The sequence below is a fragment of the Enterocloster sp. OA13 genome, assembly GCF_022440595.1.
Lineage (GTDB): Bacteria > Bacillota > Clostridia > Lachnospirales > Lachnospiraceae > Enterocloster > Enterocloster hominis.
Map to the genome: position 1 here is coordinate 1,672,475 of NZ_JAKNTF010000001.1, position 57,671 is coordinate 1,730,145.

Here is a 57,671-nt window from a genome sequence, read left to right on the forward strand (position 1 = left end):
TCTGGTCAAACTTGAACCAGTCTGCCAGAGTGAGCCTTGCGCTTCTGTATGCGGTATCGGCGGAAGAGATGGGACATGCGATAACGCCGATCATGGCGATTACTGCGCCGACAGGCCCTAAAAGGGTGAAGCAGATTTCGTATACAACGCTGGACTGTCCGTTGCCAAGGGCTGTCAGAAGTCCGCCTGTGCCGTTATAGAATGCAACGCCTGCAGCTGCCCAGATAAGGGCAATGATGCCTTCTGCCACCATGGCTCCGTAGAACACCCTGCGGCCGTCCTTTTCATTGGTAAGGCAGCGGGCCATGAGCGGGGACTGGGTTGCGTGGAATCCGGATATTGCGCCGCAGGCAACGGAGATGAACATGGTTGGCCAGATGGGCGTATTGGCCGGATGCAGGTTTTCCAGTGTGATTTCAGGTATATGGTATCCGCCTAACAGGATGGCTCCGCCGACTCCAAGGGCCATGATAATCAGGCATATACCAAAGAACGGGTAAACCTTGCCGATTAATTTGTCAATGGGGACAAAGGTGGCGATGAAGTAGTAAATCAGTACAACGGCCAGCCAGAACCTGGTATCCAGGACATTGGGTGTGAGCATGGCCAGAAGATTGGCTGGTCCGGTGGAGAAGCTGACGCCTACCAGGACCAGGAGCACAACGGAGAACACACGCATGACCTGTTTCATGGCACTTCCGAGATATGTCCCGGTAAGCTCGGAAACACTGGCCCCTTTGTGGCGCATGGACATCATGCCCACCATGTAATCGTGGACACCGCCGCCCAGTAAGGTTCCGAAGGTAATCCACAGGAATACGCTGGGTCCCCAGCACGCGCCTGCCAGCGCGCCGAAGATGGGTCCGAGGCCGGCGATGTTGAGCAGCTGGATTAAGAAGATACGCGGAGTGCCCATTGGGACGTAATCACTTCCATCCGTCATGGTAAGCGCAGGCGTCTTCCTGTCGTCAGGGCCAAAAACCTTTTCCGCAATCTTGCTGTACACTGTGAATCCCCCGATTAATAGTGCCAGACATACAAAGAAACTAATCATAAACCTACCTCCTGTTTTGTATTAATGAATTCATCTGTATGCACTTATTGTACTAAAAAGCCGTTAAAAAGAAAGACTTTTTGTGTAAAATGCATTACTGGATGCACAAACGGTAGGAAAATGTTCATTAACAGGCACTGGAATCCACGGCTGACGGGGTGTGATTTTCAAACGCACCCTGGGCGCAGGATAGGGCGGCTGGCAGGAAATCATATGCCCAACAGCTGGCGCAGGCTTTTTACCTTCTCCCTTCCAACGGGCAGGATTTCTTTTTCAAAGCCCTGCATCTTTACAGCCAGGCTGTTGTTGGCCCAGGGAAACATTTCCGTGATATATCCCAGGTTTACAAGGTAACTTTTGTGGATGCGGAAAAAACCGTGGGGCGCCAGCCGTTTTTCATATTCCCCCAGCAGCTGGTTTTCCGTATAGTCCCTGGTGGCGGTATGGATGATGCAGCTTCTGCCGGAGGTCTCAATGTAGACAATCTGTGGTATGTCCAGCATTACGATGGTACGGTTCACATTGATTGCCATCCTGGCGGAGGGCGGGACAGGGGCTGCAGGCTGGCTGGCGGATGGTCCGGGTCCGGGTACAGGTGCAGGGCTGGCTTTGGACTGGTTTAAATCGTGGCAGCATTTTTCCAGTACCCTGCGGACACGGTCCGGGTCAAAGGGTTTTAATATGTAATTGTTGACACCCAGTTCAAAGGCCTTGACCGCGTACTGGGAGTAGGCGGTGGCAAACACAATCTGGGCGTCCGGCAGGATACGTCTGGCCGCAGCGGCCAGGGTGGTTCCTTCCATATCATTGAGATTGATATCCACGAACAGCAGGTCAAAAGGCTGGCTGCTGATAAGCTCCAGGGCATTGGAACCGCTGTCAGCCTCCTCGATATGGCTGTCCGGCATGGCAGACAGGATCTGGTGGATCAGTTCTTTCCTCGACGGCCTCTCGTCGTCAATCACAGCAATCTTCATTATGGGAAATCCCCCTTATTCAGCAATTTTCCTTGTCTTTTCCCGTGGTGCGGGGCACACGGAACCATACCCTGGAACCGGCGGACGATGTCTCTATCTTCAGTCCGTTATCCTCGCCGTATATGCTCTTTAGGCGGCGGTGCACATTCTTTAAGCCCACACCGCCCCTGCCCTCGCCGGAATACATCTGGATGATGATGTCCTTGGGGATTCCCGGCCCCTTGTCGGAGACGGAGATTTCCACGGAATCATCGATGGTGCGGGCCTGTATGGAAACCGTGCGCATGCCCTTGGCATCAGCGCCGTAACGCACCGCGTTTTCGACCAGGGGCTGGAGGATGAAGGATGGCACCAGGCAGTTTAAGTCGTCTTCCACATCCATGTCTACCTGTAACTTTTCCTCAAAACGGGCCTGTTCCAGTTCCAGGTAGCTGGACACATGGTACAGCTCGGTGTGCAGGTTCAGCATGTACTGGTCGTTCTCAAGGGTCTGGCGGTAGTAGGCGGAAAGGGTGAGTATCAGTTCCCTGGCCCGGTCCGGGTTTTCCCTGCACACGCACGATATGGTGTTTAATGCGTTGTAAAGGAAATGCGGGTTGACCTGGGACTGCAGGGCTTTGAACTCCGCCTTGCGGCGCAGCTGTTTCTGGTAGTCCAGGTCGGAAAGTTCCAGCTGGGTGGAGAAAAGCCTGGCCAGTTCGGATGCAAAGTTCAGGTTGGGCTGGGAAGTGACCCAGTGTTTCCTGACCACCATGGTCAGGCTGCCGATGGGTTTGTCCATCTCTATCAGAGGCGCTGTCACGATGATGTGGTTTTTCAGTATGTGGTACAGCGGGTCCGGCTTCTCGGCACAGGTGAAGGTGGTGGTCTTACGGTCATGGATGGATTCCAGGATGGGCTTTAGGAGGGCCCCGCCTTTTAAATCGTTGTATCTGGCTTCCCCTTTCATGGCCAGTACCTTCTGGGTATCTGTTATCATCACGGCTGCGCAGGAGGTGGAATTGTAGATGATCTCAGCGGCAGCTTCCATATCCGTTGTGCTGTAAAGCCCTTTCCTCAGATGGGGAAGGCTCTGCTCCACGATTCCCAGGGCCAGCCGCATCTTCTCCGCAAACTGGCTGTCCTCCTCCATGAACACGATGCTGAAGGTGCCGATGAAGGCAACCATGCCCAAGGCGTTCATGGTTATCATGGGAAATGCAATCAGCCCCACCAGCTCCAGGGCCGCTGGAAATGGTTTTGAGATGAACAGGATGATGACCATCTGGCAGACCTCTGCCAGGGCCGTGATAAGGAAGATTCCGGCGTTGTCAATCTTGCCTGCTTTAAAGCGCCGGGAAAATGCAGAACCGATCAGCCCTTCCACAAAGGTGGATATGGCGCAGGAAACAGCGGTGAAGCCCCCGATATCAAACAGGTAGCGGTGCAGGCCGCCGATGATGGCAGCCCCCATCCCGACATAGGGGCCGCCTAACAGTCCTGCTGCCAGGACGCCGATTACACGTGTGTTTACAATGGCACCCTGGGCCCGCATCCCTGTATAGGTGGAAACAATACTGACAAGTCCGAAGATGACTGCAAGGGCCGCACGGCTGCCGATGGGATTGTTTTCACCCAGCAGCATGCTGCGGACAACGGGAATCTTGGTCAGCATGGTGGCGATGAGAACCAGCAGCCCTATATTTAGAAGCAGGCTGAAAAACATGGTGTTGGACATGGCAGTCCTCCTTGGTGGAATTGTTTTATTACTGAATGTAGTATAAGTATACCAAATATTTGCAGAACAGGGAATCTTAAGAAAATCTTTTATTGTATTTCATCTTAAGGTATGCTAATCTATGTTCAAGGGCAACTGTACTAATATAATTAATACAGTCAACACAATGATATTTCAGAAAGGGGGAAGGAAGGGATGATTGTACTGGATTACAGGGACCGGAGACCTTTATATGAACAGGTGGCGGAGCGCCTGCAGGAGATGATGTTTAACGGAGTGCTTCCGCAGGATACGCAGCTTCCGTCCGTGCGCAGCCTGGCCACAGACCTGTCCATTAATCCCAACACAATCCAGCGGGCCTACGGCGAGCTGGAACGTCAGGGATATATTTACTCAGTTAAGGGAAAGGGAAGCTTTGTGGCTGACAGCAGCCGCATGAGGGCCGGGAAGCTGAAGGAGTGGAAGGGCCGTTTTACTGCTTCCGTGGAAGAGGGCATGAAGATCGGCGTTACGGCAGAGGATATGACAGGGCTTATGGAAGAGACATTCCGTGGGCATATGACAGAAAGGGGAGATGGGCATGATTGAGGCAGTGAACCTGACCAAACGGTTCGATGATATAGTGGCGGTTGACCATATAAGCGCCACCATAAAGGATGGAAGTGTTTTTGGCCTGATCGGCACCAATGGGGCCGGCAAATCCACGTTCCTCAGGCTGGCCAGCGGTGTGCTGAAACCGGACGAGGGATGTATCACCATAGACGGACATGAGGTGTTTGAGAATACGCCTGCGAAAAGGCGGTTCTTCTATATCTCAGATGAACAGTATTTTTTCAACAACTCAACGCCTTTGGAGATGATGCATTATTACAGGCATGTATATGAGGGATTTAATGAGGAGCGGTTCCACAAGCTTATGAAGAACTTCGGGCTGGATGAGAAGCGCAGGATCCATACATTTTCCAAGGGAATGAAGAAGCAGGTATCGGTTATCTGCGGCGTGTGTGCGTCCACGGACTATCTGTTCTGCGACGAGACCTTTGACGGCCTGGACCCCGTCATGCGCCAGACCGTGAAGAGTATATTTGCAGCGGATATGGAGGACAGGAACCTGACCCCCATCATCGCATCCCATAACCTGAGGGAACTGGAGGATATCTGCGACCATGTGGGGCTTCTGCACAAGGGAGGTATCCTTCTGTCAAAAGACCTGGATGACATGAAGCTTAACATCCATAAGGTCCAGTGCGTGCTCCAGCCCGGCATGAAGCCCGAGGACCTGGTGGCCCTTGATAAGGTGGGGATTGAGCAGCGCGGAAGGCTGTGCACGGTGACTGTCCGCGGCAGCAGGCAGGAGGTGGAGGCCATCCTATCCTCCTATGACCCGGTGTTCTATGAGTGCATTCCTCTGTCCCTGGAGGAGATATTTATCAGTGAAACGGAGGTGGCTGGTTATGACATCAGGAAACTTGTTCTCTAAGCTTATGAGGGAGGACTGCAAGCGGCGCACATGGGCCTTTGCCCTGGTCTTTTTGGCTTTTTTCTTCATCCTTCCCATAGGCCTGGCCCTTGCCATGGAGGATGCGGCCAATACACAGTATTATGTATATAACGGCTACAGGGATTTTGTACAGGACCCGTCCATGCCGCTGGCTGTCTACCAGGAAAAGCTTCTGGAACTGAAGACAAAGGTGGTTTTAAGCCAGGCGGAATTCGGAAACGGCATGGTGGTATTCCTTATGATGGCTGCAGCGGTTGTCATGGGGGTATCCAGCTTTTCTTATCTGCATAACAGGAAAAAGGTTGATTTTTACCACAGTATCCCGGTAAGGAGGGAACTGATTTACAGTGCGCGGTACGTGGGAGGCATCCTCATTGTAGGCATTTCCTATCTCATAAACCTGATTCTTATGTACGGGGTTGCCCTTTCTTACGGTGTGGGCACCGCAGGTATAGCCGGCGCAATGGCCGGAGGCCTGGCATTGAACATGCTGTTTTTCCTGCTGATGTACGCAGCAGTGGTGATAGCCATGATGATGACAGGTAATATGGTGGTTGGGATCCTGGCATCCGGTGTGTTCTTTTTCTTCTTTCCCGCAGTGATGCTGGTGCTGGAAGGGTACTGCGATATCTTTTTCGTGACAACAGCCAGGAATGCATGGACCTCCGATGGCTCGCCGTTTATGTGGGGAATGAAATACCTGTCCCCATTCAGCGTCTATCTGACAGCCCTTGACTGGCGGCTGGACGAAATCGTAAAGCATGTGCCGGAGCTTATCTGTTCCGGATTCGGCGTCCTGGCGCTTTTCTTCCTGGGCCTGCAGCTCTACCGCATCAGGCCTTCGGAGGCAGCCGGGAAGGCCATGGCCTTTAAGCGCACCATGGCGCCCATCCGTATCCTTCTTGTGCTGGGGTGCGGCCTTGCCGGAGGACTGTTTTTCTGGGCCATGCAGAGCAAGCTGCGCTGGGGTCTGTTCGGCACCATTGTATTCATAATCCTTACCCACTGCATTGTGGAAATCATCTATAATTTTGATTTTAAGAAACTGCTTGGCAGTAAGCTGCAGCTGGCGCTCTGCCTTGCGGCCGGCGTCCTTGTGTTCCTGAGTTTCCGTTATGACTGGTATGGATATGACTCCTACCTTCCTGATACGGATAAGGTGGTGTCTGCCAGCCTGGATCTGGATATAGACAGCGGCTGGCTGAATAACCAGTTTGTAAGCCGGGATGACCAGGGGGAATATGTGCTGGATTATAAACAGGCCTATGAAAACATTGAAAAGGATATGAAGCTTACGGATATGGACCTGGTCATGCCCCTGGTGGAAGAGGGAAGACGCAGCACCCTTCTTAACAGGGATGAACGGCTGGGGATTGTCAAACCAGTCACCCAGGTGCGGAATGTATCTTATATCGGGGGAGCAGACGGACCCACCTCTATTTTCATAGCGGGAAAGACCGGAGGGGAAGACGGCCCGTCTGATACGGGAATCAAGGCGTACCATACGGGCATGACCGTATGCTATCAGATGGGCAATGGGCGCAGTGTAAGGCGTTCCTATCAGATTGCCCTCTCAGATGTGATGGATGTTTACGGACAGCTGTACAAGGAGGCTGCTTATAAAGAAGGGCTTTACCCTGTGTTTCATGAAACGCCGGGAAATCTGGTAAAGGTAATCTACCGGGAAGGGGGGATGTCCGCCTATACCGGAGAGGACAGCAGGACGATTGAAAAACTGCTGGTTGCCTACCAGACTGACTTCATGGCCCTGGATACACAGACACGGATTAAAGAGGCTCCTGTGGGCGCCATTTCATTTGTGACGAAGGAGGCCCGGGATTACATGGACCGGAACCTGAAGCAGATGCGCTCCGGCGGAAGGGGCGGCTACTGGGACATGAGTATGGAGGATTTCATCCAGTACTGGCCGGTATACCCATCCTTTACCCATACCCTTCAGATCCTGGAAGGAGAGGGCGCTGAGCCGGGAAAACATTTTGCTGCCGACAATACCAGATCGGTCACCATCAATGTACAGTCCCTTTTCTACAATCGGGATTCCGGCAGCGGGCTTCCCCAGGACGATGAACTGGCCGATTTACAGAGGAAGAATCCCTATTATACAGAAGAAGGGAATCTGGTGATTACGGATCCGGCTGGGATAGCGCAGCTTATGGGGGCTGTGATGGAAGATGAATTCCAATCAATGGACCAGTTCCATCAGGTTTCAGGGGCTGTCTCCTACTGTGATGTGGAATTGGAAGGCAATATCCATGTTTCGGGCATCCTGCTGTTAGACAGGATGACGCCTGGGATGCTGGGAATCTTTGAAGGACTTCCTCTGGAGAATATCCTTTAAGGATGAAGGAAGATGCACCGGTGCTTATGAAGCCTGCTTCATGGGATCCGGTGCATTTTTCGGTTTCCATGTTTTCGGTTTCCCATCTGTCTTCATGGACGCAGGCCTGTCCTGGCCGTACAGGACCATCTGTCCCATGTAGGGCATGTAGGGCTTTCCGTTTCTTTTTATTGACAATCCATCCATGGAAAGCTACAATCATATCAACAGATGGGAAGGCTCCAAAAAACGCGCCTGCCCCAAGGGAGAAAGAGAGGACATAAGTATGATATCAGAGAAAATGAAACCATTGGTAAATAATAATTCCGCAATCCGGGCCATGTTTGAAGAGGGCAAAAAGCTGGCGGCCCTATACGGCGCGGAGAACGTATATGACTTTAGTCTCGGCAACCCCAATGTGCCTGCGCCGGATTCCGTAGGACAGGCAATCTGTGATATCCTGAAAGAAGAGGAGTCTACTTTTGTCCATGGATATATGAGCAATGCCGGTTATGAGGATGTAAGGGATACAATTGCACAGTCCCTGAACCGCCGGTTCGGCACATCTTTCCACCAGAATAATATACTTATGACCGTGGGCGCTGCCAGCGGACTGAATATCATCCTCAAGACCCTCCTGAATCCGGGGGATGAGGTCATTGCATTTGCTCCTTACTTTGTGGAATATGGCAGCTATGTGCGCAACTATGACGGCAATCTGGTGGTCATTTCCCCTAACACAAAGGATTTCCAGCCAAACCTTGACGAATTCGGGGAGAAGATTACCCCAAGGACAAAGGCGGTCATCATCAATACCCCCAATAACCCCACCGGAGTCGTGTATTCCGCAGGGACCCTGTCCAGGATGGCGGATATCCTGAGGGAGAAGCAGTCCCAGCTGGGGACGGATATTGTATTGATTTCAGATGAACCGTACCGCGAGCTGGCTTATGACGGCGTGGAGGTGCCTTATGTGACAGGGTTTTATGATAACACCGTCATCTGCTATTCCTACAGCAAGTCCCTGTCCCTTCCGGGCGAGCGTATCGGCTACCTGGTGATACCGGACGCCCTTAAGGACAGCGAAGAGGTGTTTAACGCCGCAACCATTGCCAACCGTGTCATGGGCGCAGTGAACGCGCCGTCACTGATGCAGCGCGTCATCAAACGGTGCGTGGACGAGAAGGTGAACCTGGAAGCATATGACCGGAACCGGAACCTGCTGTACAATGGCTTAAGGGACCTGGGATTTGAGTGTATCAAGCCAGAGGGCGCGTTCTACCTCTTCGTAAAATCACCGGAAGCAGATGAAAAGCAGTTCTGCGCCAACTGCAAGAAGTATAACCTGCTGGTGGTTCCGGGCAGTTCCTTTGCATGCCCGGGATATGTAAGGATTTCATACTGCGTGTCCTATGGGCAGATTGAACGTTCACTTCCTGCATTCAGGAAAGTGGCGTCTGATTACGGTCTGGTATAGGATAAGGACAGCCGGCAAGGGATGAAAAACGGCTGATGAAGTAAAGTATATGAGGTCAGAGGAAAGGGAGGAATCCAGAGTATGAGACCATGGGAAGCAAATATACGCCAGGTAGTGCCTTATGTGCCGGGGGACCAGCCGGGCGGTGATAGACTGATAAAACTGAACACCAACGAGAATCCGTATCCTCCGTCCCCGGGAGCCATTAAGGCCCTCAGGGAACTGGAGACGGACCGTCTGCGCAAATATCCTGACCCGGCGGCTTCCATGCTGGTGGAGGCCCTGGCCGGATATTACGGGGTAGAGGCGGACCAGGTGTTTGTGGGGGTTGGGTCTGATGACGTGATAGCCATGTCCTTCCTCACGTTTTTTAATTCGGATAAGCCGGTGATGTTTCCTGACATCACCTATTCATTCTACAAGGTGTGGGCGGACCTGTACCGGATTCCATATGAGACGCCTGCCCTGGATGGGGATTTTAATATCATCCCGGAGGATTATGAAAAGGAAAACGGGGGAGTCATTTTCCCGAACCCCAATGCGCCTACCGGTATCTATATGCCTCTTGAACAGGTGGAAGGGATCATAAAGGCCAACCAGGACGTGGTGGTGATCGTGGACGAGGCATACATTGATTTTGCAGGGAGGTCCGCGCTGGAACTGATTGGACGGTACGAGAACCTTCTGGTAGTACAGACCTTCAGCAAGTCCCGTTCCATGGCGGGCATGAGGATCGGCTTTGCCATTGGGAACCGGCGCCTGATCAAGGCCCTTAATGATGTGAAGTACTCCTATAACTCCTATACCATGAATCTGGCCTCCATTGTGATGGGCACGGAGTCGGTGAGGGATAAGGCATATTTTAAGGAGACAACGGACAAGATAATAGCTACCAGGGAACGGGCAAAGAAGCGGCTTAGCGGGCTAGGATTCACCTATCCGGATTCCCAGGCCAATTTCATCTTTGCGTCCCATCCCCGCGTGCCTGCATATAAGCTTTTTGAGGCGCTTAAGCAGGAGCAGATTTACGTGCGGTATTTCGGCGGGGAGAGGCTGTGTGACAGCCTTCGTATCAGCATAGGGTCGGATGAGGAGATGGAGGAGCTGTTTGCATTCCTGGAGCGGTATCTGAAGGATTTTTCATAAAAGACAGGATGGGTGATATGTATGGAAGAAGCAGGGTGGAGACATTATCTGAGACTCGTGCTTAATATTGTAATCCCGCTGACAGGATGGATTCTCCTGTGTTTTCTGGGACCAAAGATCTTAAAGTTTTTCATGCCCTTTGTCATTGGCTGGATCATTGCCATGATTGCCAATCCCCTGGTGCGTCTATTGGAGCGGAGGATGAGGCTGGTGCGCAAGCACAGTTCCATCGTCATCGTGGTGGCGGCCCTGGCCCTTGTCATCGGCCTTTTATACCTGATCATATCCAGAAGCTTTGCGCTGCTGTATGGATTCATAAAAGATCTTCCGGCCCTGTACGCCGGGATTGAGGGGGATGTGTCCAGGAGCATGGAGCAGATTGACCATGTGTTCCAGTTCCTGCCGGACAGTATCCAGCAGACCTGGTCGGAGATTGGGAATAATCTGGGAACTTATCTGGGCAAGGTGGTGGAGGGCATTGCGTCCCCCACCGTTGAGGCGGCCGGATCCGTGGCCAGGAGCATTCCTGCCATTCTGGTCTATATGGTGGTCACCATATTGTCCGCCTACTTCTTCATTGTTGACAGGGACAATATCCTGGCCTTTGTAAAATCCCATACGCCTGCCTGGAGCCAGCGGTATACCAGCTACTTAAAGGGGGAGGTCCGCAGGCTTATAGGCGGATATTTCATGGCCCAGTTTAAGATCATGGCAGTGGTATGGCTGATCCTCACGGTTGGATTCCTTGTGCTTGGGGTGGGATACGCCCCTCTTTGGGCATTCCTCATCGCGTTCCTGGATTTCCTTCCTGTGTTTGGCACGGGTACGGCCCTGATTCCATGGGGCTTAATTAAGCTGCTGGGCGGCGAATATGCCTTTGCGGCCGGGCTTCTGCTGATTTATGTCCTGACCCAGGTCACGCGCCAGCTGGTGCAGCCTAAGCTGGTGGGGGACAGCATGGGACTTAACCCGCTATTGACCCTGCTGCTTTTATATCTGGGATTTAAGGTAAATGGGATTGCAGGGATGATCCTGGCAGTGCCCATCGGCCTGTTTTTTGTAAGTCTGTATGACTATGGGGCTTTCCGCAAAATGACGGACAGCCTGGGTATCCTGATTAAGGATATGAATACCTTCCGGAAGAAGGAATAAGTTTGATTAGCAGGAGAAGGTTTAAGTGAGATGAAAGTTGAAAATAATCTGGATACGGATAAAGTACGCGGGCTGGTTTGGAGGCTGGCATTTCCCTCCATGCTGGCTCAATTTGTGAATGTGCTGTACAGCATAGTGGACCGGATGTACATTGGAAATATAGAGGGGATCGGGGCACTGGCCCTGGCCGGGGTGGGAATCTGCGGACCTGTGGTGACACTTATATCCTCCTTTGCCAGCTGGATCGGAGTGGGCGGGGCGCCCCTGATGAGCATCCGCCTGGGACAGAAGAATGAGAGGGCCGCCACTCAGATGGTGGCAAACTGTTTTGCGCTTTTAACAGGGATGGCGGTTGTCATCATGACCATTACCTTCCTGTTCAGGAAACCGCTGCTGGTATTTTTCGGCGCCAGCCCATCCATATTCCCCTATGCCGACGAGTACATGAGCTGGTACCTGTCCGGAACCGTGTTCGCGCTTCTGGCAGCAGGAATGAACCAGTTCATCATCTGTCAGGGATTTGCCAAGGTGGGGATGAAATCCGTGGTATTAGGGGCCGTATGCAATATTGCCCTGGATCCTGTTTTTATTTTTGCCCTCAACATGGGGGTTAAGGGAGCGGCCATTGCCACGGTGCTTTCGCAGATGGCCTCCTGCATCTATGTGCTGGTATTCCTGTTCGGGAAAATGCCCCTGGTGCGCATTACCTTTGGCGGGTACCGGTGGAATACCATGAAGCAGGTGCTGGTGGTGGGGCTTTCCCCCTTCCTCATCATTGCGTCGGACAGCCTGCTTATCATTGTCATGAACATGGTAATCCGCAAGTTCTCCAACCCGGCAGACGGGGACATGCTGCTTACCTGCAATACCATTGTACAGAGCTTCATGCTCCTCATCACCATGCCGCTGGGAGGAATTACCGGTGGAACCCAGACTGTTTTAGGTTATAATTATGGGGCGGGGAGGCCTGACCGCATCAGGAAGGCTGAGAAGCATATTGTTTCCCTGGGCCTGGCATTTACAGCCGTCATGTTTGTGATTGCCCAGACAGCGCCCGGATATTTCGTGCGTATCTTCACAAGGGAAGCATCCTATGTGGGGATTACGGAGTGGGCAATCCGTATGTATACGCTGGCCGTGATCCCATTGGCGGTCCAGTATACGGTAGTGGACGGTTTTACTGGAATGGGGATTGCGAAGGTGGCTGTCAGCCTGTCCATGTTCAGGAAATTCGTTTATTTTCTGGGGATGCTCCTCCTGCCCATGCTGTTCGGGGTGGAGAAGGTATTCTTTGCAGAACCCATATCGGATATCATTGCATGCGTCATGTCATCCTGCACCTTCCTGCTGTTAAGCGGCAGGGTACTGGGGGATAACCGGCGCCTGTAAATAAAATCATACATAATCGGAAGGAAGCGGAATATGAATATACTGGTAAGCGCCTGCCTGCTTGGCGTGGAATGCAGGTATAACGGCAAGGGCGTGCTGGATCCGGCTGTGAAGGCACTGATGGACAGACATTGCCTCATCCCGGTGTGTCCGGAAATCATGGGAGGTCTTGCAACCCCGCGCACACCCGCGGAGCGCGCCTGCGGGCGTGTCATTACCAGGGATGGGGAAGATGTGACCCCTGCCTATGAAAAAGGGGCGGAGGAAGCCTTGAAGCTTGCCATGCTTTACGGCTGCAGGGCAGCCGTCCTTAAGGAGAGGAGCCCTTCCTGTGGAAACGGGCAGATATATGACGGAACATTTACAGGAAAACTGACAGAAGGAGAAGGGGTCTGTGCAGGACTTTTGAAGTCCCATGGAATTAAGGTGTATGGGGAGAGCCAGATTGAAAGACTCCTGGAGGAATCAGAAAGGTATTGATGCATGAGCAAAGAACTGGATAAGAAGGAAGGGACATCAGTACAGGAGAAGAAGGAAAACGGACAGCGGGGAAAAAGCAGGAGCCGGGCTGCCTTCAGGGAGAGAAACGGCGGGCAGGCCAAGGCCCGGACGGATGAGGCGCCAGGCACGCCAAAGCACGGATTGGGGAAGGCGGCAGCGGCCCTGCTGGCGCTGGCAGCCGCAATCTGTGTGGGCGGCTATATCTATCACGCAGTGGGTTACCGGGATGCGTACCTGCCGCACACGGTCATCAACGGCATGGATGTGTCCGGCAGGACCGCTGCGCAGGTTAAGGAAATGATGGCGTCAGGGGTAAAGGATTACAGTCTGGTCCTGAAACTGAGGGGAGGTGGACAGGAAGCCATATACGGCGCGGATATCGGCCTGCACACCGTGTTCGACGGAAGCCTGGAGGAAATCATCCGGCAGCAGAACCCTTATGCCTGGCCAAGATACCTGTTAAAAGGACCGTCCTATGATATACAGACCATGATTACATACGATGAGACGGCCCTGGAGAAAGGACTTAAGTCCCTGGACTGCTTCCAGGCAGCCAATATCGTGGTGCCCTCTGATGCATACCTGTCCGATTATGTGGGCGGGGAGGGATACAGCGTTGTCCCGGAGACAGAAGGCAATGAACTGGATCTGCAGCTTGTCAAGGCAGCTGCAGGGGAAGGCGTGCGCACCCTTACGCCGGAACTGGACCTGGAGTCCCTGGGATGCTACCGGGAGCCCCGCATCCGCTCCGGCAACAGCTCGCTGGTGGCTGCCAGGGATGCAAGGAACCGGTATGTGAACATGACCGTGACCTATACCTTTGGCAGTACCAGCGAGGTCCTGGATGGCAGCACCATCCACCAGTGGCTTTTGGCTGAGGGGGACAGCGTGACCCTTAACAGGGATATGGCAGGGGATTACGTGAAAAACCTGGCGTCCAGATATAACACCGCATATAAGAAGCGTCCTTTTAAGACCAGTTACGGACAGACCGTGGAGGTAAGCGGATTCTACGGATGGAGGATTAACCAGGCAGCGGAAACAGAGGAACTGGTAAGGATATTGGAGGCAGGGGAGAGCGTTGTCAGGGAACCGGTTTACTCCCAGACAGCTGCCAGCCATGACGGGGCGGATTATGGCGGTACATACGCGGAGGTGAACCTGACGGCCCAGCACCTGTTTTTCTATAAGGATGGGCAGAAGATACTGGAGTCGGACTTTGTGTCCGGGAATGTGTCCAAGGGACATACCACGCCGCCAGGTATATTTGCTCTGACCTATAAGCAGAGGGATGCCGTGTTAAAAGGGGAAGGCTATGCAAGCCCGGTGAAGTTCTGGATGCCTTTTAACGGCGGTATCGGTTTCCATGACGCCAGCTGGCGCTCCAGCTTCGGCGGCTCCATCTATAAAACAGGCGGTTCCCATGGATGTGTGAACATGCCATATGCGGCAGCAAAGGAACTGTTTGAGAATGTGTACGCAGGCATGCCCGTGATCTGCTATGAACTGCCGGGGACGGAGAGCAGCCGTTCCAGCACGTCATCCGGCAAAGCCCCGGCCCCGACACCGGCGCCAGTCCCGACCCAGGCGCCGGCGCCGACCCAGGTTCCGGTTCCCGCTCCGACCCAGCCAGAGCCCGCACCTTCAGTTGGGGCAGCCCCGGAACAGACACCCCAGCCGTCCGTGCCTGCACCGCCCCAGCCTGTTCCGTCGGCGCCATCCCAGGCGTCTGGCGGGACGCAGCCGCAGGTATCCATAGACCCTGTGGGCCAATCCACACCCGCATCCACCGAAGGTGCGCAGCCCTCCAATCCGGCGGAGGGGTATGGGCCTGCATTTCAGACAACCCATCCCAGCGGTGAGGGCGGCCCTGGCGTGGGTTAGGATTGGAAGAATGTAGAAAAAAGGGACTTTTTTGAGGTGCGGGGCCCTTTTTCTGGTGAATTTATTGACAAATCAGGGAAAGCATTTTATAATGCCCTTAATGCATCTAGGGGATTACTTGTAAAGCCATTATTCAAAATTAGGGAGGATATGGACTATGGTAGAAGCTAAGAAAGATGTCAAGGCAGCAGCAAAGCCAGCCGAAGAAACAGTTAAGCCAGTTGTGAATGAAGAGGTGGCGGCTGCTCCGGTGGAAGAAGTAAAGGCAGAGGCTCCGGCAGCAAAGGCGGCAAAGGCACCGGCTAAGAAGGCAGCGCCTGCAGCCAAGAAGGCACCGGCCAAGACAGCGGCAGCCAAGAAGGAGACAGTTAAGAAAGAAGCTGTCAAGAAAGAGGCTGTTAAGAAAGAAACCGCTAAGAAGGAAACTGAGAAGAGGGCGCCGGCAAAGACCGCAGCCGCCAAGGCGGCACCGGCTAAAAAGCCAGCAGCTAAGAAGGCAGAGCCTGCAGCAGCCGTACATTTCCAGTTTGACGGAAAAGACCTGGTTGCAAAGGATGTCCTGGACCAGGCAGTTAAGGCATATAAGAGCACACACAAGGGCGTTGAGATTAAGAACATTGAGCTGTATATCGTTGCCAATGAAGGAGCTGCTTATTATGTGGTGAATGGCGAAGGAAACGATGATTTCAAGATTATGCTGTAATCCTTGGCAATAGGGATTGAAGGATGAGGTGAGCTGTTGTATCATTGGGATACGGCAGCTCATTTGCATTGAATGCAAGGTATGCGTGTGAAGGATAAAGGTGTGTATGAAGAATAAAGGATGGATATGAGATGGCGGATTTACCGGTTCGGTTTAAAGAGCGGATGAAGGAATTGCTGGGAGAGGGATATGAGGCATTTGAAGCCAGCTATGACAGGGAACGTGTCCAGGGACTGCGCCTGAACAGCCTTAAGACAGCAGAAGGAATGAGGGAAGGCTGGGAGGAGGACGGTGTCCGCGCGCTGGCTGAACAGGTGGCGGCGCAGGCAGGGCTTTGTCTTGGGAAGATTCCGTGGGTAAAGGAAGGATTTTATTATGACGCTGCTAAAAGACCCGGCAAGCATCCCTATCATGAGGCTGGCCTGTATTATATCCAGGAGCCAAGCGCCATGGCGGTAACAGAGCTTCTGGATCCCAGACCGGGAGAGCGGATCCTGGATCTGTGCGCTGCCCCGGGAGGCAAGTCCAGCCATATCGCGTCACGGCTGAAAGCCAGGGGATTCCTTCTGTCTAATGAAATCCATCCGGCCAGGGCAAAGGTCCTGTCCCAGAACATGGAGCGCATGGGTGTCAGGAACTGCGTGGTAACCAATGAGGATTCAGGAAACCTGGCGTCCCATTTCCCGGAATTCTTTGACAGGATTGTGGTGGACGCCCCCTGCTCCGGCGAAGGGATGTTCCGCAAGGATGAGGCTGCCAGGGAGCAGTGGAGCGAGGAACATGTGAGGATGTGCGCAGGGCGCCAGGGACAGATTCTTGACAATGCTGCAGCCATGCTCCGACCGGGCGGCCGTATGGTCTATTCCACCTGTACCTTTGCCCCGGAGGAAAATGAAGGCGCCATCCTGGCTTTTCTCAAGCGCCACAGTGGGTTCTGCCTGGAGGCAGTGGATGGGTATGAAGGATTTTCAAGGGGAAATGCAGGATGGGCCGCATATGGCGGCGCTGGATTGGCGGATGAGCCTGCAGAGGATCGGTATCATCTGGAACGGACGTTCCGTATCATGCCTCAGAACCTGGAGGGAGAGGGGCATTTCATAGCGGTCCTTAAAAAGGAAGGGCCGGATGTCCATGAAGGGTATCCCTGCATGAAAACAGCGGATTATCTGAAGGGCAGGAAAAAAGAAGAGCTTCTGAAAGAATACAGGGAATTTTTAACAGACAGCCTGACAGGACCTGAACATTACCTTATGCGGGAAGAATATGTATTATTCGGTGACCAGCTATACCTGCTGCCGCCGGACATGCCGGATATGAAGGGATTAAAAATCCTGCGCCCAGGGCTTCACATGGGAACCCTGAAAAAGAAACGGTTTGAACCTTCCCACGGACTGGCCCTGGCCCTTAAAAAGGAAGATGTGAAGCAATGGATTGAACTGCCTTCCGATGGTATGGAGGTAATCCGTTACCTGAAAGGGGAGACACTGTCAGCAGACGGGCTCCTGTCAGAAGGAAGCGGCAAGGGCTGGGGACTGGTACTGACAGACGGTTTCAGCCTTGGCTGGTGCAAGATGGCAGGAGGGATGGTCAAGAACCATTATCCAAAGGGATTGAGATGGATGTAGTGCTACTCCAGAAGCCGCCTCATGTCCTCGGGAAGTCCGGCCGTGAATTCCATCGGCTCTCCTGTCACGGGATGGGTGAAGCTTAAACGGCAGGAGTGCAGGGGCTGGCGGCTGATATACCGGTAATCCGGGTGATAGAGGAAATCACCGGGCAGGGGATGGCCGATGGATTTCATATGGACCCGTATCTGGTGGGTCCGGCCTGTTTCCAGCCAGAGACTGACACAGGATAGATCAAGATGTTCATTATAAGCAATCCGTCTGTAATGGGTACAGGCGGATTCTCCTTTTTCAAAATCCACCTGCCGTTCTATGGTGGAGCCTTCCACCCTGGCGATGGGGGCATCGATGGTTCCCATGTCCCTTGTCCTGCCGCAAACAATGGCCCTGTACTCACGTTTAATCCTACGGTTTAGCATATCATTGGAAAGGACGCAGGCGCTGAGCATGTGCCTGGCAAGGATGAGCAGGCCGGTGGTATCCCGGTCCAGGCGGTTGATGGCCCGGTAGGTGAAGGGTTCCCCTTTCTGGCTGTAATACCAGGCCACGGCATTGGCCAGGGTATTGTCATGATGGCCCTGGGACGGATGGATGGGGACTCCGGCCTCCTTGTTGATGACCAGTATGTCCTCATCCTCATATACGATGGAGAGGGGAAGGTTAACCGGTACAATGGACCGGGATGGATTGTCTTCTGTAAGAACCACTTTTAGGACCTCTCCGGGCTGCAGCCTGTGTATGGTATAAACCGGCTGTCCCTTTACGGTAAGGCTGCCCTCCGTATTGCGCAGATATACCACCAGGCGGTGGGAATAGCCCCGGCTTTTCAGGAATTCTTCCACGGTACAGCCGGTATATGGTTCTGTGATTGTGTATTCGATGCATTTCTTAATCATGGAATCTCCTGTTATCGGTATCTATAGTCACTTTCCAGGTAATTACCTGTCCATGTCCTCCTGGCGGTTCAGATGCTTTTTCTTGCTGGCCGCATGGTCCACAATGGAGTCTTTCTGGAGGAAGCTGGCGCGTTTGATGCTGTCAATGCCGTATTTGTTTCGTATTTTATCCACTGTTTTTTCGAATTCTTTTTTCTTTAACAGTCCGGGGTCGTCAAAAAGGCTGATTTGGGAAAATGAATCATCTGCAATCTTGCCCGCCCTGACGCCCATGAGCCGAAGGGGGGTCATGTCCCAGAAATCCTTAAGCAGCCGGCAGGAACATTCATAGAGCACGGAAGTGGAATCCGTTGGCTCTGCAAGGGTCATCTGGTGGGACTGGTTCTTAAACTCCCAGTCCCGCAGTTCCACACATACGTTGCTGCACAGAACATGGTCCGCCCTCAGCCTGGCCCCCACGGTTTCACAGAGGGACAGCAGCACCTGGCATGCCTTGTCATGATCAGAGATGTCCCTGGACAGGGTAATACTGTTGCCATAGGCTTTATTGACAGGGTCCCGTTCCTCAACCGGGTCCTCATCCACGCCATTGGCGTACTGGTGTATCAGGACTGCGTAACTTCTGCCCAGATGGGCTTTCAGCAGTTCCAGGTCGCAGGCAGCCAGCTGACCGATGGTATGAAGGCCAAGGGCCTCCATCTTTTTCTGGGCAGCGCTGCCCACGAAGAAAAGCTCGCGTATGGGCAGCGGCCACATTTTCCCGGGAACCTCATGGGGGAACAGGGTATGGCAGCGGTCAGGCTTTTCAAAGTCAGATGCCATCTTGGCCAGCAGTTTATTGCTGGAAATACCGATGTTCACGGTAAAGCCAAGTTCATTCTTAATCCGCTCCCGTATCTGGCTGGCAGTGGCCAGCGGATCCCCGAAGAGGTGGATGGTTTCCGTCATGTCCAGGAATATCTCATCAATGCTGAATTTCTCATGGTCAGGTGTGTATTCCTCCAGAAGTTCCATCATGCGCCTGGAACACTTAATATAGAAGTCAAAGCGTGAGGGGACAACGGTCAGGTTGGGACACTTGCGCCTGGCCTGGGCCAGGGGCTCCCCGGTGGTGACCCCGTACTTCCTGGCCAGGGGGGATTTGGCCAGTACAATCCCGTGCCTCATGCTGGCGTCCCCGCCGACAGCAGAAGGTATGGTGCGCAGATCCAGCGCATCCGGATCATGGCTTAACCGGTAGACACACTCCCAGCTTAAAAATGCAGAGTTAACGTCAATATGAAAGATAAGCCGCTCCCTGTCCCCATGTTCCATACCTTTTCCTGATCCTCTTTTATCCTGGGCATTCCCCATTGATACCACCGTCCTTTTTGTCCTTCCGGTCCACATGTATAAAGAAACATGCCGTCCCTGTCCCCGTCTGAAAACCTGGATCAGGAAAACAGAACATATATTCCCTTCCTACATTATAGTTTAAGGTTAACCGGGCATCTTGTCAATCCGTTTCATGGCAGGCAGATACGCCCTGATTCATCATCATGGTTTTTACAGGGAACGCGTAAGGAAAAACATAAGAAAAAGCAGAAGATAAGGCAGAAGCCCGGGAAATTGTTTCCCGGGCTTGGCCTGCGAGGGTGGAGTCCTCTTGCACCGCAATGACGCCGTGTTCCTATACATCCCCGGCATAATAGCTGATGATGCTCATATAATCCGAAGGAGCCGGAATATCCAGCACCAGCTTCAGATACCCCTTGTTGTCAGAATGCTGCCTGCGCAGGTCATCCTGAATACCATACTGTCTGCCTATATCGGTCCTCCTGCCATCTGGATGGATCATATAGACAGCGCCCTCACAGGCATTTACCGTACGCAGGAATTCTTCCACGTTAATGATACCCAGCTTAATCATAACAGAACCTCCTTTTTGCCGCCTGTCATCTTTGCTAATATCATTATAGTGCAGGATTCATGCGGTTTATATATCATATCTGCCCTGTAATATCATGATTCTGCCATCTTTTCCTATACTCCATGGGAGAGCACCCGAAGTACTCCTTGAATACACTGCCAAAGTAGCTGCTGCTTCCAAGTCCGCAGGCATGACTGACCGCCGTGACTGCGTCCTGGCCCTGTGTCAACATGCGGCAGGCCTGCTGGAGCCTGTAGTTCCTCAGATATCCTAAGGGCGTGGTGTGCAGGCATTCACTAAAGGTACGGTAGCATTCACGTTCACTGATAAAAGCAGCAGAGGCAATATCCTTGACCGAAACCTTATCCCAGAAATGTTCCTGTATGTATATGATCATCAATTTCAGCTTGTCATCCGTCTTATCCTTATCCCTGCCTTCTTTTAACAGGGGGGAGGACAGGGCGAATATCCTGGCCCATATATCAGACAGGGCAGAGCGCAGCTTTATCTCATAGGCATATTCACCGGAGGATATCTGAAAGGATTTCCTGATATCCTTAAGGATGGCATCCTGCTCCTGCTGGTTTGGATCCAGGCTGATGATCCCAATATGGGATGCGGTCGTAAGGGGCAGGATAAATTTCTTTTCAATCCGGCTCCCCTGAGACCCGCCGATGAGGGAAACGTCAAAAAGATGGTTCAGCTGGATTGTATTGGCAGCCCTGTCCTTGGATTTTGTCATGTGGAGCACATTGGAATTAACCATTCCCCCGGAGCCTGCGGGAAAAATCACCTTTCCTTTGGGTATATAATATTCAACCACGCCGGACTCAACATAAAATAGTTCCACTTCCTTATGCCAGTGCCAGGGCACAAAACGTCCGGCTTTCTGGATGTCAAACTCCATATAGGAACTGATATAAGGAAAATCAGGCATGAAGTCAGGCAGTATTTCTTCTTTGCTTCCTTCCCGGTATTCAATACAGCAGAAATTTTTCAGCACAGCCAGTCCCTCCTATTCATGAAGCTATTATATCACACCACAGAATAAATCACACTGCCTGTGAATACGATAAAATAAAGGCAAAGAGGCGGCAAATCATGAAGCAATGGATATTTACGGCTGCGTTATCGATATCCCTTGTCTGCGGGCATCTGGAGGCGGCAGGAGGGGAATATAGCATACGAAAGGAGCAGGCAGGGCAGGAGCAGGCAGTGCAGACACAGGAAGTACAGGGCCGGGCAGTGCAGACACAGGAAGTGCAGGGCCGGGCAGTGCAGGCGCAGGAAGTGCAGAGCCGGGCAGTGCAGGTACAGGAAGTGCAGAGCCGGGTAGTGCAGGTACAGGAAGCGCAGGGCCGGGCAGTGCAGGCACAGGAAGTGCAGGGCCGGGCAGTGCAGGTACAGGAAGCGCAGAACCGGGCAGTGCAGAACCGGGCAGTGCAGACACAGGAAGTGCAGGGCCGGGCAGTGCAGACACAGGCAGTGCAGGTACAGGAAGCGCAGAGCCGGGCAGTGCAGGTACAGGCAGTACAGAGCCGGGCAGGCCAGACACAGTCAGTGCAGGCGCAGTCAGGCCAGGCGCAGGCCAGCCAGACGGAAAATGCGGATTTCCTGAAACTGTACGCCCAGTCAGCTGTCCTGATGGACGGGAGCAGCGGCCGCATCCTGTATGGAAAAGGACAGGATATCATACGTCCCATGGCCAGCACCACAAAAATCATGACCTGCATCCTGGCGCTGGAGCTTGGTAACCTGGACGATAAGGTGACGGCTTCCTCCTATGCCGCGTCCCAGCCCAAGGTCCATCTGGGTGTGCGCTCCGGGGAAGAATACAGGCTGGAGGACCTGCTGTACGCCCTGATGCTGGAGTCCTATAATGACGCGGCTGTGATGATTGCTGAAAACATCGGGGGGAGCGTGGAGGACTTTGCCGCCCTTATGAACCAAAAGGCAGAGGAACTGGGATGCAGGGACACCTATTTCATCACGCCCAATGGACTGGACGGGGTAAAGAAGGACAAAGACGGCGTGGAACACATCCATTCCACCACAGCCGCCGACCTGGCGGCCATCATGCGTTACTGCGTCATGGAATCCCCAAAAAAGGAGGAGTTCCTGAGTATTACCAGGACCCAGAACCACAGCTTTACGGACAGCAGCGGCAGACGTTCCTACAGCTGTTTCAACCACAATGCGTTCCTGAATATGATGGAGGGCGTGCTGTCAGGCAAGACAGGGTTTACGGGCGGGGCTGGATATTCCTATGTGGGCGCCATGGAAAATGACGGAAGGACCTATGTCATCGCGCTGTTAGGATGCGGCTGGCCGCCGCACAAGACATATAAATGGGCGGACGCCAGGAAGCTGTATACATATGGGCTGGAGCATTTCCGGTTAAAAGACGTGTTCCGGGAGGAAGTCCTGCCGGATATTCCGGTCACAGGGGGATTGTGCTGGGAAGAGGAGGGAACATGCCAGGAATCCACAGGCGCAAGCCTTCACCTGAAGGAGGAGGAGATGCACCTGCCCCTGCTGCTGGGGGAGGATGAAGAGGTGCAGGTGACAAAGAAAATACCTGCCGTGCTCCAGGCCCCTGTAAGGGAAGGACAGAAGATTGGGACCATTGATTACAGTCTGAATGGAACTGTCATCAGGCAGTATCCTGTCTATGCTGACAGAGGGGTGGATAAGATGACATTTTCCAGGGTTGTTTGGCATATACTGGGGATTTTCATGGATTTTGGAAAGACTTACCACATTATTTAATCTTTTCTTACGAATCTTTGTATTATGTGAAGTTTCCTGCGTTTTTGTTGACATATGAAGCCTTTTGCCATTATAATAGGATTAATGTCATAAAATAGAAATTCATGATTTTATTGGTTATGAATGAAAATACAGGAGATATATACATAATGAAGGCAAAGAAATTAAAAAGGGGTCTGGCCCTTATGCTTGGGGTGATGATGGCAGCAAATCTTCCGGCATCCGTGGCCACGCCTTTTACAATGCTTAATTCCTATGCATATACAGGGTCCGCCACGGTAAAAGCCACATCACTGAATGTCCGCAGCGGCGCAGGCACCGGATATTCCTCCGTGGGAAGGCTGGCAGCAGGCGCTGCCATTACTGTTATTGGGGAGCAGCGGGGGACGGATGGCAATACATGGTATCAGATTCAATACACGGGAACCAACGGGGCGGTGAACACGGGGTATGTGTCATCCGTTTATGTGCGGCTCCCTGTTTCTTACACGACAGATTCTAATTTCGAGGCATATCTGAATTCCCAGGGATTTCCGGAGAGTTATAAGAACGGGCTCAGACAGCTGCACCAGCAGTACCCGAACTGGGTGTTTAAAGCCAAGAATACGGGACTGGACTGGAATACGGTCATTGAGAACGAGTCGGTGCTCAGCCGTAACCTGGTATCCTCCGGCAGCGTTTCCTCCTGGAAGTCGGTTGCGGACGGCGCTTATAACTGGGATAACAGCACATGGACCGGTCTGGACGGAAGCAACTGGGTGGCGGCTTCACCGGACATCATCCGGTATTATATGGACCCGAGGAATTTCCTGGATGAGACCTATGTGTTCCAGTTCCTTGCGCATGAATATAACCAAAGCACCCAGACCAGGGAGGGCCTTAACAGTATGGTAAACGGCACCTTCCTTTCCGGCAGCACCAACTCCACCGGGACAGGGGGAAGCGATTTCTCCGGCGGCCCGGGAGGCACGGGCGGTCCTGGTTCATCCGGCGGCCCGGGTAGCAGTTCCGGTTCCTCGGGCAGCTCATCAAGCGGCCCGGGAAGGGCAGGCACGTATGATGACAGCCAGCATGGTCCGGGAGTTTCTGGTTCCCCGAACACCAGCCAGCCGTCTTCGGACACCAGCCAGCCGTCTTCAGGCAGCAGCCAGCCATCCTCCGGCGGAGGCCAGGTCAGCCTGGAAGCGCCTCACGCATCCATCACGCCAAAAGAGCGCCGGTTTGTGGCTTCTAATGTAAGCCTGGTGGCGCCTGGACAGGATAATTCCTCTTCAGCGAATGGTCCGGTGGCAGTGGATGGCACGGGTTCCTCTGGCGATAGTCCGTCATCCGGCAACAGCCCGTCATCCGGCAGCCCTTCCGGATCCGGTCCGTCGGTGGGCACATCCCCCTCTGGCGGTACGCCATCCGGTACATCCCCGTCAGGGGCGTCATCCGGCGAGGCATCGCCCTATATTGACATTATCATGAATGCGGCATCCCAGTCAGGGGTCAGCCCATACGTGCTGGCCGCCATGATCTTACAGGAGCAGGGAAATAACGGCACCAGTCCCCTTATATCCGGCAATTATTCAGGATATGAAGGCTACTATAACTTTTTCAATGTGGAAGCATACCAGTCTGGTTCCATGTCGGCCATTGAGATGGGCCTGCGCTATGCATCCCAGTCCGGCACCTATGGACGTCCCTGGAATACCGTGGAGAAATCCATCCGCGGCGGCGCCCAGAATTACGGGGATAATTACGTGAAAGCCGGCCAGAATACATTCTATCTTAAGAAATTTAACGTACAGGGAAGCAATCCCTATAAGCACCAGTATATGAGCAATATACAGGGAGCTGCTTCAGAGGCAGCCAGACTGGCCCAGGCATATACGTCGGATATGAAGAATGTGGCCCTGGAATTCCACATCCCGGTGTTCAACAATATGCCGGAGCAGGCATGTGTGGCCCCCACCGGGGACGGAAGCCCCAATAACAAGCTTTCCGGGCTTGGGGTGGATGGATTTGGCCTGACGCCTTCCTTTAGCAGGGATACCCATGAGTATAACCTGATTGTGGATTCCTCCGTGGGCAGCCTTATGGTCAATGCCACGGCAGCTGATTCAAGCGCCAGGGTAACTGGGGCGGGAAGCATTTCCCTGCAGAATGCCAGCACGGATGTCATCATAACGGTAACTGCACAGAACGGTAATGTCCGGACCTACACCATCCATGTGGTGAAGCAGGACGGAGGGCCGACTTCCGGAAGCACGGGAAGCCCGGTGACACCGGGCGGTGGTTCAGGTTCCGGCAGTCCGGGAAGCCCCGGCGGCCCAGGCAGCTCAGGAGGACCGGGCGGTTCAGGAGGACCCGGCGGTTCCGGTCCGGCCGACAGCGGCAGCACTCCGGGCGGAAGCAATGTAACGATTGTACAGGTGCAGTCCTGATAAGAAATACATGATAATCTGAAAGTAGGAATAAATGATGATAAGACGAATGAGACAAGGGATTGCAGTCCTGATTATGGCATGCATGATTGCAGTCATGATGCCGGCCCATATGCTGACCGCATTTGCAGCCAATGCCAAAATAACATTTTCTGACCCTTCCGCCACCGTGGGAAGCCAGGTCAAGGTCAATATGAAGATAACCAGCAGCAGTAATCTTGCCAATGCAGATGTGATGCTGGCCTATGATTCAAGCGCGCTGGAATTTGTCAGCGGTACCAATGCGGACGGAGGCGCGGGTGCGGTCCGCGTCCACGGCGATGCGGGAACGCCCGGCACGGGGACGCTTGCATTTACCTTGCAGTTTAATGCCCTGACCGCCGGAACCAGTAAGATTACGGTGACCAGCCAGGAGATTTATGATTCCAGCTCCCAGCTGGTGACAGTGGAGCATGAGGGAAGTTCAACGGTAACCGTAGGCGCTCTTCAGACAGCATCCAAGGATGCCACCTTAAAGAGCCTTAAGGTTTCACCGGGCGAACTGACCCCGGCCTTTTCACCGGATGTGGATACCTATGCGGTGACCGTGGGGACGGATGTGGACAAACTGATTGTCTATGCAGATACTACAGACGGGAATGCCCAGAATGTAGTGGTTGGCAATGACGGGCTGCAGATGGGTGAGAACCGTGTTACCTGTAAGGTTACGGCCCAGGACGGCGAGACCACGAAGGAATATGTCATTGTGGTAACCAAGGCAGAGGGCGGCGCCAGCGCTGCGTCCGGAGATGCTTCGGCAGCCGAGGTGAAGATGGAGATTTCCAAGCGGGTCATCACCATATTACAGCCGGATGCATCGGTTGAGGTTCCCATCGGATTCAAACCTACTACCATTAACATTGACGGCCACAAGGTACAGGGCTGGGTATGGGGTGCTTCTGAGAAGCCTGAATACTGTGTTGTTTACGGTATGAATGAAGCTGGTGAGAAGAATTTCTACCGCTATGATATGAAGGACAACGAGCGGACCATCCAGAGGTATTTTGCGGATCCGGCTGCAAGCGACACGGTGAGCACGGACGTATTCAATAACCTGGCTGACCAGTACGACAGCATACGCGATGACTTCAACCTGTTTAAGATACTGCTGGCAGTCACGGTTGCCATTGCACTTGTGCTTTTAATCATCCTGCTTGTGGTTGTGATGAATAAGAAGGGCAGGGATGGAGGAACGGGTGGTGACGGCACCACAGGTTCAAGAGGCAGCAGGGCCAAAGCCGCCGCCAGGAAAAAGGACCAGCTTCCGTCTGAGGACAGCGAAGGGTATCAGGATTATGAAGATGACGGATACGGTGATGCCTTTGATGACCAGGAGGATGCAGACGGTTATGAGGATGATCCTGCTTACGATGACAGCCCCGCCAGCAAGTACCAGATGGATTATGAGGATGGGTACGCGGACGAAGACGGTTATGAGGACACGGATGACTACGTGGATGAAGACGGTTATGAGGATGCGGATGGACACGGGGATGCAGACCGCTATGAGGAGGCAGCCAGGCCGTCTGGCAGGCCGTCCCAGCCATTAAGGCCAGTGGAACCGCCTAAAGCGGTGCAGCCTCCAAAGGCAGTACAGCCTCCCAAATCAGTTGCTCCGCCAAGATCCTCCCAGCCGGCCCGCCCGGGCCAGCAGCCGGTAAGGCCGGCATCCGGCCAGCCCCAGCCAGCCCCGGCAGTACAGCGCCAGACCCCGGCAGCCCAGCCGGCCAGGCCAGGCCAGACATCTGAGCCGGTAAAGGCCCAGGTGGATGGGAATGATGATTTTGAGATATTCGATTTATAGTAAGGGAAACATATACAGATAAGGGATACAGCGTTCCGTGGCAGGCGGGGCGCTGTATTTTTTGTGGATTTTAGCACCTTTTTGGCTTAATGATAAATTTTTATTATCAAACCATTACAATATATAATTAGGCATACCATTTTGGATTTGTTATAATAATAACATAGGTTTAAAAATAGATTATATAATAAAGATGGATAACCAGTAAAGGAGGAGGCATTTCATGGGATATAAGGTTGGATTTAAGGATGCCGACAGGATTTTTGGGCAGCTTCAGGACGAGTATGAGATCTGGGCACCCAAGCGGTTTGTGGGAAAAGGAAGATATTCAGACACAGACCTGATTAAGTATGCCCAGGTGGCAAGTGCAGAGGAGATTGAGTACAAGGAGAAATCAGACTTTCCGGCAAAGGAAGTCTTAAGCCCCATAACCCAGTCCCTGTTTTATTTTACCGAGGATGAATTCATTGAGAGCAAGGCCGGCTCAAAGAAGCTCCTGATATTCATGCGTCCCTGTGACATCCATGCCCAGCATCACCAGGAAAAGATATACCTTCAGAACGGTGGTTTTGAGGATATGTATTATAAGAGGATGAATGAACGGGTCAAGATCGTCATGATGGAATGTCAGGAAGGCTGGGACACCTGTTTCTGTGTCAGCATGGGCACCAACAAGGCAGAGGATTATTCCATGGCAGTCCGTTTCGGTGAGGACGGCCTTTCCTTCCAGGTAAAGGATGAAAGCTTCGCCCCGTATTTTGAAGGCATGGAGGATGATGATTTCACGCCCGCCTTTGTGGAGGAAAATGAACTCAAGGTAACGGTGCCGGAGATTCCTGACAAGGAAATCCTTACAAAGCTGAAAGACCATCCCATGTGGAGACAGTACGACAAACGGTGTATCTCATGCGGAGCCTGTACCGTTGCATGCAGCACCTGTACCTGCTTTACCACCACCGACATCATATACAATGAGAATGCCAACGTAGGCGAGAGGAAGAGGACATCCGCCTCCTGCCAGGTAAAGGACTTTACCGATATGGCAGGCGGGATGAGCTTCAGGAACCGGGCCGGGGACAGGATGCGTTACAAGGTGCTCCACAAGTTCCACGACTACAAGGCGCGGTTTAAGGATTACCATATGTGTGTTGGATGCGGCCGCTGCATCGACCGTTGTCCTGAGTACATATCCATCGTGGCTACGGTGAACAAGATGGCGGATGCCATTGAAGAAATAAAAGCAGGGGAAAATGGACAGGAGAGGGGATAAGCCATGAAGAATATTGTAAAGCCTGTGGCATGTAAGATATTGGAAGTTAAGCGTGAAAGCCTTCACGAGTATACATACAGGGTAGAGACAGATATAAAGCCGGAACACGGACAGTTCCTTCAGCTTTCCATACCAAAGATTGGGGAAGCTCCCATCTCAGTCAGTTCCTTTGGGGACGGATACATGGATTTCACCATCCGCTCCGTGGGCAAGGTGACAGATGAGATTTTTGAAAAACAGGCAGGGGATACCCTGTTCTTACGCGGCGCTTACGGCAAGGGCTGGCCCGTTGACCAGTTTAAGGATAAGCACATGGTGGTGATTACAGGAGGGACCGGACTGGCGCCTGTAAAGAGCATGCTGAACAAGTTTTATGATGAGCCTGATTTCACAAAAAGCGTGCATCTGATCAGCGGCTTTAAAAATGAGGAGGGAATCATCTTCAAAGGTGATTTAGAGCGCTGGAAAGAGCGTTTCGACACCATCTATGCCCTGGACAAAGACCATAAGGACGGGTGGGAGACAGGATTCGTGACAGAATTCGTATCAAGGATTCCCTTTGGTGATTTTGGGGACGATTATGCGGTTGTGGTGGTAGGTCCGCCTCCAATGATGAAGTTCACAGGTTTCGAGGTCCTGAAGCAGGGCGTGCCTGAGGAGAAGATATGGATGTCCTTTGAGCGCAAGATGTCCTGCGCAGTGGGCAAATGCGGCCACTGCCGTATTGATGAGGTTTACGTCTGTCTGGACGGACCTGTATTCAATTATACACAGGCCAAATATCTGGTTGATTAAGAGAGGGGTGGCAAAGAATGAATCATGATATAGATATCAAAAAGGTAAGGATTAACTGCTTCAGGCAGTCCAAGGTGGCTGGGGAGTTCATGCTTCAGATGCGTGTACCCGGAGCCATGATAGAGGCAAAGCACCTGTCCATGGTGCAGGAAATCTGTGAGCGTTTCGGAAACGGGACCTTCCATATGGGCACCAGGCAGACCCTGGATGTACCGGGAATCAAGTATGAGAATATCGAAGAGGTAAATAAATTCATCAAGGGCTACATCAAAGAGGTTGATGTGGAGATGTGCGACGTGGATATGGAGGTCAATGACTACGGATACCCAACCATCGGCGCCCGCAATATCATGTCCTGTATCGGCAATGCCCACTGTATCAAGGGCAACATCAATACATACGAACTGGCAAGGAAGATTGAGAAAATCATTTTCCCCTCCCATTACCATATCAAGGTTGCGGTGGCAGGATGCCCCAATGACTGTGTAAAAGCCAACTTCAACGATTTTGGCATCATGGGCATCAACAAGCAGGATTATGATATTGACCGCTGCATCGGCTGCGGTTCCTGTGTGGAGGCCTGCCAACATCACGCCACCGGCGTGCTGAGCCTGAACAAGAACGGGAAGATTGACAAGGATGCCTGCTGCTGCGTGGGCTGCGGCGAATGTTCCTTAATCTGTCCCACCGGCGCATGGACCAGGGGAAGCAAGAAGCTTTACCGTGTAACCCTGGGCGGCCGTACCGGCAAGCAGAACCCAAGGGCAGGAAAACTGTTCTTAAACTGGGTGACAGAGGACGTGGTCCTTGGGGTATTCTCCAACTGGCAGAAGTTCTCTGCGTGGGTCCTTGATTATAAGCCGGAATATCTCCATGGCGGACACCTGATTGACAGGGCCGGGTACAAGGAGTTTGCAAAGCATATCTTTGAAGGCGTGGAGTTCAACCCGGAGGCCAAGGTGGCTGACAATATTTTCTGGGCTGAGAATGAGCAGAGGGGCAACATGCATGTGATGCCGCTGTCAGAGCATAAACATGCGGGACCTCAGGAGAAATAATAAGTAAGACGCGCGGATGTGTGCGGATGAGGCAGGAATCAGGAAGAAAAGATATGGGAGCCGGGCGGTTAAGCCCGGCTCCCGTGTTCATGCCATGACGTGTTGTCAAACTGTTTATTCACCGTTCAGTTTATGGTTTAACTTCTCATAAACCTCATGAATCTCATCCCCCTGCCGCATCAGTTCCTCCACATCCGGTTTCTCAATGTCATGTATCAGCACGTTCCTGGTCCTTCTGAGGGCGCCTATTTTGTTGGACAGGTCCTTGTCCAGGATGTCCATGCGCTTTAAGGTGTTGATATTGAAGGCACTGTAGGACTTGGGCGTGTTCCGGCCGGTGGCGCGGTTGAGAAGGTTCTCAAGTGGGACCCACTGGCCGAAGAAGTAGTTGACGGCCTGGCGGGTCTCCGGGTCGGAGACATCATCGCTGCTCCTTAATTCCTGGTAAACATGGTACCGCTTCTCGTTGCCGGTGATGATCTGGTCGATGATCTGCTGGGAAATGTTCCTGCGGTCTTTTTCAAATTTGACGGATTTCAGTATAGGCTCAATGTCCTTTACCTTGAAAAATTTTAAGCGGCTGAGAAGCTTGAACAGCAGTTCAATATTGCCCATACGCAGTTCAATGTCCTCTTCCTTAAAATGATTGCTCAGGTAATTGTACAGGTAGGAGGCCAGGTCGTACTGGCTGGTAAATGTGGTCTCCTTGTTCTTTATCCTCTCATTGCCCGCGCTCTGCAGCCGTTCAAGGGCAATCTCCCCGGTCAGCACCAGACCGTTAAGCTCATCCAGGATGGACAGCTCCTCGTCCGACAGGGCGCCCTGGAGGGGCTTGTAGATCAGGTCGTGCTCCACCTCGGACCAGGCGTGCATGAGGACGGAGGCTACCTGGATTTCAATGCGGGCCTGGACATACTTCTTCTGGCTGGGCGATATATTCTCTTCGCTGATATGTACCCTGTAATGGTTGGCCCAATAACCGGAAAAACGTTTGTTGTAAGTGGGTGTCTTGGACTGTTCCGGGAACTGCTTTTTCTCCATGACAGTAAAAAGGTCGCTGATAAGGGCGTCCGCCTTGTCGCGGTCACCAGGGAAATAGAGGGATACGCGGACACCTGCCAGGTCAAACATGTCATCGTATATCTCGCGCATGTTTTTGTAGGGGGTCTCCCTCTCGGCGTTCCGGTGGAAGGTCTTGTATTTCAGCCTTCCCGGGTTCTTGGCCCTGGAAGTGACAATGGCACGGATACCGGCAGACTGCAGTGCTGTCTCCAGCTGTTTCGCAGCCAGGCGCCCGGCATTTTCATAAAATGTGTATTTCTTCCTGTAATTTTCTATAAACTGGTTTACTAAATCCATGGTGGGCACCTCCCTCTTGAAACAGTATATCTTAAGGAGCAGAAGAATTCAAATACTTTCCAGTATTTTGAAATGGAAATTTCCGGCGGGGATTCCATTGTCCGGATGGGATGGGCGTAAATCCGTTTTCACATAAGTTGAGGAAAGGAATTCTCAAACATGTCCGAGTATGGTACAATTGTTACGGAGATAAGAAGGATGAAAGAGAGAGGGAACATGAAGCTGACAGAACTCAAATGCACTGCCTGTAACGGCAGCCTGAAACTGGATGAGAACAATCCCCATATAGCTGTCTGCGAGTATTGCAGGACACGCTATGTGCTGGAGGATGAAGGGGAAGGGAACGTACGGCTGGCCGGTGAACCGGCAAAGATGAATCATACCACCATCCGGCCGGAGCTTTCTAAAAAAGCCACTGGGTGGGAAGCCTACGGATGGAAGCGTGTTGCGTCCGCTCTGGCTGTATTGTTCCTGCTTGTGGTGGTGATATCCGGCCTGGCCGTAAATAAAGTCCGGAATGGGAAACATGCCCCGGCTTCCGGCAATCCGCCGTCTGCCACCAGGTATGCATGGAAAGGAACAGGCCGGGATCCTGAGGTGACGGCAGGAGCGGACGGGAAGGAAGCGCAAAAGGAAGAGCTGACAGGCATATTCGGGGATATGGCAGCCACTGCTTTTGGTAAGGCGGCAGATCTGCTCAGCGATGAGGAACTGGCCCGTTTCCGGTGGATTGAATATAAATATTCCGGCGACCATATCATGGTGGGATACAGCTTTGATGATCCCATGGAAAAGCCGGAGGCAGCCCTTACATGGCTGGAATTTGACAGGGACAGCGCAAAAATCAACAGTAAGGTCCTGTCCCGGTTTACCGGGCTTAAGTCCCTGAGCGCGGCAGGCTATCTGTCGGCAGGGGATATAATGGGGCTGGACCTGAAACGGCTCAGCTGCTACGGCAAGTCCCCGGGGGAGGTGGCTGCTTTGTTTGAGGACCCGGGACAGTTAAAGGAGCTTCGCATCAGCGCAGGACTTGAAAGCCTGGATGGGCTGGGCGCGCTGACGGGCGTGGAGAAACTGGCCCTCAAAGGCTCCGACCTGACGGATATCAAGCCTCTGGCCGCCATGAAGGGCGTCAAGTCCCTGACCCTTGAATACTGCAATGAATTAAAGGATTTTTCCGTGCTTTCCGTGATGGACTGGCTGGAAGAGCTGTCCATTGAATCAGAGGGGGTCAGGGATGCAGGTTTTGTGAAGGATATGCCAAAGCTTACGTCATTTTCACTGTCCAGGGCCAAGATACTGGATCTTGACAGCCTGAAGGGCAATACAGGCCTGACCTCCCTTTCCATTACAAGGTGCAGCGAGGTAAAGGACCTGAGCGCGGTATCCGGACTTACCGGGCTTGAGGAACTGTCCCTGGAGGTGCCTTACAACTGTGCCCAGCCGGACCTTTCCGGCCTCACCGGTCTGCGCCGCCTTAAGGTGAACGGCATGGACACGGTTTCCTACCTGTCAGGGATGGGAGGGCTTGAGAAACTGGAACTGGAATGGGTGGATATTGATTCCACGGCGCCCTTTGCAGGGCTTGCAAACCTGAAGGAATTAACCTGTTCCCGCATCCCGGATGAGACAAAGTGGGATTTTGTGGCCAGGATACCATCCCTGGAAGTGCTGAACCTCAATGGAATAAGGACCTATAAGGATATATCAGGCCTGTTCGGCATGCCCGCCCTGCGGGAACTGTATCTGAACGGGGTGGAGTGTGAACTGTATTTTTCAAAGATATCCCCCAATGAACACTTGGAGGTCCTTGAGATGGACGGGGTGAAGCTGTATGAGAATGTGAAGATCAGCGGCGGGGGAGGGATTGTATACGTGGATTACGATAAGGTGGACCTGAATGATAATACAGGTTTTTTGACCGCGTTCCCGGGAATCAGAAGGCTGAGCCTGGCAGATAACATGCTGACGGACATAAGCTTTGCAGCCTCCCTTCCCAATCTGGAGTATCTTGACATAAGTGATAATTATGTGACGGATATCAAACCGTTGGAGGGACTGGGCAGGCTTGGGACCCTTGACTGTTCCGGCAATCCGGTGGGGAACGTCCGTGTTTTAAGCGATGACGTGACAATACTCCAGTGAGTAAGTGTACACTAAATAATACAGTGACATTTGGGGTAAAATGTAGTATACTTCTAAACGAAATGAAACATTGACCATCATTTAACGAAAGGATGACTGAATATGTACTGTGTAAAGCGCATTAAAGACGACCTGTTCTGGGTTGGCGGGACAGACCGCAGGCTGGCATTATTTGAAAATGCCTTCCCTATTCCCCGCGGCATTTCCTACAATGCCTACCTGCTTGTAGATGAAAAGACCGTGTTATTTGATACCGTGGACCGTGCCATTAAGGAACAGTTTTTTGAAAACATAGAGGCTATATTAAAGGGACGCACCCTGGATTACGTGGTAGTGAACCACATGGAGCCGGACCACTGCGCCACCCTGGGAGAGATTGTACGCAGATATCCTGAGGTAAAGGTGGTCTGCAACCCCAAGACCGTTCCAATCATCAAGCAGTTTTATAACTTTGATATTGATTCCAGGGCCATGATTGTGAAGGAGAATGATACATTCTGCACCGGAAGGCATACATTTACCTTCATCATGGCTCCCATGGTACACTGGCCGGAGGTCATGGTCACATATGATACCACGGACAAGACCCTGTTTTCAGCAGATGCCTTCGGCACCTTCGGCGCCATGAACGGCAACCTGTTTGCGGATGAGGTTAATTTTGAGCGTGACTGGCTGGATGACGCCAGAAGATATTATACCAATATCGTGGGCAAGTACGGTCCTTCCGTGCAGACCCTGCTTAAGAAGGCGTCCGCCCTTGAAATCCATACCCTCTGCCCGCTCCACGGTCCTGTGTGGAGGAAGGACATTGACTGGTATGTGGACAAGTACCTGACCTGGAGCAGCTATGAGCCGGAAGAAAAGGCGGTCATGATTGCATATGGTTCCATCTACGGCAACACGGAGAATGCGGCCAACATACTGGCAGGGATGCTGGCTGACAGGGGCGTGAGGAATATTGCGATGTACGATGTTTCCTCCACCCATCCGTCCACCATGATATCCGAGGCATTCAGGTGCAGCCACCTGGTGATTGCGTCCGTTACCTATAACGGAGGGATTTTCAGCAACATGGAACATTTCCTCATGGACCTTAAGGCACATAACCTGCAGAACAGGACCGTTGCAATCATGGAGAACGGCTCATGGGGCGTGCTGTCAGGAAAGCAGATGAGGGAAATCATCGGCTCCATGAAGAACATGACAATCCTGGACGAGACAGTAACCGTAAAGTCCGCACTGAAGGAGGACCAGCTGGCCATTCTGGAGGGCATGGCGGACGCCATTGTCAGAACCATGAACCAGCAGTAGGATGGTAAGGATGTAAGAACGGTAAGGACGCAGGAACGGTAACGACGCAAAAACGGGGAGAGGGGACGGATCATGATCAGGAGAAAAGATGAAGCTGAAGTAAAAGTCATGCATGAAGTACAGAAGGGGAACGGGGATGTGGTTTTCCACACATTCATGACAAAAGACGAGGCTTACGGCGCGGGAAGGACCTTCGCAAGGGTGGAGTTCCTTCCGGGCACATCCATCGGGGTGCATGGGCACCACGGGGAATTTGAAGGTTATTATGTGCTGAAGGGACAGGCCCTTGTGACTGACAATGGGACTGAATCCATACTGAATCCGGGGGATTACCACATGTGTAAGGACGGGGACAGCCATGGCATTGCATGCTATGGGGAGGAGCCCATGGAAATCATTGCGCTGATCATCAATGTCCCGGCGCGGTCTTAGGATGGCCCCGGACTATAAAAGATGACAGATGGAAAAGAACCGGCGGCAGGCCAATTGCATCCGCTGGTTCCTTTTTTGGCACCAGAATACATTACAGTACATTAAAAATATGAATTACAATGAATATCTGGTTGTGTTTTTTTAGATAACGTAGTAAAATAATTAGGAAATTACAGGAAATCAGAGGGCTGGCCCCGCAGGAGTTCCGTAATATAGCGGACAGCAGGAAGGATGGCCCTGGCTTCGCTTTCGCTGCAGTTGTGCAGCTCCCAGAAAAGCTGCTGCTTGGCGTCGCCTATGGCATCGGAGCCAGGATAGAATATCCTGTCTGCCGGAATCCTGAGCGCGGTAATCAAAGGATAGAGAACCTCAAATTTGGGATTCCCGCGGAAGTTTTCAATATTAATAATGGTACGGACATCAATTCCCAGTTTTTCAGCCAGTGACGCCTGGGACAGCCCCTGTTCTTCACGGGCTTTGCGGATGACCGTACCTAATGTTTTAACGTAATCATGCATTGTGATTCACCTCAATACTAGTGTACACTACAGTTTACATATTATGAATTACTATGCGATACATATATTTTATGAATCCAGATACACTGATATACAACATGGGAAGCAGATAAAGGAAAGGGGGATGCAGGTTCATGGATGGGAATGCAGGTAATGGAAAATCCGGCGTCCGCATTGTAATGGATGCAAAGCGGGAGAAAGAATGCGCGGGCTCCCTTTCCGGGATTTTTGATGAACTTATGGAATTCAGCATGGAAACAGGGCGGTGCAGGGGAGTCTTTTATACGGAAGGGGGATGCCGCCTTTCGGTGAACCAATCCCTTGAGGACTTCCGGACATTTGCCTGGGAGAACATCCACCCTGAGGAGTGCAGGGATTTTCTTGGGATATTTAACAGGGAACATATGAGGAAGATCATGGAGGAGGGTAAACCGCTGCGCCATGAATTCCGGTGCCGGGATACCGGAAGGAATTACATATGGCTCAGGATACTCCTGATACCGGAATCAGGCAGAGGTGACACTGTGCTCTGCTATGTGTCGGACCTGGGGGATAAGGATGGGGAAAACTATCTGTTAAGGCAGATTGTGGAACGGTACGTGTATAGGAACTGCGATTATCTCATATGTCTGGATGCGGATAAGGATTCCTATACCATGTTTAAAAGGAATGAAGGCTCTGCCCTGCTTCCTCAGGAATCCTCGGGCAGTTACAGCCAGATGGTCCAGACATGTATCAAGGGTTATGTGGTGCCTGAGGACAGGGAGATGGTCGACAGGGAGATGGAAATCCAGCATGTCCTTTCCGTACTGGACGCGGAAGGCGAGCACATCATAACATATGGCGTAAAAGACCCGGAAAAAGGTTATCTGCGCAAGCGGTTCCAATATGTGTATTATGACAGGCCGGGCAGGATCGTGTTCCTTATGCGCAGCGACATCACGGAGGAATACCAGGAACAGTTGAGACAAAAGGAACGGTTAAAGGATGCGCTTAAGAATGCCAGGGTGGACTCCCTTACCGGGCTTTACAACCGGCAGGCCATATGCAGGGAAATAAGCCGTTTCCTGGAATCCCCCGCCTGCTCGCGCGCAGTCCTGCTGTTCATGGATCTGGATGATTTTAAGAACATTAATGATACCATGGGACACAGAAGCGGGGACTATGCCCTGCGCTGCGTGGCTGACCTGTTCCGCCATACCCTGCGCGCCACGGATATGGTCGGCAGGGTTGGCGGGGATGAGTTCGTTGCGCTCCTTACCGGGATTTCCGCGGAAAAGGGAGGCGTGGAATGCGCGAAACGGCTCTGTGAGGCGGTCAGCAGCATGGAAGACCCCAACATGGGTGGGCTTAAGCTTTCATGCAGCATAGGCGGCGCCGTATGTCCTAAGGACGGCAATGATTACGACACCCTGTTCGTAAAGGCGGATACGGCTGCTTATGAGGCAAAACGGCAGGGAAAGAACCGGTACGTGTTTTATACCCCGGGTCTGGAGCTGAAGAACGGTTACTGCTCCAGTTCAATGTCATAGGTTTTCATCCAGTAGTTAATCTGCAGGATATAGGCCATCATCTGGGGACCTGCCATCAGCTGTCCATACCATGGCTTGCCGTAATCGCCCGGGTTTAACAGGAACTGTTCCAGTTTCTTCCTGTCTAGGAACTGCATCACAGGCGCATGGCTGTCGCCCATCATTTCGCGGACACGTCCGGCCAGAAGCTTTTCATAAGAAGTATCATAGGTTTTGGGATAAGGGGACTTGCGCCTGAAGAGTATATCTTCGGGCAGGAGTCCTTTTGCTGACTGGCGGAGCAGGTTCTTGACCACACCGTCCCTGGTCTTCATATCCCAGGGCACGTTCCAGACATACTCCATGATCTTGTGGTCCGCAAAGGGGACCCTGGCTTCCAGGCCGGAGTACATGCTGGTGCGGTCCATGCGGTTTAACAGGGTCTGCATGAACCAGCGCAGGTTCAGCCAGGCGATTTCGCGGCGCCTTGCCTCCACCGGCGTATCCTCGGCCAGCCTTGGTGTCTCGGCTACCGAACGCTCATAGGTATTCCTGACATAGCTGTCCATATCCAGGTATTCCATGAAGCTGTCATTGAGCAGCACCTTCCTGGCCCCCAGATCCATGGTCCATGGAAATGTATGCGCCTCAAAGCACTCCTTTTTGTGGAACCAGGGATAGCCGCCGAAAATCTCATCCGCACACTCGCCGGTAAGGGCCACCTTGTTGTGTTCCTTTACCATGGAGCAGAACTGGAGCATGGAGGAGTCAATATCCCCCATGGCCGGCATGTCATGGGCCAGCACGGAATCATACAGGCGGTCTGCCTGGGTCAGGTTGTCACATTCCAGATAGTGGTGGTCCGAATCCAGGAACCGTACCATACGGTCCACAAAGGGGCGGTCCTGGGAGGGCTGGAAGGAGTTGGCCTTGAAGAATCTGTCATTGTCCACAAAGTCAAAGGAAAATGTGGTGAGACGTTTCCCTTGTTTCCTTAATTCTGAGGCGCAGATGGCAGACACCAGGCTGGAGTCCACGCCTCCGGAGAGGAAGGTACAGATGGGCACATCGGAGACCATCTGCCTGCGCACGGCGTCCTGGACCAGGAAGGATGTCTTTTCAATGGTTTTTTCATAGCTGTCCTCATGTGGACGGCTTTCCAGTTTCCAGTAACTTTTAAGCCTTAAGCCCTCTGCCGAGCACATAAGGAAATGTCCAGGCAGCAGTTCCTCCATATCCTTAAACACACCGCAGCCATAGGTCCTGGCAGGTCCGATGGAGAAAATCTCGTTCAGCCCTTTTTTATCCAGGACCGGGCGGACCCCGGGATAGGCAAGGATCCCCTTGGGTTCGGAGGCAAAGATGATTTCCTCTCCCCTGACCATATAGAATAGGGGTTTGACGCCTGCCCTGTCACGGAACAGGCACAGACGGTTCCTGGCAGTGTCCAGGATGGCAATGGCAAATATGCCGTTGAGCCGTTTCACGAAGTCCGGCCCGTATTCCATATAGCCGGCCAGTATGACCTCGGTGTCGCTGGAGGTCTGGAATACAAGGCCGCGTCCCAGCAGCTCCTGGCGCAGCTCCCCGGTATTGTAGAGTTCGCCGTTGTAGACAATGGCAAATGTCTGGCCGGACCCGGATTTTACCATGGGCTGGTGGCCTCCGGCCAGGTCGATGATGGACAGGCGGGCGTGGGACAGCCCGCCGTGTTCGCTTAAAAACAGGCCGGAGTCATCCGGCCCCCTGTGTTTCTGGCACTGCGCCATGGATGTAAGGATTTCCCTGCAATGTTCCTTTTCTTTGAGGTAATGGTCATGGGGGTTATAAAAACCGGCAATTCCGCACATAGTTCGTTCCTCCTGTCATGGATTGATGCGGCGTCCCTAAATCAGGAAACAGGCCGCGATATAGGTACAGACAAAGCCCAGGCATACCGGAACCAGGTTCTTCCTGGCCAGTTCCACCGGGCTTACATTACAGATGGCAGCCACCGGGATAAGACCCCAGGGCACAATGGTCCCCCCGCCCACGAAGATGGCGGCAATCTGGCCAAGGGCAGCCATCACGGGCACGGAGGCGCCGGTGGCAAAGCCAAAGGTGCGGGCCAGGGAACCGGTCAGGGGAAGGCCGGAGAAACCGGAGCCGTCAAGGCCGGTCAGGCTGCCCACCACCATCTGGATAAAGGCCGCCATATATTTGTTCAAAGGCGCGTTCTGGGCCAGCCACATGGCCCAGTCATTCATGATTCCATGGGAAAAGCCTGTTCCCATGATGGAGGTGATGCCTTCGCCGCCCAAAAAGAAGAAGGCGCCGATGATGATGACCGGGGCAAATATCTTAATGGCAAAAAGGAAACCGTCCGTCACATAGCTGGTCACCTTTTCAAGGGAGTCCTTCCCAAAGCCAAGGAAGGCGCCAAGGCACATGAGGATAAGGGCTGTTCCGGACACCATGCTGGTGGCATCCCCGCCCTTTAAGTCAAATACCAGCATCAGCACAATCACGCCCACGAATGCCAGCGGGGTGAGGATGGCCATGAGAAGTGCCATGTTCCCGCCCTTGGGAGTATCTGCTTCCCCGGTCTGGATGGTCAGGCGCAGTCCGCGTCCTTCCATTTCATCCCTGTTTAACAGATATGCGCTGCCCACCGTGACAATGCCCATGACCCAGAAGACGGGCCATGCCTGATGGAGGATGCCGGTGGTGGTGATTCCGGCCGCCCCGGCGGAAACAGCGGGCGCGCCCTGGATGACAAAGTCATAGCTTAAGGCGAAGCCGTGGCCGAACAGGTTCATGGCCATGGCCGCGGCCAGGGGATTCAGGCCGGCCTTGACGGCAAAGGGGAGCATGATGGCCCCGACCAGCGCAACCGAGGGGCTGGGCCACAGGAAAAGGGAAAATAAAAACATGGTAAGCCCCAGTATCCACCAGGTGACGGAAGGCGTCTTCATGATTTTTGACATGGGGACCATCATCAGGTAATCGCTGCCCAGGTCCTTGAGGCATTTGGAAAGTGCGGTCACCATTGCTATGGTGGCCAGTACCTCCATGAATTCCTTACCAGCGTAGAGGATGGCGTTAAACACGGTCATGATGGCGCCTGTAAAGGATTTTAAGCCAATGAGGCCCAGGATGAAAAGAAAAGCAATGCAGACAGCCGGCGTGTCCCGTCTCATGACCATGACAGCCAGGATGACGATGACGCCGATGAGATAAGCATAGTGCAGGGGAGTCAGCACTATGGTGGATTCAATCATAACAGTCACTCCTGTATCTAAGAATATAATCTATAGTATGAGAAAATCCGTGCCCCGGTGAAATAATCCTGTTTTTGGGGGTTGATTTTATGGTCAGGGGCTGGTATGCTTAATAAGGATTAAAATAAATGATGAAAGGAAGTGAACCTAAGTGGAAGGTCGAAGTCGTAAGATGGAAGCAGACAATTATCATAAGCGTATGGTAGTGGGAGCTGCCGGTGTGGCTGTGTTTTATCAGGCATGCCCCGGGACGGCTTTGGTTCCGCTTTGCTTTCACTGCCGTTAACCGTCTATATAGAGATACGTTTATGATGATAGCCATGGATTACGGGAACGCCCGGTCACGGGGACTTTTTGTAATTATGGCTATTTTGTGTGCTGCTTTCATGATAGTACCATTCATGAAAGGAATAAGATGCAGGAGAATTTTGATTTAAAACAGCTGATGGAGCTGCTGGACACAAGGCAGCTCCGCAGGCTCAAGGAGATTTTGACGGAGATGAATGAGGTGGATATCGCCTCCTTCATCGAGGAACTGGATTCAGAGCGGACCGTGGTGGTATTCCGCATGCTGTCCAAGGAGGTTGCAAGCGATGTGTTCGCCAACCTTCCGGTGGAAAAGCAGGAGCATATCATTAACAGCATTACGGACTACGAGCTGAGCGCCATTGTCAACGACCTGTTTGTGGATGACGCGGTCGACATGCTGGAGGAACTGCCTGCCAATGTGGTGAAGCGTGTGCTTAAGAACTCCACAAGCGACACAAGGAAGCTGATTAACCAGTTCCTTAAGTACCCGGAGAACAGCGCCGGGAGCATCATGACAGCCGAGTACGTGGGACTCAAGAAGACCATGACCGTGGAGCAGGCATTTGCCTATATCCGTAAGAACGGGGTGGATAAGGAGACCATATATACCTGCTATGTGATGGATGCAAAGCGGACATTGGAAGGCGTGGTCACGGTCAAGGACCTGCTGATGAACCCATATGATGAGGTCATAGGCAGCATCATGGATACCCATGTGATCAAGGCGGTGACCACGGATGACCAGGAGGAGGTGGCGGAAAGCTTCCGCAAGTACGACCTTTTAAGCCTGCCCGTGGTGGACCATGAGGACCGTCTGGTTGGAATCGTCACGGTGGACGACGTGGTGGATGTCATGGAACAGGAGGCCACGGAGGATTTTGAGAAGATGGCAGCCATGCTTCCAAGTGAAAAGCCATACCTGAAGACAGGGGTGTTCTCACTTGCAAAGAACAGGCTGGCCTGGCTTTTAATCCTCATGGTCAGCAGCATGATAACAGGCAGTATCCTGGCTAAATACGAGGCGGCCTTTGCAGTGATTCCCCTGCTGGTGACCTTTATCCCCATGCTGACGGATACGGGCGGCAATGCAGGCAGCCAGAGCAGCACCATGATTATCCGCGGCATGGCCGTGGGTGAGATAGAGGCAGGGGATATCCTCCGGGTACTGTGGAAGGAACTGCGGGTTGGCATCATTGTGGGAATCCTTCTGGGGCTGGTGAATTATGTGCAGTTACTCATCCGTTTCCCGGGACAGGAGATGCTGTGCCTGACCGTGGTGCTAAGTCTTCTGGCCACAGTGGTGATTGCCAAGACCATTGGCTGCACATTGCCCATCATTGCCCAGATCCTCCATCTGGACCCGGCAATCATGGCCGCGCCCCTGATTACCACCATCGTGGATGCGGTGAGCCTGGTGGTCTATTTCCAGCTTGCCTGCAGCCTGCTGAGTATTTAGGGCCCTGGACCCGCCCCCCCCGGTGCCGGCAGTATGGTTTCCAGCCGGATGGAGCATTAGTATAGCACTGTTATTTACGCAATGCTGTACAAGTATGACAGGAGATTGGATACCATGCTGTTCAACAAGCGATTTTCATTAAAAACCGTATATTACAGAAGCTTTTTCCTTCTGATTGTCATCCCCATCCTGCTGGTGGGCGTGGTCACCCTGGGCATCATCCGGTATATGATGGAGAAATCAGCCATTGCCAACATCCAGAACGCACAGGCCAGCATAGAGACCAGCCTTTCAGAGTCTGTCCGGGACATATCCCTTCAGCTGTCCCATCTGGTCTTTGTGAATAACGGGGAAATCATGGGACTGGTATCGGGCATGGATACGGATGACAAGGAACAGCGCTATGATTTCAGCAGCCGTCTGGATGAGATGTTCCGTGTCTCCATGGTCCCTTCCCAGGACACGGTGTCTGCCATGTTCTACCTGAAAAGCGGGAACACGGTATATCTGAAAGACGAGGTAATCCTTTCCAGGGAGGAGATTGGCCGGGAGAACTGGTACCTTCAGGCCCTGGAACATAAAAATGTGGTCAGCGTGGGCGCTTTTGACACGGCCAGGCAGACCATTACATATTCGCGTCTTAAAAAAGGGGAGTTTGTGCTGGCGGCAGCCCTTGCTCCTGATTATCAGGCGGACCGCTCCGGGAAACTGGAGATGGTCAGCCTGTTTTCCGTTACCCATGTGGGTGAGGTCATCCGCAGATACAACAGGGATGAACAGCTGGGCACCACCTTTATCCTGGACAGGGAAGGGAGGCTCCTCTTTGCAGGGGACAGGAGCCAGGAGGCAGAACGCCTTATGAAGGGGCTGCCGTCCACGCAGGCGGGCATTTACAGGACCCCGGTGGATGCCCAGGGCACGGGCCATGTTATGAATTATACGGCGGTTGTCTCCTCAGTGGAAGAGAATGGGTGGAAGGTGGTGTCCATGGTCAGCACATCCCGTCTGACCGCTGCCTATAACCGGGTCATGGGAATCTCCCTCCTGGTCATCAGCCTTCTGCTCCTGCTGTTCTATCTTTTTTCCAGGTATTTCCTGGGAGAAATCATCACACCCCTTCACTCGGTGATGGAAGGGATGAAGGAGATGGAGGAGGGGAACCTGACCGTCCATGTGGAGCCGGCGGGCCAGAACGAAATCAGGACCATGATCCACTCCTTTAACCGGATGGTCCGGGAACTTAAGGCATCCATAGAGGAAAATGAACGGGTGCAGCAGAAGAAGCACCGGGCGGAGGTCAATGCGCTCCAGTCCCAGATCAACCCGCATTTTCTTGTGAATACCCTGAATTCCATCCGTTTCATGGCCCAGGTGTCCAGGTTCGAGGGCATCCGCAGGATGGCGGAGGCTTTAATCAAGATCCTTTCCTGCTCCTTCAGGGGCAGCATCAGTTTCTATACGGTAAGGGAAGAACTGGATGTGCTGGACAGTTACATCTATCTGATGAAAATCCGTTATTCCGACGGCTTTGAGGTGGAGTACCACATTGACCAGGGATGCCTGGATTATAAGATGCCCAGGCTGATCCTCCAGCCGATTGTGGAAAATTCCATTGTCCATGGCCTGGCGGAAAAGGAGGATGACATCGGCCATCTGAAAATCAGCCTGAAAGAGGAGGTGGAATCCCTTCTCTTCACGGTGGAGGATGACGGGCGGGGCATGACACAGGAGGAAATAGAGGCACTCCTTCATCCAAAGGAGAGGGAGGAGGATGACAATACCAGCATCGGGATTGAGAATGTGCTGGGGCGTCTGAAGCTGAACTTCGGAGAACGTGGCCAGGTCTGGATGGAGAGCCGGATTGGACGGTATACCAGGACATTCCTGCGTATTCCAAAGCTTTGAGAATTGTTGGACAGGGGGAGGAACGGGATGAAACGTGTCCTGATTGTGGATGATGAAAGTATTGTCAGGGTGGCGCTGCGTTCCCTGGCTGATTGGGAGAAATACGGATTTACGGTCGTGAGGGATTGTATGGGCGGCCTTCAGGCCGTGGAATACATGAAGGAAAACCCGGTGGAGCTGCTGATAACGGATATGAAGATGCCGGGAATGGATGGGCTTAAGCTTATCAGTTATTTAAAGGACATGGGACTTCTGCCCGTTACGGTGGTGCTTTCCGGTTACAATGAATTTGAACTGGTCCGGGAGGCATTCCGGCTGGGGGTTTATGACTATATGCTGAAGGGGGATTTAAACCAGCGGGTGCTGGAGGAACTGCTGGATAAGGTGAACCGCCAGTATTTTAAAGGCCAGGATTCGGGATGTCCAGACATGGCTTTAGGGGACATGGACCCCATGGATATGGGGCTTGCGGCAATCAACCTTCCCAAGGATGGCAGGTATGGGATCATCCTTTTTGAAGTGGTGGACTTCAAACGCCAGTCCATGCGCTTTGCCGACAATGTGGAGGAGGAGATGTCAAGACCCATGCTGGACCTGGCCAGGCAGATTCCAAGGTTGGCTGCAAAGGGAGGTATCATTAAGGTATATCCGTCCCAGTTCCTGATGTATTACAGGGTGACGGACCCGGTCCAGTATCCCACCGGTATTATTTCCCTTGTGCGCCAGATACAGAAGGTATGGAGGGACTACATGAACCTGGAAACCCAGGCCTCCATCAGTGATATCGTGGATTACAGGGACATCGGACAGGCCCTTGACCAGGATATCCGGCTTCTTAAGTGGAGCGCCCTGGCAGGGGAGTACGGCATGTGCGCTGCCTGGGACTTTGAGGGATATCTGTCCGTCATGGAGGAAAAAAAGCAGGGCTGCCAGGCATTCATGACAGCCCTGTTCTCCGGGGACAAGGTGGTTTCCGCACAGGAAAAAGACAGGCTTTTATCCACAATCAATACCATGGACATGCAGTCAGCCACACAGGAGTGCCTCCACATCCTCTGTCAGCTGGCGGATCAGTTCCATGTATATGAAAATGAATTTTCAACCCTGCTTCCTGAACGGGTCAATTACTTTGAGAAGATAAGCCGCCTGACCCAGGTAAAGGAGCTGGAGTTGTGGATGAATAATTATTTCCGCTGGGTATCGGATTATCTGGAGAACTGCCGTGAGGACCGGCAGGAGGATGTGATACCAAGGGCCCGCCATTTTATTGCGGACAACTATGCCAGCCCGGAGATGACACTTAAAAGCACGGCCGATTATGTGGGGCTGAATGAAAAATACTTCAGTACCAGATTCACCAAAGAGACAGGCATGACCTTCAGCACCTACCTGACCAGCGTGCGCCTGGAAAAGGCAAAGCGCCTGATGGAATCCACGGACCTTAAGATGTATGAGATCAGCGACCGGGTGGGATATCATAATGTGGAGCATTTTAACCGGATGTTCAAAAAGACGTATGGAATCAGCCCACGGGATTATAAACGGGGCAGGACCTGACGAAACATCAAGAAATCAAACCATTTTTCATGGATAACAGCCTCTTAAACTGGTAAAATGTGGATAGAATCAAAGGAAAACAGGAAAGGGAGGTTTTATTATGAGAAAGAGATTACTGGCGTTTACCATGTGTGCGGCACTGGCAGCAGGGTCCCTGTACGGGTGTGCCCCGGAGGATGGGGCAGGTACGGCACAGACAACCAAGGCAGGAACACAGGCCCAGCCATCCGATGGGACCCAGGCAGAGGCAGGCGCCACGGAGGCAGCCAAGGCAGAGGTGAATGAGGAACTGAGCGGCGACCTGGTTTTTGCTATCTGGGATAATAACCTGATGGATTACATTGACGCCAATGACATGGAGGCCAGGTTCCAGGAAAGCTACCCTAATGCCAGCATTGAGGTGGAGAAGATTAAGGATGACTCTGAATACTGGAATGCCATGAAGATGCGCGCAAGCGCTAACCAGCTGCCGGATGTGATGTTTAATAAGGCATTTACCCTGTCCCGCTTTAAGGATTACCTGACAGACCTTTCTGATCTGGAAGCAACGAAGAATAATGAACTGGCGGCAGGATATGCCCTGGATGGAAAAGTCCTTGGCGTGCCCATGACAGCTGGTTATGAATATGTATACTACTGGAAGGATATGTTTGAGGAAGCCGGTGTCAAGGTGCCTACTACCTGGGAACAGTTAAAGGAGGTTTCAAAGACGCTTCAGGACTACTACGGCAAGGACAACCCGGACTTCATGGCCATTGCCCTGGGCGCAAAGGAAGAGTGGCCGGATTATCCGTTCATGGAATTCATGCCTGCCCTGGAAAACGGCAATGGGCAGAACTGGAATGACATGGCGGGGACAGACGCGCCATTTGCGGACGGCACTGATATTTCCAAGGCATACCACAAGGTAAATGACCTGTTTACCTCCGGCGTGTTCGGAAAAGACCCGCTGGGGCTTGGCAGCGACCAGGCCACCTCCCTGTTTGCACAGAAACAGGCTGCCATCACCGCGTTAGGAGACTGGGGCCTTCAGAATATCCAGAACGGTACGGATGATTACTCACAGCTTGGGACCTTCTACCTTCCTGTAAGGGATTCGGAGAGCGACCCCTTCCGGGTAATCGTACAGGGCGATTCCTTCATGGGCGTTACCACCCACAGCAAGAATCCTGAACTTGCCAAGGCGTTCGTGGAATGGTTTTACAGTGACGCATGGTATCCAGGCTACATAAATTATGTGACAAGCGCTTCATCCATGACCAATTTCCCCAAAGAAAAAGACCCGATTCTGGCAGAGGCGGACAATGCGCAGCCGGATATGGAGCTGGTCATGTATGATGGAGGAGGAGATGATTTCCAGGCCATCCAGAATGAGACTGCCTTTGATTATAAGAAGCTGGGGGCAGAGATGTTTACCAAGGGATTTGACCTTGATGCAAGGCTGGATGAACTCAATACCAAGTGGGTGGCTGCAAGGCAGAAGCTGGGAATCCAGTAAGGGCAGGGATTTTCAGATATAGCTTAGCCGGGCAGGCAGGCCCTGCTACATGACAGTAACGGATGCAGCAAAAGGAACAGGAACCGAACCCTGAATCATTTTTGCTGTATCCTTTTTTATGGAGATCCATCCACTATGTGCTCATGACAAGGAGGAAAATACAATGAGTTCCCTTGAAAGGAAAAAGAGGAATTTTATCATACTGTCCCTAATCATCCCCACCCTGCTGCTGATCTGTTTCGTGGTGCTCCCGGCCTTTGATTTAATGCGGATGAGCTTTACCGACTGGGACGGAATGTCGCCTTCCAGTAAATTCATCTGGCTGGATAACTATATATCCATGTTCAGGAATGCGGACCTGTGGCAGTCCCTTAAAAACAATGCGGTTTATTTCGTGGTCCACCTGTGCATGATTCCTGTGGAGCTGGCCTTTGCGGTGCTGCTCACCTCCAGGCTCAGGGCCGCCAAGTTTTATAAGACCCTGGTGTTCATGCCTTATATCATCAACGGCGTTGCGATTTCTTACGCCTTTTCCTATTTCTTTTCACCGGTTAACGGTGCGTTTGATGCGATTTTAAAAGCGCTGCACATGGGGATGCTGTCCCAGAACTGGCTGTCCGACCCCAAAATCGTAAACTTCGTGCTGGCCTTTGTGTCCCTGTGGAGGTTCTCCGGTTACCATGTCATCCTGTTCATGGCCGCCCTTCAGTCCCTGCCCCAGGATGTGCAGGAGGCGGCAAGGGTGGACGGGGCCAATGCATGGCAGATGTTTAAGTTCATCCAGATCCCGGCCATCATGCTGATGGTTGATTTTGTACTGTTTGACAACATCAGGGGTGCGCTCCAGGTGTTCGACATCCCGTTTGTCATGACCTCGGGCGGGCCTGGCTACGCGTCCTCCACCTTTACCCTGTATACCATTGAGACGGCATTTACCTACAGTAATTTTGGCCTTGCATCAACCATGGCAGTGGCCATCATGGTCATGATCGTGGTGATTTACCTGATTCAGAACAAGATCATCCATGGCATTGTATTGAAAGGAGATAAGTGATTATGGTAAAACGTACAACAACCCAGATCCTGAAGCAGCTTATCTGCCTGGCCATGGTGGCCATTGTGCTGGCACCCATCATACTGGTGTTATTTGCCTCCTTTAAGACCAAGGCCGACATGGTAAGGATATCCCCGCTGCTCCTGCCGCCAAAGAGCCGGTTCACACTGGATAATTTCCAGAAGGTGCTGGGCAACAAATACCTTCTGGTGGGATTTAAGAACACAGGCATCATACTGGCGGTTAGTATTTTCTTCAATGTGATGTTCGGCACCATCACGGCTTTCATCATTGAACGGTTTAATTTCCGGTTTAAGGGATTCATTGTGGGACTGTTCTTTGTAGGGATGCTGATTCCCAGCTTTGTCACTGAGATTGCACGTTTTAAGGTCATACAGGGGCTCCATCTTTACAATACCTTGGGCGCCCCGATTGTGATTTATGTGGCATCCGACCTGATGCAGCTGTACATATACAGGCAGTTCATATCCACCCTGCCCGTGTCCCTGGATGAAAGCGCACTGTTGGACGGCTGCGGGTACTTTGGCCTGTTTACCAGAATCATATTCCCGCTTCTGGCGCCGGCCACGGCCACGGTGGTAATCATCAAGGCCATTAACATCATCAATGACATGTACATCCCATATCTGTATATGCCTAAGAACAAGCTGCGCACCCTGACCACCTTCCTGATGGATTATGCCAATGCCCAGAGGGGGTCCTGGCAGCAGCTGGCGGCCGGGATCATCATTGTCATGCTGCCAACCATATGCATATACTTATTTTTCCAAAGATATATCCTTGCAGGCATTGCGGCCGGGGCGGTTAAGGAGTAAAATTGCATGAAAGAATGGCGCGCAGTGCATGTGGCAGACATTTCTTAATACATGGCGGACAGGGAGGAAAGGGCCTATGGGTCAGGATGGGACAAGAAAGAGGATGGAAGAGGGAAGGCTGTATTATCCGGGAGATACGCAGATCTTGAAAGAGCAGGAACAGTATATGGAACTGCTCTATGATTACAATGCCACCAGACCGGGTGAGGGGGAAAAGCGCAGGATCCTCCTGGAGAAAATGCTGGGTTCTGTGGGGCAGGACTGTTACATTGAACCGCCCCTGCACTGTAACTGGGGAGGAAAGCATGTGTTCATGGGGGATTTTGTCTATGCGAATTTTAACCTGACCCTGGTGGATGACGCTGAAATCCACATCGGGCCGCACTGCATGTTCGGACCGAATGTGACAATTGCCACGGCCGGACATCCTGTGGAGCCGGGGCTTCGCAGGCAGGCAATCCAGTATAACATTCCGGTGCGTATCGGGGAGAACGTGTGGGTCGGGGCAGGGGCAGTCATCCTGCCAGGAGTGACCATTGGGGACAATTCAGTCATCGGAGCGGGAAGCGTTGTAACCAGGGACATCCCAGCCAATGTGGTGGCTGTGGGGAACCCCTGCCGGGTCCTCAGGGAAATCGGGGAGCGGGACAGGAAGTTTTATTATAAAGAGCGGGAGATTGATATCTGATTGGAACCAGGAGGATTTGGAATGAAACATAGGAAAGCAGATATTGGATGGCTGGAGGATCCCCAGGTATTCCAGGTGAACCGGTTGGATGCACATTCAGACCATGGATTCTACGAAACAGAGGCACAGGCGGAGGCTGGGGAAAGCCCGCTCATCCAGAGCCTGGACGGGGAATGGGGATTTGCCTGGAGCAGGCGGCCGGATGACCGGCCCGCCGGATTTTTTGATGAAGGGTTTGATGACAGCGGCTGGGATACCATAGAGGTACCGGGGCACATGGAACTGCAGGGCTATGACAGGATCCACTACATCAATACCATGTATCCATGGGAAGGCCATGTAGAGATGCGCCCGCCCCATATTGACTGGGACCATGACCCGGTGGGAAGCTATGTAAAGGAGTTTGACCTGGAGGAGGGGTTAAGGGGAAAGCGTGTGTGCATCTCCTTCCAGGGCGTGGAACAGGCGTTTTATGTATGGCTGAACGGACAGTTTGTGGGCTATGGGGAAGACTCGTTCACGCCTTCGGATTTTGACCTGACCCCGATGATACGGGAGACAGGGAACCGCCTCTGTGTGGAGGTGTATAAGCGCAGCTCGGCGGCCTGGCTGGAGGACCAGGATTTCTTCCGGTTCTCCGGCATTTTCCGGAGTGTGTACCTGTATGCGAAACCCATGTTCCATGTGGAGGATGTATGGGTACGGGCAGGTCTTAAGGAGGATTACAGGACCGGTACATTTGCCCTGGGCATCAGGGTCTCTTCTGCTGAAGATGGCGGAGGGGGACAGGAAACCAGATGGATTGACAGCCTGGATGGAAGCGGTGTCACGGCTGAGTGGAGGCTGTGCGGACAGGACGGAACTGTGGCCGTGTCAGGCAGGACTGGCGGGGATGATGCAGGTCCGGACAGTATGAAGGATGGCAGGTATCTGATGCTGGCGGAGGAGGAAATCCCCGGCGTCCGGACATGGTCATCCAAAGACCCATATATGTACCAGCTATATATAAGCCTTAAGTGGGATAGTGGGGAGGTTATCGAGGTGGTCCCTCTGAAAACCGGGTTCCGCCGTTTTGAAATCAAGGATAAAATCATGCTCATCAACGGTGAACGCATCATGATTAATGGCGTGAACCGCCATGAGTGGAACCCAAAAAGGGGACGTGCCGTCACACAGGAGGATATGCGCCGTGATATCGAAATCCTGAAGCGCAACAACATCAATGCGGTTCGCACCTGCCACTACCCCAACCAAAGCCTTTGGTACAGTCTCTGCGATCAAAACGGCATCTATGTCATGGATGAGGCAAACCTGGAAAGCCACGGTTCCTGGCAGAAAATGGGAAAAAGTGAACCCTCCTGGAATGTTCCGGGCAGCCTGCCGGAGTGGGAGGCCTGTGTGGTGGACCGGGCAGCGTCCATGCTGGAGCGGGACAAGAACCATCCCAGCATCCTGTGGTGGTCCTGCGGAAATGAATCCTATGCAGGAACCTGTATCCTGGCCATGAGCCGGTATTTCCACGAAAAGGACCCGTCCAGGGCGGTTCATTATGAAGGGGTGTACTGGAACCGGAAGTTTAATGAAATCAGCGATGTGGAGAGCCGTATGTATGCGCCTCCCAAAGAGGTACGGGCATACCTGGAGGACAATCCCCAGAAACCGTATCTTCTGTGCGAGTACATGCACGACATGGGCAATTCCATTGGCGGCATGGAGAGCTATATCCGGCTGGCGGATGAATTCCCCATGTATCAGGGCGGGTTCATCTGGGATTATATTGACCAGGCCATCTACAGGAAGGATGTAGATGGAACGGAAGTCCTGGGATATGGCGGGGACTTTGGGGACAGACCCACGGATTACGCCTTCAGCGGAAACGGGATTGTTTTTGCGGACAGAAGGGAAAAGCCTGCCATGCAGGAGGTACGCTACTGGTACAGCACAAAAGAAGAGCGGGAACGGTTTGACCGGGAGGGCCGGGACGCAGAGGCGGGGGATGGCGGAAGGCCGGGTGGCAGTACAGAGCCAGGTGTTGAAGGAAGGCCGGGGAGCAGTACAGAGGCAGGAGTTGGTGGAAGGCCGGAAGGCAATATAGAGCCAGGTGTTGAAGGAAGGCCGGTAATAGTTGCAGGGGAAGGAACCGGTGAGGTGACGAAAAGTAGCATAGGGACAGGGCATAAGCGTCTTACCGTCATTCACGGGGATGTTACACTGGGAGTAAAGGGTGACGGGTTTCATGTGATTTTCTCCTACTCGGAGCATGGCATGGTGTCACTGGTGTATGATGGCCTGGAGTGGGTTTACCGTCCTGCAATGCCTGCCTTCTGGAGGGCATCCACGGAGAATGACAAGGGGAATGGGTTTGCTGTCAGGAGCGCTGTCTGGTGCGGCGCTGACCAGTTTATCAGATGCACGGGATGGCATGTCCAGGAAAGCCCTGACCAGGTGCGTATTACCTATGAGTACGCTGCCAGCACGGTACCGGCGGCCCAGGTGAGCGTCAGCTATACCGTTGACGCTGCCGGGACAATCCGGGTGCACTGCCATTATCACGGGCAGGATGGACTGCCCCAGCTGCCGTTATTCGGCCTGCGCTTTTCCGTACCCTTTGTGGCGGGGAATGTACAGTGGAAAGGGCGCCGGGGAGAGACTTACCCTGACAGGAAAAAGGGCGGTGCATGGGGGATATGGGAAAGCCAGGTTGAAAAACCGGATTATCTGGTGCCGCAGGAATATGGCTGCCATGTGGATACACAGTGGTTGCGGCTTCAAGCGCCTGAGGACGGCCTTAAACGCTGTCTTGAGATAGCCATGGAAGACAAGCCCTTTCATTTTTCCGCAATCCCCTATACTCCTCATGTACTGGAAAATGCCCTTCACAGGGAAGAACTTCCGGTACCGCGCAGGACCGTGGTATCGGTGCTGGGCGCCATGCGGGGCGTGGGAGGGATTGACAGCTGGGGGTCGGATGTGGAGGAGGAATACCACGTTCCGTCGGATGAGGATATCGAATTTGGGTTTGTGATACGGGGGACGGTATCAGGGATTGTTTAAGATTTCAGTCCCATCTAAGTACGTCCCTGGTAATAAAGATTTTATAGTATTTACGGATGCAGGCAATCCTGGTACGGATAGTACTCCGCCCAGGATTGCCTTTTTTTAAATCATCATGTTTTTTGTAGATGGACGTTGATTGAGCTGGCCGGAATCTATCTGTGGGAGAAGGTATGCCGGGAAGTGAAGGGGCATGGACACCCCGGCAAGGGGTACCTCTGGCATTCATTAGATTAACCGTGACATCTCCAGGGGAGATATTATTCCCTGTTTCACCATCCTGACCATTAGACTATAGTTAATTATGCAGCTGTCTGTAAATCCCGTCTTCATCCATATCAGGATGCTCTTTAACCGCATTATAAATCCGGCTGATTACGGTTAGGTCCTCTTCAAGGACTTCGGCTGTTTCTTCCGGTGATAATCCCTTTTTGGATTTTTTCATGACCAGGGAAATCAGTTTAATCATTTCCCCCTTTTTAAGTCCGTCTTCCATAAGCATCTGTCCAAGTAGCGTCATACCCATCATCTCCTTTACCTTTTCCAAATCTGTTTTATTCAGGAACTTAATTGCCAATGCGTAAAGCACGGCTTCCATATGCCGGATATCATCTTTATCCGCATCAACCTGTGCCATGCGCAGGATATCCATTCCCCGGCAGATGCGTCCGCATATATCCATGTTGCCGGACATAAGAGGCGCCAGGAGCAGGGGGAACAGGTCGCTTCTGGTGAGGCGTCCTCCCTGTTCCATCTTCATTTCCAGGTCATTGAAGACACGGTCTGCATCATCATCCTTAATCCGGACCAATTCTATCCGGTATACGTTAATCCCACAATTTAAGCTTGTTTTAGGATTCCTGACATCGGCACTGCAAAGGACAGTGGTGATGACCTGGCGGCCGGATGTCAGGCTTAAGAATGCCTCGTATTCCCGGAAACGTCTTAAATCCTTTTCAGTAATCGGGTCGCTTTCAAATTCCAAATGCCGTAATACCCCGTCATCCATTATGAAATTAAAATCCTCCTCCATCCTGCGTACATCCAGATGGACCTGTTCCGTGGGGGCGATTGCAGTCATGCGGCCCTTAACCCCAAGGTAGGGGAGCAGTTCCTGTCCAAAGAACATGGCTGCTGTTTTCAGGACCTTGTCCTCAATCTGGCTGGGGGCGTTTAAGACATCCCGTGGTTTGTAAGATACGTTGCTTTGTTCCATACAGCCTCCTTTACCGGTAGGCCATAGGTAAGCTACTCCTATTATAACTTCTTTTGAAATGCCGGACAATACCCTTATTAACTAAGAGTCGTTTTTACCGTTGGTGAATTAAAATGAATATGTAGATTGTGATTTTCTAAACTCTGGAATTTATAAAGTAAGATAAACTGAAACTTACTATCAGAATCATAAAAGATGAAATGATATGTTATTTGGAATAGCTTCCTGATGTGCCTGTTCATGTCCGGCTATTAAAGTATAAACCGGGTCAGGGGAAATTATCAAGATATCTGTGAGAAAAGGAATGCTGGGAAGTGAAAAATTCACGGAAAGCCCGGCAAACCATACTCTTTGGCATCCTGTGCATTGATATAAATATTCTCTGGATGGGCCTTATTTCCCCGTCGCCACCCTGACCGTCAGCCTATGGTTAATTATACAACTGTCTGTAAATCCCATCCTCATCCATATCCGGATATTCCTTAACCGCATGATAAATCCGGCTGATGACCATCGGTTCCTCTTCAAGTATTTCTGCTGTTTCTTCTGGGGATAATCCCTTTTTAGCTTTTTTCATGACCTGGGAAATCAGCTTAATCATTTCTCCCTTTTTGAGCCCTTTCTTAATCCCATCTTCCATAAGCATCTGTCCAAGTAGTGTCATACCCATCATCTCCTTTACCTTTGCCAAATCTGTTTTATTCAGGAACTTAATTGCCAATGCGTAGAGCACGGCTTCCATATGCCGGATATCATCTTTATCCGCATCAACCTGTGCCAAGCGCAGGATATCCATTCCCCGGCAGATGCGTCCGCATATATCCATGTTACCGGACATAAGCGGCGCCAGCAGCAGGGGGAACAGGTCGCTTCTGGTGAGGCGTCCTCCCTGCCCCATCTTCATTTCCAGGTCATTGAATACACGGTCTGCATCATCATCCTTAATCCGGACCAATTCTATCCGGTATACGTTAATCCCACAATTTAAGCTTGTTTTAGGATTCCTGACATCGGCGCTGCAAAGGACAGTGGTGATGACCTGGCGGCCGGATGTCAGGCTTAAGAATGCCTCGTATTCCCGGAAACGTCTTAAATCCTTTTCAGTAATCGGGTCGCTTTCAAATTCCAGATGCCGTAATACCCCATCCTCCATGATGAAATTAAAATCCTCCTCCATCCTGCGCACATCCAGGTGGACCTGTTCCGTGGGGGCGATTGCAGTCATGTGACCTTTGATTCCGAGATAAGGGAGCAGTTCCTGCCCGAAGAACATGGCTGCTGTTTTCAGTACTTTGTCCTCAATCTGGCTGGGGGCGTCTAAGACATCCCGGGGTTTGTAAGATACGTTGCTTTGTTCCATACAGCCTCCTTTACCGGTAGGCCATAGGTAAGCTACTCCTATTATAACTTCTTTTGAAATGCCGGACAATACCCTTATTCAATAAGGGCAGCTTCATACCGTTGATAATTAAGATGGATATTGAATGTTTTGCTTTTTGGGAAAATATAGTTGGAAATAATTTGAAACTTACTATCAGAATGATTGGATCATAATGAGATATGTGTAATTGGAATAGCCTCCTGATAAGCCTGCTGATGTCCGGATGAATAGAGTATAGCGCCATTAAGATGCCAAAACAAGATACTTTTGAAATATAAATTAAAAACCTATAAATTAAAAACCAAAAAAATTCCTCTAAAAAAAATTCCTTTAAATCATTTCCTTCCACCCAATGAACTTTTACCTTGCCGTAGGTCATGTTTGAGAATCCATTTCCAATATCCAGTCCTAATATCCAGTCCTAATATCCAATCCCAGAATCCATTCCCGCTATCCAATCTAAGGAATCCACCCAAGGTGCCCTGTTAGGGCAACGCAGGATATACAGCTGACATAAAGCAATTTTCAAACATGCCTTAAATCTTCAAACATGCAAAAAAGGATAGATACATTGTAAAAATGCACAAAATCCCCCTCCGGTTTTCGTGAGGTTTTAACGAAATGGAATGGATGATGAAAATAATGATTTACAAAGTACAGTATTGGTGATACATTTTAAATAACTTGTAAAACAAGTTTACACACATATACAAAAAGTATTATAACAAGTATAAAAACGGAGGGGAAGTAAATGAAGAAAACAATGAAAAAATTAGCAGCATTCATGGCAGCAGCCAGTGTGGCGGGCACCGCAATCATGGGATGCGGTTCTGCATCCGCAGGCAGCGCAGGACAGAAGGCAGGACAGTCAGGACAGGAATCAGGAACAGCAGGAGAGGCGGCAGGGGAAACAGCAGAAGGCGCGGTCCATGTGGGAATCATTTTCACGGAAGCAGGGCTTGGGGGGAATTCCTTCAACGACCTGGCCCTGGAAGGCGTGAAGAAGGCGGCCAAGGATTTTGGGATTACATATGATGAGGTGGAGCCAAAGTCCGTGTCGGATGAGGAAATCATCCAGGACGAGATGGCATCCTCCGGTGACTATGATTTAATCATCTGTGTTGGCGCGGAACAGGTGGACGCCCTTACCAACGTGGCAGCCACTTACCCGGAACAGCGTTTTGCGCTTCTGGACGCTGATTCCGACCTGTCCAATGTGGCGTCCTATTCCTGTAAGGAGCAGGAGGGCGCGTTCCTGGCAGGCGCCCTGGCAGCCTTGGCCAAGCAGGAAGCCATTGACAGTAAGCTGGGGGACGGCAGGACCATCGGTTTCATCGGCGGCGTGGACAATCCCCTTATCAACCGGTTTGCAGCAGGCTATCAGGCCGGAGCCAGGTACATAGAGCCGGAGATGAATGTGCTGATTGACTATGCAGGCGGTTTTAATGATCCCACCACGGCCAAGACCATTGCCAATACCTTTGTGGAAAAAGGTGCTGATGTGATTTTCCACGCCGCAGGGGCCTCCGGCATGGGCATGTTCCAGGCAGCAGAGGAAAAGGGCTTTGTGGCCATTGGCGTGAACCTGAACCAGAACAGCATTGCACCGGACTATATCATGGCAAGCATGCTTAAAAAGCTGGATTCCTGCGCATACCATGCCATTGCCAGTGTTGTGGAGGGAACCTATACAGGGGAGAACCAGATGTTAGGCTTAAGTGACGGCGGAGTGGACGTGACCGTGGAAA

The 57,671-nt window shown here is 52.2% G+C and carries 45 protein-coding genes (2 of these 45 running past the window's edge); 31 read left to right on the plus strand and 14 right to left on the minus strand.

Features of this window, described 5'->3' with window-relative positions:
• The 3 genes from MCJ35_RS07365 to MCJ35_RS07375 form a co-directional block, all read right to left on the minus strand.
• Positions 1-1,054, minus strand: partial view of a carbon starvation CstA family protein gene (locus MCJ35_RS07365; protein ID WP_025482219.1) — the 5' portion only. It extends 386 nt beyond the left edge of the window; 1,054 of the gene's 1,440 nt are visible here — the first part of the coding sequence; its start codon is at positions 1,052-1,054; the stop codon falls past the left edge of the window.
• 209 nt (positions 1,055-1,263) lie between these two features.
• Positions 1,264-2,031: a LytR/AlgR family response regulator transcription factor gene (locus tag MCJ35_RS07370; RefSeq protein WP_025482218.1), complete on the minus strand. Its 768-nt coding sequence runs from the start codon at positions 2,029-2,031 to the stop codon at positions 1,264-1,266.
• 19 nt (positions 2,032-2,050) lie between these two features.
• Positions 2,051-3,748 carry a LytS/YhcK type 5TM receptor domain-containing protein gene (locus MCJ35_RS07375; protein ID WP_025482217.1) on the minus strand — a complete coding sequence of 566 codons (1,698 nt, stop codon included), beginning with the start codon at positions 3,746-3,748 and terminating at the stop codon, positions 2,051-2,053.
• 195 nt (positions 3,749-3,943) lie between these two features.
• Here MCJ35_RS07375 and MCJ35_RS07380 point away from each other — a divergent pair, with 195 nt between their 5' ends.
• From MCJ35_RS07380 to MCJ35_RS07390, 3 genes are read left to right on the plus strand one after another with little or no spacing between them, the layout of a single operon-like run.
• Complete coding sequence (locus MCJ35_RS07380) at positions 3,944-4,336, plus strand: GntR family transcriptional regulator (RefSeq protein WP_008724932.1); 393 nt, start codon at positions 3,944-3,946, stop codon at positions 4,334-4,336.
• Complete coding sequence (locus MCJ35_RS07385) at positions 4,329-5,228, plus strand: ABC transporter ATP-binding protein (protein ID WP_008724933.1); 900 nt, start codon at positions 4,329-4,331, stop codon at positions 5,226-5,228. The genes MCJ35_RS07380 and MCJ35_RS07385 overlap by 8 nt, the downstream gene beginning before the upstream one ends.
• Positions 5,203-7,608 (plus strand): DUF6449 domain-containing protein, encoded by a 2,406-nt coding sequence (locus MCJ35_RS07390; protein WP_025482216.1) that lies wholly within the window; start codon positions 5,203-5,205, stop codon positions 7,606-7,608. The genes MCJ35_RS07385 and MCJ35_RS07390 overlap by 26 nt, the downstream gene beginning before the upstream one ends.
• 24 nt (positions 7,609-7,632) lie before the next feature.
• Here MCJ35_RS07390 and MCJ35_RS07395 read toward each other — a convergent pair whose 3' ends face one another.
• Positions 7,633-7,785, minus strand: a complete 153-nt coding sequence (locus tag MCJ35_RS07395) for a hypothetical protein (protein WP_155858373.1) — start codon at positions 7,783-7,785, stop codon at positions 7,633-7,635.
• Between the two features lie 88 nt (positions 7,786-7,873).
• On the opposite strand from MCJ35_RS07395, the gene MCJ35_RS07400 reads away from it, so the two are divergent.
• From MCJ35_RS07400 to MCJ35_RS07435, 8 genes are all read left to right on the plus strand, one after another.
• Positions 7,874-9,064: a pyridoxal phosphate-dependent aminotransferase gene (locus tag MCJ35_RS07400; RefSeq protein WP_008724939.1), complete on the plus strand. Its 1,191-nt coding sequence runs from the start codon at positions 7,874-7,876 to the stop codon at positions 9,062-9,064.
• An 81-nt stretch (positions 9,065-9,145) separates the two neighbouring features.
• Positions 9,146-10,210, plus strand: a complete 1,065-nt coding sequence (gene hisC / locus MCJ35_RS07405; protein WP_025482215.1) for a histidinol-phosphate transaminase — start codon at positions 9,146-9,148, stop codon at positions 10,208-10,210.
• Positions 10,211-10,231: 21 nt separating this feature from the next.
• Positions 10,232-11,362: a sporulation integral membrane protein YtvI gene (gene ytvI, locus MCJ35_RS07410; RefSeq protein ID WP_025482214.1), complete on the plus strand. Its 1,131-nt coding sequence runs from the start codon at positions 10,232-10,234 to the stop codon at positions 11,360-11,362.
• A 30-nt stretch (positions 11,363-11,392) separates the two neighbouring features.
• Entirely contained in the window at positions 11,393-12,751 is a 1,359-nt protein-coding gene (locus MCJ35_RS07415; protein WP_008724946.1) for an MATE family efflux transporter, read from the plus strand.
• Positions 12,752-12,784: 33 nt separating this feature from the next.
• Positions 12,785-13,231, plus strand: a complete 447-nt coding sequence (locus MCJ35_RS07420; protein ID WP_008724947.1) for a 2-thiouracil desulfurase family protein — start codon at positions 12,785-12,787, stop codon at positions 13,229-13,231.
• Positions 13,232-13,234: 3 nt separating this feature from the next.
• Positions 13,235-15,136 carry a L,D-transpeptidase family protein gene (locus tag MCJ35_RS07425; protein ID WP_240299426.1) on the plus strand — a complete coding sequence of 634 codons (1,902 nt, stop codon included), beginning with the start codon at positions 13,235-13,237 and terminating at the stop codon, positions 15,134-15,136.
• A gap of 157 nt (positions 15,137-15,293) precedes the next feature.
• Entirely contained in the window at positions 15,294-15,839 is a 546-nt protein-coding gene (locus MCJ35_RS07430) for a DUF6465 family protein (RefSeq protein WP_025482211.1), read from the plus strand.
• Between the two features lie 131 nt (positions 15,840-15,970).
• On the plus strand, positions 15,971-17,464 hold the full coding sequence (locus tag MCJ35_RS07435) for an RsmB/NOP family class I SAM-dependent RNA methyltransferase (protein ID WP_025482209.1): 1,494 nt from the start codon (positions 15,971-15,973) through the stop codon (positions 17,462-17,464).
• 2 nt (positions 17,465-17,466) lie between these two features.
• Here the strand turns inward: MCJ35_RS07435 and MCJ35_RS07440 are convergent, their stop codons facing one another.
• The 4 genes from MCJ35_RS07440 to MCJ35_RS07455 all read right to left on the minus strand — a co-directional run bounded on the left by MCJ35_RS07440 (position 17,467) and on the right by MCJ35_RS07455 (position 21,272).
• Positions 17,467-18,360 (minus strand): RluA family pseudouridine synthase, encoded by an 894-nt coding sequence (locus MCJ35_RS07440; RefSeq protein WP_008724954.1) that lies wholly within the window; start codon positions 18,358-18,360, stop codon positions 17,467-17,469.
• Positions 18,361-18,402: 42 nt separating this feature from the next.
• Positions 18,403-19,674 (minus strand): DNA polymerase Y family protein, encoded by a 1,272-nt coding sequence (locus tag MCJ35_RS07445; protein WP_025482208.1) that lies wholly within the window; start codon positions 19,672-19,674, stop codon positions 18,403-18,405.
• 355 nt (positions 19,675-20,029) lie between these two features.
• Positions 20,030-20,269 carry a hypothetical protein gene (locus MCJ35_RS07450; RefSeq protein WP_025482206.1) on the minus strand — a complete coding sequence of 80 codons (240 nt, stop codon included), beginning with the start codon at positions 20,267-20,269 and terminating at the stop codon, positions 20,030-20,032.
• A 73-nt stretch (positions 20,270-20,342) separates the two neighbouring features.
• Positions 20,343-21,272, minus strand: a complete 930-nt coding sequence (locus MCJ35_RS07455) for an AraC family transcriptional regulator (protein WP_353656063.1) — start codon at positions 21,270-21,272, stop codon at positions 20,343-20,345.
• 557 nt (positions 21,273-21,829) lie between these two features.
• On the opposite strand from MCJ35_RS07455, the gene MCJ35_RS07460 reads away from it, so the two are divergent.
• From MCJ35_RS07460 to asrC, 6 genes are all read left to right on the plus strand, one after another.
• Entirely contained in the window at positions 21,830-23,038 is a 1,209-nt protein-coding gene (locus MCJ35_RS07460; RefSeq protein WP_240299788.1) for a serine hydrolase, read from the plus strand.
• A 149-nt stretch (positions 23,039-23,187) separates the two neighbouring features.
• Complete coding sequence (locus tag MCJ35_RS07465) at positions 23,188-25,467, plus strand: SH3 domain-containing protein (protein WP_040382345.1); 2,280 nt, start codon at positions 23,188-23,190, stop codon at positions 25,465-25,467.
• A 34-nt stretch (positions 25,468-25,501) separates the two neighbouring features.
• The gene (locus MCJ35_RS07470) at positions 25,502-27,310 is read left to right on the plus strand and encodes a cadherin-like beta sandwich domain-containing protein (RefSeq protein WP_240299427.1); all 1,809 of its coding nucleotides are present in this window, start codon (positions 25,502-25,504) and stop codon (positions 27,308-27,310) included.
• A gap of 223 nt (positions 27,311-27,533) precedes the next feature.
• Complete coding sequence (asrA, locus tag MCJ35_RS07475; RefSeq protein WP_025482199.1) at positions 27,534-28,580, plus strand: anaerobic sulfite reductase subunit AsrA; 1,047 nt, start codon at positions 27,534-27,536, stop codon at positions 28,578-28,580.
• Between the two features lie 3 nt (positions 28,581-28,583).
• Positions 28,584-29,375: an anaerobic sulfite reductase subunit AsrB gene (asrB, locus tag MCJ35_RS07480; protein WP_008724975.1), complete on the plus strand. Its 792-nt coding sequence runs from the start codon at positions 28,584-28,586 to the stop codon at positions 29,373-29,375.
• A 17-nt stretch (positions 29,376-29,392) separates the two neighbouring features.
• Positions 29,393-30,433, plus strand: coding sequence for a sulfite reductase subunit C (gene asrC / locus MCJ35_RS07485; RefSeq protein ID WP_008724977.1), 1,041 nt, complete (start codon positions 29,393-29,395; stop codon positions 30,431-30,433).
• Positions 30,434-30,547: 114 nt separating this feature from the next.
• Here asrC and MCJ35_RS07490 read toward each other — a convergent pair whose 3' ends face one another.
• The gene (locus MCJ35_RS07490; RefSeq protein WP_025482198.1) at positions 30,548-31,792 is read right to left on the minus strand and encodes a RelA/SpoT protein; all 1,245 of its coding nucleotides are present in this window, start codon (positions 31,790-31,792) and stop codon (positions 30,548-30,550) included.
• 198 nt (positions 31,793-31,990) lie between these two features.
• On the opposite strand from MCJ35_RS07490, the gene MCJ35_RS07495 reads away from it, so the two are divergent.
• The 3 genes from MCJ35_RS07495 to MCJ35_RS07505 all read left to right on the plus strand — a co-directional run bounded on the left by MCJ35_RS07495 (position 31,991) and on the right by MCJ35_RS07505 (position 35,680).
• Entirely contained in the window at positions 31,991-33,937 is a 1,947-nt protein-coding gene (locus tag MCJ35_RS07495) for a leucine-rich repeat domain-containing protein (protein ID WP_240299428.1), read from the plus strand.
• Between the two features lie 102 nt (positions 33,938-34,039).
• The gene (locus MCJ35_RS07500) at positions 34,040-35,248 is read left to right on the plus strand and encodes an FprA family A-type flavoprotein (protein ID WP_240299429.1); all 1,209 of its coding nucleotides are present in this window, start codon (positions 34,040-34,042) and stop codon (positions 35,246-35,248) included.
• A gap of 72 nt (positions 35,249-35,320) precedes the next feature.
• Positions 35,321-35,680, plus strand: a complete 360-nt coding sequence (locus MCJ35_RS07505; RefSeq protein WP_025482196.1) for a cupin domain-containing protein — start codon at positions 35,321-35,323, stop codon at positions 35,678-35,680.
• A 170-nt stretch (positions 35,681-35,850) separates the two neighbouring features.
• On the opposite strand, the gene MCJ35_RS07510 is transcribed toward MCJ35_RS07505, so the two are convergent.
• Complete coding sequence (locus MCJ35_RS07510) at positions 35,851-36,198, minus strand: helix-turn-helix domain-containing protein (protein WP_008724986.1); 348 nt, start codon at positions 36,196-36,198, stop codon at positions 35,851-35,853.
• Between the two features lie 134 nt (positions 36,199-36,332).
• Between MCJ35_RS07510 and MCJ35_RS07515 the strand changes: the two genes are divergently transcribed.
• Entirely contained in the window at positions 36,333-37,730 is a 1,398-nt protein-coding gene (locus MCJ35_RS07515) for a GGDEF domain-containing protein (RefSeq protein WP_025482195.1), read from the plus strand.
• Here MCJ35_RS07515 and asnB read toward each other — a convergent pair.
• Together asnB and MCJ35_RS07525 are read right to left on the minus strand one after the other, a co-directional pair.
• Positions 37,706-39,559 carry an asparagine synthase (glutamine-hydrolyzing) gene (gene asnB, locus MCJ35_RS07520; RefSeq protein WP_025482194.1) on the minus strand — a complete coding sequence of 618 codons (1,854 nt, stop codon included), beginning with the start codon at positions 39,557-39,559 and terminating at the stop codon, positions 37,706-37,708. The two genes, MCJ35_RS07515 and asnB, sit on opposite strands and share 25 nt — an antisense overlap.
• A 36-nt stretch (positions 39,560-39,595) precedes the next feature.
• Positions 39,596-40,969 (minus strand): citrate transporter, encoded by a 1,374-nt coding sequence (locus MCJ35_RS07525; RefSeq protein WP_240299430.1) that lies wholly within the window; start codon positions 40,967-40,969, stop codon positions 39,596-39,598.
• A gap of 151 nt (positions 40,970-41,120) precedes the next feature.
• Between MCJ35_RS07525 and MCJ35_RS31605 the strand changes: the two genes are divergently transcribed.
• The 9 genes from MCJ35_RS31605 (at position 41,121) to MCJ35_RS07565 (ending at position 53,326) form a co-directional block, all read left to right on the plus strand.
• The gene (locus tag MCJ35_RS31605; protein ID WP_268886836.1) at positions 41,121-41,255 is read left to right on the plus strand and encodes a hypothetical protein; all 135 of its coding nucleotides are present in this window, start codon (positions 41,121-41,123) and stop codon (positions 41,253-41,255) included.
• 129 nt (positions 41,256-41,384) lie between these two features.
• Entirely contained in the window at positions 41,385-42,734 is a 1,350-nt protein-coding gene (mgtE, locus tag MCJ35_RS07530; protein ID WP_008724995.1) for a magnesium transporter, read from the plus strand.
• A gap of 114 nt (positions 42,735-42,848) precedes the next feature.
• On the plus strand, positions 42,849-44,639 hold the full coding sequence (locus MCJ35_RS07535; RefSeq protein WP_025482192.1) for a sensor histidine kinase: 1,791 nt from the start codon (positions 42,849-42,851) through the stop codon (positions 44,637-44,639).
• A gap of 27 nt (positions 44,640-44,666) precedes the next feature.
• Entirely contained in the window at positions 44,667-46,196 is a 1,530-nt protein-coding gene (locus tag MCJ35_RS07540) for a response regulator transcription factor (protein WP_240299431.1), read from the plus strand.
• A 100-nt stretch (positions 46,197-46,296) separates the two neighbouring features.
• On the plus strand, positions 46,297-47,694 hold the full coding sequence (locus MCJ35_RS07545) for an ABC transporter substrate-binding protein (RefSeq protein WP_025482191.1): 1,398 nt from the start codon (positions 46,297-46,299) through the stop codon (positions 47,692-47,694).
• A 163-nt stretch (positions 47,695-47,857) separates the two neighbouring features.
• The gene (locus MCJ35_RS07550) at positions 47,858-48,748 is read left to right on the plus strand and encodes a carbohydrate ABC transporter permease (RefSeq protein WP_008725004.1); all 891 of its coding nucleotides are present in this window, start codon (positions 47,858-47,860) and stop codon (positions 48,746-48,748) included.
• Between the two features lie 2 nt (positions 48,749-48,750).
• Positions 48,751-49,584 carry a carbohydrate ABC transporter permease gene (locus MCJ35_RS07555; RefSeq protein WP_008725006.1) on the plus strand — a complete coding sequence of 278 codons (834 nt, stop codon included), beginning with the start codon at positions 48,751-48,753 and terminating at the stop codon, positions 49,582-49,584.
• A 76-nt stretch (positions 49,585-49,660) separates the two neighbouring features.
• Entirely contained in the window at positions 49,661-50,272 is a 612-nt protein-coding gene (locus tag MCJ35_RS07560) for a sugar O-acetyltransferase (RefSeq protein WP_025482190.1), read from the plus strand.
• Positions 50,273-50,293: 21 nt separating this feature from the next.
• A complete protein-coding gene (locus tag MCJ35_RS07565; protein WP_025482189.1) occupies positions 50,294-53,326 on the plus strand; it encodes a glycoside hydrolase family 2 TIM barrel-domain containing protein in 3,033 nt (1,010 codons plus the stop codon).
• A gap of 298 nt (positions 53,327-53,624) precedes the next feature.
• Here the strand turns inward: MCJ35_RS07565 and MCJ35_RS07570 are convergent, their stop codons facing one another.
• Positions 53,625-54,542: a hypothetical protein gene (locus tag MCJ35_RS07570; protein ID WP_025482188.1), complete on the minus strand. Its 918-nt coding sequence runs from the start codon at positions 54,540-54,542 to the stop codon at positions 53,625-53,627.
• 430 nt (positions 54,543-54,972) lie between these two features.
• Complete coding sequence (locus MCJ35_RS07575; RefSeq protein WP_025482187.1) at positions 54,973-55,902, minus strand: hypothetical protein; 930 nt, start codon at positions 55,900-55,902, stop codon at positions 54,973-54,975.
• A gap of 772 nt (positions 55,903-56,674) precedes the next feature.
• Between MCJ35_RS07575 and MCJ35_RS07580 the strand changes: the two genes are divergently transcribed.
• Positions 56,675-57,671 carry the 5' portion of a BMP family lipoprotein gene (locus MCJ35_RS07580; RefSeq protein WP_240299432.1) on the plus strand. Its footprint extends 101 nt past the window's final position, so the window shows 997 of its 1,098 coding nt (coding positions 1-997); its start codon is at positions 56,675-56,677; its stop codon lies beyond the right edge, outside the window.

Coding starts and splice junctions, on each gene's coding strand:
- MCJ35_RS07370 (WP_025482218.1), bottom strand. CDS start 2,031: ATGAAGATTGCTGTGATTGACGACGAGAGGCCGTCGAGGAAAGAACTG.
- MCJ35_RS07375 (WP_025482217.1), bottom strand. CDS start 3,748: ATGTCCAACACCATGTTTTTCAGCCTGCTTCTAAATATAGGGCTGCTG.
- MCJ35_RS07380 (WP_008724932.1), top strand. CDS start 3,944: ATGATTGTACTGGATTACAGGGACCGGAGACCTTTATATGAACAGGTG.
- MCJ35_RS07385 (WP_008724933.1), top strand. CDS start 4,329: ATGATTGAGGCAGTGAACCTGACCAAACGGTTCGATGATATAGTGGCG.
- MCJ35_RS07390 (WP_025482216.1), top strand. CDS start 5,203: ATGACATCAGGAAACTTGTTCTCTAAGCTTATGAGGGAGGACTGCAAG.
- MCJ35_RS07400 (WP_008724939.1), top strand. CDS start 7,874: ATGATATCAGAGAAAATGAAACCATTGGTAAATAATAATTCCGCAATC.
- hisC (WP_025482215.1), top strand. CDS start 9,146: ATGAGACCATGGGAAGCAAATATACGCCAGGTAGTGCCTTATGTGCCG.
- ytvI (WP_025482214.1), top strand. CDS start 10,232: ATGGAAGAAGCAGGGTGGAGACATTATCTGAGACTCGTGCTTAATATT.
- MCJ35_RS07415 (WP_008724946.1), top strand. CDS start 11,393: ATGAAAGTTGAAAATAATCTGGATACGGATAAAGTACGCGGGCTGGTT.
- MCJ35_RS07420 (WP_008724947.1), top strand. CDS start 12,785: ATGAATATACTGGTAAGCGCCTGCCTGCTTGGCGTGGAATGCAGGTAT.
- MCJ35_RS07425 (WP_240299426.1), top strand. CDS start 13,235: ATGAGCAAAGAACTGGATAAGAAGGAAGGGACATCAGTACAGGAGAAG.
- MCJ35_RS07430 (WP_025482211.1), top strand. CDS start 15,294: ATGGTAGAAGCTAAGAAAGATGTCAAGGCAGCAGCAAAGCCAGCCGAA.
- MCJ35_RS07435 (WP_025482209.1), top strand. CDS start 15,971: ATGGCGGATTTACCGGTTCGGTTTAAAGAGCGGATGAAGGAATTGCTG.
- MCJ35_RS07440 (WP_008724954.1), bottom strand. CDS start 18,360: ATGATTAAGAAATGCATCGAATACACAATCACAGAACCATATACCGGC.
- MCJ35_RS07445 (WP_025482208.1), bottom strand. CDS start 19,674: ATGGAACATGGGGACAGGGAGCGGCTTATCTTTCATATTGACGTTAAC.
- MCJ35_RS07450 (WP_025482206.1), bottom strand. CDS start 20,269: ATGATTAAGCTGGGTATCATTAACGTGGAAGAATTCCTGCGTACGGTA.
- MCJ35_RS07465 (WP_040382345.1), top strand. CDS start 23,188: ATGAAGGCAAAGAAATTAAAAAGGGGTCTGGCCCTTATGCTTGGGGTG.
- MCJ35_RS07470 (WP_240299427.1), top strand. CDS start 25,502: ATGATGATAAGACGAATGAGACAAGGGATTGCAGTCCTGATTATGGCA.
- asrA (WP_025482199.1), top strand. CDS start 27,534: ATGGGATATAAGGTTGGATTTAAGGATGCCGACAGGATTTTTGGGCAG.
- asrB (WP_008724975.1), top strand. CDS start 28,584: ATGAAGAATATTGTAAAGCCTGTGGCATGTAAGATATTGGAAGTTAAG.
- asrC (WP_008724977.1), top strand. CDS start 29,393: ATGAATCATGATATAGATATCAAAAAGGTAAGGATTAACTGCTTCAGG.
- MCJ35_RS07490 (WP_025482198.1), bottom strand. CDS start 31,792: ATGGATTTAGTAAACCAGTTTATAGAAAATTACAGGAAGAAATACACA.
- MCJ35_RS07495 (WP_240299428.1), top strand. CDS start 31,991: ATGAAAGAGAGAGGGAACATGAAGCTGACAGAACTCAAATGCACTGCC.
- MCJ35_RS07500 (WP_240299429.1), top strand. CDS start 34,040: ATGTACTGTGTAAAGCGCATTAAAGACGACCTGTTCTGGGTTGGCGGG.
- MCJ35_RS07505 (WP_025482196.1), top strand. CDS start 35,321: ATGATCAGGAGAAAAGATGAAGCTGAAGTAAAAGTCATGCATGAAGTA.
- MCJ35_RS07510 (WP_008724986.1), bottom strand. CDS start 36,198: ATGCATGATTACGTTAAAACATTAGGTACGGTCATCCGCAAAGCCCGT.
- MCJ35_RS07515 (WP_025482195.1), top strand. CDS start 36,333: ATGGATGGGAATGCAGGTAATGGAAAATCCGGCGTCCGCATTGTAATG.
- asnB (WP_025482194.1), bottom strand. CDS start 39,559: ATGTGCGGAATTGCCGGTTTTTATAACCCCCATGACCATTACCTCAAA.
- MCJ35_RS07525 (WP_240299430.1), bottom strand. CDS start 40,969: ATGATTGAATCCACCATAGTGCTGACTCCCCTGCACTATGCTTATCTC.
- mgtE (WP_008724995.1), top strand. CDS start 41,385: ATGCAGGAGAATTTTGATTTAAAACAGCTGATGGAGCTGCTGGACACA.
- MCJ35_RS07535 (WP_025482192.1), top strand. CDS start 42,849: ATGCTGTTCAACAAGCGATTTTCATTAAAAACCGTATATTACAGAAGC.
- MCJ35_RS07540 (WP_240299431.1), top strand. CDS start 44,667: ATGAAACGTGTCCTGATTGTGGATGATGAAAGTATTGTCAGGGTGGCG.
- MCJ35_RS07545 (WP_025482191.1), top strand. CDS start 46,297: ATGAGAAAGAGATTACTGGCGTTTACCATGTGTGCGGCACTGGCAGCA.
- MCJ35_RS07550 (WP_008725004.1), top strand. CDS start 47,858: ATGAGTTCCCTTGAAAGGAAAAAGAGGAATTTTATCATACTGTCCCTA.
- MCJ35_RS07555 (WP_008725006.1), top strand. CDS start 48,751: ATGGTAAAACGTACAACAACCCAGATCCTGAAGCAGCTTATCTGCCTG.
- MCJ35_RS07560 (WP_025482190.1), top strand. CDS start 49,661: ATGGGTCAGGATGGGACAAGAAAGAGGATGGAAGAGGGAAGGCTGTAT.
- MCJ35_RS07565 (WP_025482189.1), top strand. CDS start 50,294: ATGAAACATAGGAAAGCAGATATTGGATGGCTGGAGGATCCCCAGGTA.
- MCJ35_RS07570 (WP_025482188.1), bottom strand. CDS start 54,542: ATGGAACAAAGCAACGTATCTTACAAACCACGGGATGTCTTAAACGCC.
- MCJ35_RS07575 (WP_025482187.1), bottom strand. CDS start 55,902: ATGGAACAAAGCAACGTATCTTACAAACCCCGGGATGTCTTAGACGCC.